Consider the following 57671-nt stretch of genomic DNA (forward strand, 5'->3'; position numbering starts at 1 on the left):
CCTTTTCATGGTTTGATAATGATAGAAGGCTTTGCAGGAATTATCAACTCTTACATGAATCCTCCGAAAATATGACCAAATTATCTGCTATAAAATTATTAATCAATAAAATTTAAACAGGATCTTATAAACTTGAGTTCTCGATATAAAATATCATCCCTAAATACTATTTTTCCAAAATTAAAAAGCATCCAATATTCTCCTTCTTTAGAATGACTTTTAATTTTTTTTAAAACCATTTAATTCTCTTTTTAACAACAATAACCGTAATTTACATAAAAGTTTTATAAGAAGTACATTAGTCTTCCCAAATGATGCTCAAAGCCTTTCCTTTGTAGGGAATACAGTGCTCATAAAACCGTCTATTGACATCCTCTTTTTTTACATAGCAAAACCAATCCATAGCCCAAACTTGCATTCAACAGTAAAATATTCACTCTTATGAAGATCATCAGAATAGACAATAAAAGCATCAACCACCTCTCGCTATCTGCATTAGTTTGTGTAATACATTTATTTTATTCTAAATTCACGATTATCCTTCTACTTTTAAGTCGTCATACCTATGTCTACAGATTTATACCTACCATTATTTCTATAAACAATATGGAATGCAAGATGCCAACTTAGTATTTGCAAAGTAAATCATCCTCATTATAGATTTTAGCAAATGGCGTATATGTTGTAGATTTGTGAAAACAAACCTATAAAAACTATGTCAAAAGCAATCTCTCAAGTGCCTTTTGCACAAAATGAACCGATAAAAACTTACGCTCCAGGTTCTGAAGAAGTAACCAAGCTCATCAATACTTATAAAAAAATGTATGCTGAGAAATTGGAAATTCCCATGATTATTGGAGGGAAAAATATCACAACAGGGGAAAAGATCAACATATATCCTCCCCACGATCACCAACACCAGGTAGGCTACTATCACAAAGGGGGGATAAAACATGTGGACGATGCAATCCATACGGCCTTACATGCTAAAAAACAATGGAATGAACTGGGATGGGAACACCGCGCTGCTATTTTCTTAAAAGCCGCAGATCTTATTGCGGGTCCTTACCGAGACAGAATCAATGCTGCTACCATGATTGCTCAGTCGAAGAATGTGCATCAAGCAGAAATTGATTCTGCCTGTGAGTTAATTGACTTTTTACGTTTCAACGTGGAGTTTATGTCGGAACTTTATGCAGAGCAACCTGTTTCTGATGCAGGTATATGGAATAGATCGGAGTACCGAGCTTTAGAAGGTTTCTGTTTTGCAGTAACCCCTTTTAACTTTACAGCAATATCGGCTAATTTACCCGCTTGTATGGCTATGATGGGCAATGTAGTCGTCTGGAAACCTTCTGATAAACAGATTTATTCTGCCCATGTGATTATGGAAGTATTTAAAGAAGCCGGACTTCCGGATGGTGTCATCAACATGATTTTTACCGATGGTCAAGAAACTGCAGAAAGAGTATTGTCACACCCTGATTTTGCAGGATTACATTTTACAGGTTCTACAAATGTATTCCAAGGAATGTGGAAGATGATCGGAGATAATATCCATCGCTACAAATCTTATCCAAGAATCGTAGGAGAAACCGGAGGAAAAGACTTTGTTATCGCCCATCCTTCTGCAGATATCCAGGCTTTGGCCACAGCCTTGGTACGCGGTGCCTATGAATATCAGGGACAAAAATGCTCCGCAGCATCCAGGGCTTATATTCCAAAATCTATCTGGTACGCTGTAAAAGAAGATATGGAAAAACAAATGAAGAGTATTAAGATAGGCTCCCCTGAAGATCCAGCCCACTTTATAAATGCCGTGATCGATAAAAACGCATTTGAAAAATGTAAAACCTATATTGATAGGGCTCAAAAAGCAGAAGATGCAAAAGTGATTATCGGCGGACAATACGACGATCGAAAAGGTTACTTTGTACACCCCACTGTTATTGAAACCACCAATCCTCACTATGAAAGTCTTGAACAGGAAATATTTGGCCCGATTCTAAGTGTTTATGTGTATGAAGATGACCAATGGGAAGAGACGCTACAATTAGTCGACAATACCTCCCCTTACTCACTCACGGGCTCCATATTCTCTCAAGATCGTTATGCGATTAATGAAGCGTATAAAGCCTTAGAAAATGCCGCCGGCAACTTCTATATCAACGACAAACCTACGGGCGCTGTAGTGGGACAACAACCCTTTGGAGGCGGTAGAGCTTCGGGTACAAACGATAAAGCGGGCTCTAAGATGAACTTGCTCCGCTGGATATCGGCAAGGAGTATTAAAGAAACTTTTGTCCCAGCCAAAGATTATAAATATCCCTATTTAGGATTGTAACATACAGCCCCGGAATCCGGGGCTTTTTTCCCTCCCTATGTAGCTAATCAATGTGATACATGGACACCGTAAGTATTTTTCATCTCTGCCATCACAAAAGTACTATGGGTACTTCCTATACTGGGCAAAGAGCCCAATCGATTAAAGACAAAATCCTGATAATGCTTCATGTCTCGGGCATAAACCTTAAGCAGAAAATCGTAATCGCCAGAGACATTATAGCACTCTACTACTTCATCAATACTAAGGATATCTTCCACAAATTTATGACCTATATTACGATCGTGTTGCTTTAGCCGCACATTGCAGAAGACAATAAAGCCTTGATTGAGCTTCTCTGCATCCAATAAGGCGATATACTTTTTTATATATCCTTCTTTTTCCAGACGCTTAATCCTTTCAAATACAGGGGATGGCGATAAATTCACCTGGGCTGCCAGCTCTTTTATGGTGAGTTTAGAATTGTTATGAAGTATTTTAAGCAACAGCATATCTGTTTCATCCAGTGGTAACATAGAATAATTTTTGGTTAAAGATACAATATTAAAAAAACAACAGAATAATATTCTGAAATATACTATTATATATTTTTTTATACTGAATTAACAAGGTATTAGTGGTGAAATAAATGGTCTAAAGTAATTTTGTAGGAATAAAAACAGTCTACATGAGATAGCCCATCCACAACAAATAAAGAAGCTCTCTTTAGGGAGCCATCAAAAAGGCAATGTTTCAACTGTTTTTATACATCTTATTGATGTATAAAACAAAAATCTAGAAAATAATTTTTATGCATAAAAAATAAGACCTTAACGAAAACCTCTGTATAAAATAAATATAGAAGCAAGCAAGACTTGAAAAATAAAATATAGAATTACAACTAAAATATGATAATATGCAAACACACAATTTGGGCTATCCACGTATCGGAAAAAAACGAGAGTTAAAAAAAGCCTGCGAACAGTATTGGTCTGGTAAAATTATACAAGAAGAATTACTAAATGTGAGCCGGGAAATTATTAATGAAAATTTAAAGCTCCAGCAAGAGGCCGGTATCGAACTGATTCCGGTCAACGATTTTTCTTTTTACGATCACGTACTGGACATGGCGTTAACTTTAGGAGCCATACCTCCTCGCTATCACCAGGTGATACTCAACAAATCCAATAACGAACTGGATCTTTATTTCGCAATGGCAAGAGGATACCAAAAAGAGGGTCTGGATATTACGGCTATGGAAATGACCAAATGGTTTGACACCAATTACCATTATATTGTTCCTGAATTTTATAAAGATCAAAAATTCAAATTATTTTCTAACAAAATATTCAATGAATTCATCGGGGCAAAACAGATTGGTATATCTGCAAAACCCGTATTAATAGGCCCTATTTCCTTTTTATTATTAGGAAAAGAAAAAGAAGAGGGATTCAATAAACTCGACCTTATCGATGACCTACTACCGGTATATTTGGATATATTAAAAACCTTAGCTTCTCACGGCGCCGAATACATACAATTTGATGAGCCTTTTTTAGCTTTAGATCTATCCGATAAGGCTAAAGCGGCATACAGTAAAACTTATGCGCTTATTCGAAAGGAAATTCCGAAACTTAAAATTATTCTCACTACCTATTTTGAGGAAATAGGAGACAACCTTCCCCAAGCTTTATCCCTACCCGTAGATACACTCCATGTAGATCTAGTAAGAAAACCTGAGCAACTGGACCATATTCTGGAGAATATTCCCTCTAATCTTAAGCTCTCCTTAGGAGTAGTCGATGGTAGAAACATTTGGAAAAATGACTTAGAAGAAAGCCTGCACTTTATTCAAAAAGCAATAGAAAAAATAGGCACTGACCGCATTCTAATTGCACCTTCTTGTTCCTTACTTCACGTTCCTTATGATTTAGATTTAGAAACCAAAGAAGAAAGCTTACCTTCAGAGATTAAACAATGGCTGGCTTTTGCAAAACAGAAAATTAAGGAGGTAGCCCTGATAAAAGAACTGGCCTCGGAAAAGCCTTCTGCCTCATGCTTAGAGGATTTTGAAGCTAACAAACGAGCTATCGCAACAAAGAAAACCTCACCTTTAATCCACGATACCCAAGTTCAGCAGCAGATGAATAGTCTTACCCAAATCCCTGTATCTCGTAATGCTGCATTTGCTGAACGTAAAATACTACAACAAGAAATACTTAAATTACCTCTATTTCCTACCACCACTATAGGCTCCTTTCCGCAGACCAAAGAAATAAGAAACTGGAGAGCCCAGTTTAAAAAAGGATTGATCTCGCCTGAGCGCTATACCCAATTATTGAAAGAAGAAACCAAAAATACCATACAACGCCAGGAAGAAATAGGTATAGATGTATTGGTTCATGGGGAATTTGAACGAAATGATATGGTAGAATACTTTGGAGAACAGCTAAAGGGATTTGCTTTTACCGAGAACGGATGGGTACAAAGCTATGGCAGCCGCTGTGTAAAACCCCCCGTCATTTATGGGGACGTTTCACGTCCTAAGCCGCTTACTGTATTTTGGTCCCAGTATGCTCAATCCCTCACCTCTCGATGGGTAAAAGGAATGTTAACGGGACCCGTTACCATTTTACAATGGAGTTTTGTTAGAAACGACCAGGAACGAAAAGATACCGCCAATCAGATCGCTTTGGCGATACGTGAAGAAGTTTTGGATCTTGAAAAAGCAGGTATCAGAATTATTCAAATAGACGAGCCCGCCATTCGAGAAGGTCTTCCTTTAAGAAAAAAAGATGCTGCTAGCTACCTGGAATGGGCAGTATTGGCCTTCCGCATCGCTTCTTCTTCGGTAAGGAATGAAACTCAGATTCATACGCATATGTGCTATTCGGAATTTAACGATATTATTCATCATATTGCCGAAATGGATGCCGATGTCATTACCATAGAATGCTCTCGTTCTCAGATGGAATTATTGGATGCTTTTGCTGATTTCCATTATCCTAATGATATTGGCCCTGGTGTATACGATATCCATGCTCCGAGGATCCCTTCGAAAGAAGAAATGGTAAGACTTTTGGAGAAAGCTGCTCAGGTAATTCCTGCAAATCAGTTGTGGGTAAATCCGGACTGTGGTTTAAAAACCAGGGGATGGTCTGAAACCGAGCAAGCTTTAAACGCTATGGTAAGCGCTGCAAAAGAATTACAACAAAAAGAACTGGCTCAAAAATAATTTTTTAATGATCTAAAGTAGGAATATTGGCTGAGATTGTATTATGTTTGCTTAGATTAAAGATTAAAGATGAAGAAATCAATCCTTCCAATATTTCTATTTCTAGGAATATGGGCTTTTTCCCAAACGGGAATTCAGTTTGAAGAAAGCAACTTTGGGCAACTCCTAGAAAAAGCTAAAAACCAAAATAAACTCCTATTTTTAGATGCCTATGCTAGTTGGTGTGGGCCTTGCAAATTGATGGAAAAAAATATTTTTAGCCTTCCTGAGATAGGAGAATATTACAACCAGCATTTTGTAAATGCAAAAATAGATATGCAGAAAGGGGAAGGAATAGAAATTGCTAAAAAATATGGAGTAAAGGCTTTTCCCTCTTATTTATTTATCAATGGAGACGGAGAAGTCATACACCGTGTAGTCGGCTATACTGAGGCGGAAGAGTTTATACAAACCGCTAAAGATGCTGAAGATCCCAACTGCAATATTAAAGCACTAAAAGAGAAATTTGAAAAAGGAGAGACCAGCCCTCAGTTTCTAAAGAAACTGGCAATACACACCCTTTATCAGGATGCCAACTTTTCAGGGCAAGTGGTACAAAAATATTTTGAAACAAAGCCCAATACAGATTTTACCCAAGAAGATCTCCAGCTACTGCTAACGGGACTACTAACGAGTGAAAATCCCAAGTATAAAATTTTTAAATCGCAAAAAAAACATATTTTAAAATTCTTACCTCCTGCTCAATACGAAGTGCTAGACACCCAGATCAAAATGAATGATATTCTAAAAAAAACTTATAATAAAGAAACAAAAACCCTGGATACTAACTATTTTTTATCTGAAATCGAGAAAATACTAGGAAAGGAGCAAGCAGAAAAAGCCTTACAAAAGGTAAGACTTGATTATTCCTTAAAAAATGGAGATTATCCAACTTACGAAAAGTTAACTTTGGAGCAGTATAAAAATTTTTCACAAAAAAGTGCAAATGAACTCAACAACGTAGCTTGGAATTTTTTCAAAAAAATTGAGAATAAAAAATCTTTACAAACGGCTATATTATGGGCGCAAGAATCCGTCAAAAAAAATGAAACCTTTGCGAATACGGATACTTTAGCACAATTATATTATAAAATCGGCGATAAAAAAAATGCACAATTATGGGCACAAAAGTCAATTGATCTGGCTAAAAAAGCAGACCAGGACTACACGGAAACCCAAAAAATACTGAACGATGAAAAAAAATAAATTTTAATATTGTTAATTTCATAATAAAAATACGCCCTTCTCGTTTTTATATAAAAATATAAATTTTACCCCTTTCTTATCGAAAACTGAATTATGAAAAAAAAATTCTTGCTGTTTACCCTGATGGTAGGCTTAAACGTGATGTATGCTCAGGAATATAAAAAACAAATCAAAGGAAACTTACTCTTCTTCCCTGTCCACATATTTAATATAGGATATGAACAAGTTTTTAATAAACACTGGACTGGCCAAACTGATATTTTAATTTCTCCTTGGAAATCCTTCTACGGCAGGCATATGCTGATGTATATGGGGCATTTAGAAGCCCGTTACTACTTTAGACAGGCTCTGGAGAAATGGTATGTCGGCTCAAATATAGGCGTATCAATATACGATTTACAAAAAATGAGATATTGGAATTCCGATAAATACCAAGAAGGATTTGCTGTTATGCTGGGCTGCAGCATAGGCTACCAAATAAAACTTACTGAAAGATGGAATATCGATCTTTATGCTGGTGGTGGAAATGTCCAAAGCTTCTACCATGGGTGGTATAAAAACAAATACCCCAAACAGCGATATGACTCCGCACGTGCATGGAATAAAAGTGGAGAGTGGATGCCTTTCAGAGGAGGAGCCATGTTATCTTATAAATTTTAGAAATGCCATTGTTTAAAAATCCTAAATACTACATTCTGATCCTACTTACCTTTGTAGTCGTTTTTTTAATGGGCTATATAGGAAATGATGAACCTGATAAATTATCAAGAATTTTAATGAATGCGGTAGCTGGTGCTGTGGGCATGGCTGTAGGCTTGTTGATCTATAAAAAAAGGGAAAATGGCGATCCGGATGACCATTCCCCTCTGGATTGATCATTTTTATTAACATTCAATATAAAATCGTCTAACTTTCCTTCAATTAATGACATCATCACTCCAACTTGCATGTTTGGAGGGTGTCACACTATAACCTTTTTTTAAAATATAAACCCTGATAAATTGAGCTCCAAAAAACATGATCATGCACGAATAATTAATCCACATCATAATGAGCACCACGGTGCCCGCGGCACCAAAGGTAGAGGTGGGTTTAAACTTGTTAAAATAAATACTTAACAATATTTTTCCAAAAGTAAACAACACTGTAGTAAGAAATGCACCGTTGAATACAGGTTTCCACCCTATCTGTATATCGGGTAGCATCTTAAAAATAAGCGAAAATAAAATAAAAACCAATCCGAAACCAAAGATAAAATTGATTGCCTGTACCAAAATATAAGTCCCTAATCCAAAATACTGAGTAATCCAAGCATTGAGCAAACTAACCAGAGATGAGAGCAGCATGGTGATCATAAATAAAAAACCAATAATGAGAATCATCCCCAAGGAATTGATTCTGTCCAGTAAAAACTTAATAAAAGCCTTTTTAGGAGAAGCTTTCACTCTCCACAGGGCATTTAAAGAATGTTGTAATTGAAAAAATAAAGTAGTAGATCCAAAAATTAAAGAAGCTACCCCTACGATTTTCATAAAGATATTTTGTTTATCTATAGAAGCATTGGCAATTATATTTTCTATACTTTTAGCCGCCTCTACCCCCATCATATCACTTACCTGCAAGCTAAGTTCACCTCGTGTGGCTTCTTCTCCAAAAAAATAGCCCACAACCCAAATAATGATCACCAAAAATCCAGGAATTGAAAAAATGGCATAATAGGCCAAACTTGCCGAATCTTTTGACGCAGAAGATTTGTTCCATTCGACACCTGCTTGTTTTAAGGTTTCTATCAAAAATTTTATTTTCCTATACATTTTCTTTAAAATGGATAGCCTATGGCTATATTTAACACTAAATTATCTTTTCTCCAATTAACATTTCCCCAATGATTTTTATTCAAGGTCCATCTCTCTCCTCTTGGATAGTAAGGAACTCTTAAGGGCATTGCCAAATCCAATCTTAAGATTAAAATAGAAAAGTCCAAACGCAACCCCAGCCCAGCCCCTACCGCCATCTCACTTATAAAATCCTTTGAAAACTGCGCCCCCCTCCTTTGCACATCCTCATTGATCAGCCATATATTTCCGGCATCTACAAACGCAGCTAAATTTAAAAATTTATAAAGATTTCGTCGGTATTCTGCACTCCATTCCAATTTAATATCTCCAGACTGATCAAAAAAGAACCCCTGTTGCTCTACACGCGGATCATAGCTCCCGGGTCCTAAAGTCCTGGCTCGAAAAGCTCGGATACTATTAGTACCTCCCACAAAAAATTGCCTAGAAAAAGGAATATTTTCTGAATTACCATAAGGATAAGCTACTCCCACTATGATACGAGAAGCTAAAGAACTTTTCTGAGAAAATTTATGATAAAACCTAAAATCGTTTTCTATTTTAGCATATTGACTGAAGGGAATCCCGAAGATTTCTTGCTGATATCCTTTTTCTGCATGAGCACCTGTTAACAAGCCCACCAAATTCCCAGCCAAATCGACTGTTCCTTGGTAATACACTGTATTAGTGAGCGGAAACATCGTATTGGTATAGGTATACGTATAACTGGATCCAAAAATAAGTTGTTTTTCGACCACCCTTCTCAGATAAACATTTTTTTGAGCCAGCGAATCATATTTGTCCGTAATTTTATAAGGAGACACGAATGTTATGTTAACCAATTTTAAATCGTGCTCTTTTTTTATATTTTCTTTCCACACATAACCAAAAGACGTATTAAAATTATGAAGTGTATAGGAATCGGTACGGCTCTGAAACTCATAGCCAAGGTTAATATTGGTTCTGGGCATAAAGGCACTGGATGAGCGAATATGAAAAGGTGTGAGCATGCGTGGTATAGAGAGCTGAGTATTGATACCTGCACGGATAATATTATTGGCCGCTTTAGCTCCCCCCATTTGTACGTCGAAAGCACCATATAATGAGGTTTTAAATTGCTCAGCACCCCGCAAAAAGTTCCGGTGTATCCATTTTAGATTGAGTTCACTTCCTCCATAGTTTGCCGAATTGGTACGTCCTAATGCTTCCAAACTGAGCGATTGCAGCTCTCTAGGTGTCAATAAATAATAGGCATCAAATTTATGCCGGAGTGAATCGGAAAGCACAAATTCATTTTTTATAAACTTAAACATCCCTAAATTGATAAGGCGGTTTAATGTTAGATTATGATCTGCTCTGTTGTACAAATCTCCAGTTTTAAAATATAAAGTTCTGTCGAAAATCTTAGGCTTAAGCCTATGCTCAGGGTCAATGATATAAACATCACCCTGAGCATAAGCTTTTAAAGAATCCGGATTCATGGGAATTTGATATTTGCCTTTTTTTAATCCCTGAAGATTATAGTCGGGTAAAACAATAACTTTATCTATACTAAATTGCTTTGTGGCCAGCTCTGGAGTATTGTCTTTAAGCTTTACGTTGAGCGCAATACGATGGTCTTTAACCGAAGTACTATCCGCCTGAACGATTATATTATCGGAGTGAAAATAATAAAATCCCCTTTCATTCATAGCATCTCCTATACGTTCGCGTTCGGCTTTAACCATATCTAAATCAAAAGCTTGCCCTTCTTTAAGCAAGCTTTTATCAGCCAGTTTATGCATTTCCTGACCTATAGCCGTAGTATCATCCTGAAATTTAACCTGACTTATAAAATATCTCATCCCTGGCTTTACGTTATAAACGATTTGGGCTTTTTTTTCTTTGGTATGGATTTCATGTGTAAGTTTTGCATGAAAGTAGCCCTTATTTTCAGCCTGATTTTGCATGAGGGATTTATTAAAATTATAATCCACATCTCCCAACAATACGGGTTTTTCTCCTAGCTTATACTTCAACCAGTAACGAAAACCTTTCTCTTTTTTAGGCTCTTTTGTGCTATTATAAAAATATAATTTAGGGCGTAACCCCAATAAAGAAGTATTAGGTTTAGGGCTTAGCTTAGCTTGGAGTATCGACTGAAGTTCTTTTTTTTCTTTTTTAGAGGCTACATCGCTATCTATTTTAACACGAGCCCCAGTATAAAGCACCTCCCCCTCTTTTAAAAAGCGAGTATTACTACATGATAGCATCAAAAAAACTCCTAATAAAACAAATATATATTGAATATTTCTAGCAAAATTATTTGACATAATTAAATACTACTTATAGATTATTCTTATTTTACTTTTGCCTTTTATCTTTGGATTTTTGAAAGATTTCTTTAAACTCATCATAATCCAAAGTAATTACAAATCCTACTCCAGTTTCTATAATCTGTCCCTGAAGCGCCACCTGATACTCATTTTTACGATAAGCGCGTAAGGTATAGCGCCCATCTTTGGAAAGGCTGTAATCCACCGTGATATCTCCGGCAATATGGGTCATATTTTCATTCTTCCGAGCATTTCCCTCCAATCCGAAATTACTCCCTACAGAAACTTTCAACCGATCATTCAACAATTTTTTGTTAATATCTACATTTAAATCAGTTCTGGTATTTTTCTGCCCACTGGAATAATCTTCAGAGGATTCAAGATTGAAATTTAAATTTACACCTTTAATCAGATCAGCGGCAAAACTATTGAGCTGCTGCGAAAGAATTTTACTCACACTTTGTCTGGCCATTGTTCCGGCAGAAACACCAGCACTACTTTGAAAGGGTGTTTCCCCTATAAAACGATTGAGTAATAACAATGCAAAAACCTGTTTATTCATATCGGATGCATCATTCCGAAGCTGAGTAAGTTTGGTATTGATATCAGACATTACTTCTGAAGATACCTTATTATTATTTTTGTCTGTAGTGATATCAAAGGAAATCTCGGGTTTTAAAAGTTCTCCTTTCATTTTAAGTAACGTATTAAAGGGTATCTGCTGTTTATAAGTGTTGACCTGAGAAGCTGATTTTCCACTTAACTGTTGCTCTACAAGATCCAATGGTGAGGCTTCAGTTTTATAAATAGCCGTAATCGCCATGTTACCCATGGTAGGTTCACCTGTCCAGGTAATACGACTCCCTTTCTGAATAGCAAACTGGCGTTTCAACATACTTAGAGAGAGCTCATATGTTCCCTTATTTACCTCATAAACACCTACCAACGTTACCTTACCAGAAGGGGATATCCCACCTGTTAACTCCGCTTCGCCCTGAAGTTTTAGCAGATCTCCACTTCCCTTATCAATAAGGATGGACATGATGGCATCTTTATGAGTTTCGATATTAACATGCACATCCATACCTTTAACACGACCTTGCACCTGCAAAGAATCTTCCTTAACACTTTTATGGAGTTTCTCCTGCTCTGGGTCTACAAATTCTACAATTCCCTCTCTCTCCTGTAAGGAAGATGAGGATTGGGGTAAAACAAAAGTAAAATCAGTACTTTTAGCCACCGCTAACTTTCCGTCTACTACAGGCAAATCCAAATCCCCCCGAATGCGTAATTCGGCATCAATACCCAAAACACCATATATCATAGCGTCTTTGGATTTTTTGGAATTCACCACTTTAAAATCTTTTGCCTTTATATTGAGATTAAAAGCATAATCCCGATAGTCGGAAGTGAGTACTTCGCCTTTTAAAATAAGAGCGTTCCCCTCTTTATCATGAATTTTAAATTGGTCAAAGACTATTCCTCGTTTGGTAAAAATCACCTCATCATTAATATTTCTAAAATCGCTTCCAGTTTTTTCTATGGCTAAACCTGCTTGATTGAATTTTATTTTCCCTAAAATTACAGGCCTATCGGTGGTCCCCTCAATCTTAAGATCTCCAGATATACCACCTTCAGTGTGATGAATAGCCTTTCCAGAGAATGCTTCGAGACTCTTCATCTGTAATTTCTGAATCTCCATGTCCAAGTCAAAAATCCCCGATGAAATGTAATAGTTTCCGGACATTCTTACATTATTTTGGTTTCCGGAAAGCACTATATCAGGCGTTAAAACATTGGATGAAGCTTGGGCTACTTTCATATTTACGTTACCAATAGGATGTCCATATACGTCTAAATCTGTAATTCTAAGATTCGAAGTAAAGGATGGCTTACGGGTTAAGTTCCTCAGCTCTATTACACCATTGATGGAGCCTTTAGCTAGCAGGGAATCCTTTCTGAAAATTTCGGTAAAGGTTTGTATTTTAAAATCTTTTAGTGACATATTTAATGAGTGATCAGCTGCACTTTTATCGGAAGAGAGCAGAAGTTCGCTCCCCGCGTGGGATAATTTAAAGTTACTTGCTAAAATTGCCTTACGACTAATTTCAATTTTATTATGGGGGGTTACCATCCAATTCTTATAATCCAATTTCAGCCCATCAGGATCTACTGAAATACTGGTTACATCCCCTAGGGATGTAATACTTCCAGCTAGTAAATACTGAACCCTATCTTGTTCATCCTGGGTAGTAATATGATAATGAATGATATTATGACCGATATCCCCCGTAAGCTTCACCTTGCGCAAAGCTATGCCAGAGCTTTCTAGAGATGCCAAATCGAGCTGATATTGCAATACACGATTGGGATTGGTAATATTGAGGCTTACACTCTCTATAGTATGCTCACCATACACCAGCCTGGGCACATGAGCTTTAACTTCGATTTGCTGCAGATCTGCACTATAGCTACCATTCAACATTATAGTTTCAAAATGCTTTAAATCGGGTACAAATTTCCTAATCAGCTCATCGTCTTTAATTTGGGCCGTAAACCTAAAATGTTGTCCGGATTCTATTGTGGATACTTTATGAAGAGGTTTTTGAATCTGATAATAATGATTTATCGTTTGCTGTAGCGACTCAAGGATCTGAGTCATCTTATATTGCCCCTCCACCTCAGCGTCCAATATCTGGGAGCGAAGCTTAAGCTGATTATAATTAGAAGTAGAAGTCGCCTCTAAATTAAACCTGTCTATAGACACCTCCCCTCTCCTATCTGCAAGGGAAAAATGCTGAAGCCCCAAATATCCGTTGAGATGCTTAGGATTTAAATTACTAAATGAAGCGTCTATATTTCCCTTAATAGACATAGGAGTTTCATAAAATCCCAGTTTATGCAAATCCAATTTGGCTATGCTCCCTCCAAGTTTTATAGTAGGGTTCTTTTCGTTATAGGTACCCGAAGCCGTTAATTGGAAGTGGGCATTGGGATCTTTTGATTGTAAAACTGTATGGTAATGGGATTTATTAAGCTCTCCTTTTATATTCATGCCCTTGTAGACATAGCCTTTATAAGTAACCGCGCTCATATTACCTTTTACCTCTGCTCTGGCTCTTTTAACATCAAACCCCTCTCCTATTATTGAGATGTCCCCATTAATCGTTCCGACCTCTTTATTGTTAATTATTTTCCCCACTTGTAGATGATCTAAATTAGTCTGGATATGGTAGACTTCATGATTCTTGCGGTGCATATCGATTTGTGCTGTAATATTAGCTTTCCCTAATGTGGAAACCAGCCTGAAATGCGTGTTTAATCTTTTGGTGTTTCCCTGGGCATGACCTTTCAAATTAAAATGCGAAGGCAATGAAATACCTGAAGGTAGGGTTTTAGGAGGCACTAACTTAAGGAGCGTATTCGCTGAGCCAGCAATTTCACCCATATTCAAATCGTAATATAGCTGCTGGGGATTCATTATATTTTTAATCCTGCCCGAAGCTAAAATTTTTAGTTGATCTAAGCCTGAAAGTTTTAAATTCCGAATCACTAAATCGTTAACATGGCCCTTAACCATCGCATTAACATTTAATATCGCCTTGGGATATTGATTAAATGGAGGTTTATTTCTTAAAGTAGGCACCAAATTTAAGAGATCTGCAAATCCAATTTTAGTATGCTGAAAATTAGCTGAAAGATTTATACCTCCCGGATTGGCACTCAACTGCTCAATAGAATTATAGGATATGGCCATTTCATTTTGCAATACTGTTTGAGGGGTTTGTAAATATAAGTTTCTTAAATGGGCTTCCTTGCTCCCATATGCGAAATCGGTTTTTAATTTCTGTATATTAAGGCCACGCTTTTCTTTAATTTCTGCCGATTTTATACAACCTGATATCTCTTGATTTTCTAGTGCGAAATCCTGTAAATCTATATTTAATTTAGAAAAATTGAGATGATTAAAATCCATTCCCTCACGGGCAAAAGGCGCTCCCATATTATGGTAAGCGAGTTTTACATCCTCAAGTACAAATTTTCCTAACAACAATCCCAGAGCTTTTGGCTGTTCAAAAGATTTTGTACTTGTCTTTTGGTTTTTAGGGGCAGCAGCAGGTATGGTCAGGCTCAGTCCCATATCAGCACCCGACAAAAAGACTCTATCTATATCATAAAGGTTCTGCTGCAAGTCGATTTTATTGACTTTGGTATGTAATTCCTTCAATATAATTCTGGCAGCTGTATTGGTATGGTTATCCTTATAATCAATATCAAAATGCGTAAGATTAAGTGTATTAATACCGAGGTTTAAAGGATGTTTTTCGTTAAGAGAATCAACTTTAGGAGCTACTTTTCGCACAATATCTTCTACCACCTCTCGTTTGACTCTGAGCTTTAATCCATCGAGGTTAATATCGTGAACGGCGTAAGTATTTTTATCTAAATCAAAAGTCTTTACCTCGGTATCAAAAGAGTTGAAATACACTTTAAGATTATTGCCCGCTTGTTGATCGTTAAAAGTAAGCGCTATATCTTTTAGTTTTATTTTGTTTAGAGAGATGGAAAAGTTTGGAGCAGATTTTTCTTCTTTTTTGTCTTCTGTAGCAAAAGCTTGAATGATATAATCAAAATTAAATTTCCCATCCGCTTTTTTAAGTACATTAGCCTGCACCGATTCTAGCTCTAACTTATGAACAATAGCTTTAGAATGTATAAGTGCCCACATGTCTAGCCCCACTTCCAATTTTCCTACCGACAAAAGCCTAGCTCCTGTTCTATCTTGCATATCAAGATTTTCCACGATCAAACTATTGGGAAAGCCTACATATACCCTCTGGAGGCTCACTTTTGTTTTTATTTTTTTTTCAAGATAGACAATGGCTTTATCCTTAATAAAATTCTGAACAAGAGGGAGTCTTAAAATAAATATAAGTAAACACAACCCTATCCCTATAGTGATTAAGGTAATGATAATGAGCCTTAAGAATTTTATATTTTTTATTTGAAACTTCAACTCTTCCTAGTTTACTCACAAATATAGGGAAGATATGGAAAGAAAGGCTATTCTTTCTACCTTCCTTTATACGTCTGGTTCATAAATGACGCAATTATGAATATTTTATATTGTATAACAGACATTTATTCAATATAAAATACTGTTTTACACATAAGAAAGGCTGTCTCAAAAATATAGAGAACAGCCTTTCCTCATGTATAACCTTTATTTTTTTAGCTCTTTTTAAAGAATAAAGCCCTAGCATACTCATAGTTCATTCGAGCAATATTAAGAACGGATACTCCCTGCGGACATTCCACTTGGCAAGCTTCGGTATTGGAACAATGACCGAAGTTTTCCCTATCCATTTGTTGTACCATGTGAAGAACCCTTTCTTTTCTCTCTTCTTTACCTTGGGGAAGTAAGGCCATATGCGAAATTTTTGCAGCAGTAAAGAGCGCTGCGCTTCCATTTTTGCAAGTGGCCACACAAGCTCCACAACCTATACACGAAGCCGCGTCAAATGCTTCCTCGGCCTGATTATGGGTTATGGGAAGGGACCTGGCATCGGGAGCCTGACCTGTATTAATGGATATAAAACCTCCCGAAGCGATCACTCTATCTAAAGCTGTACGATCTACTTTTAAGTCTTTCTTTATAGGAAAAGCCTCCGCGCGATAAGGCTCTATCGTCAGGGTATCACCGTCTGTAAATGATCTTAAATGCAACTGACAAGTGGTCGTGTTTTTTAAAGGACCATGGGCTATTCCATTAATCATCATCCCACATTGCCCACAAATTCCCTCTCTACAATCGTGATCAAATTCTACCGGCTCTTTTCCTTCTAAAATGAGTTTTTCATTTAAGATATCGAGCATTTCCAGAAACGACATATCGGGATTAAGTTGATCAAGGGTATAATCTTGTAACTTCCCAGAGGAAGAGCTGTCTTTCTGTCTCCAGATTTTAAGATATAATTGCATAGCGTTTATAAGATTAAGATTATTTGTAACTCCTTAAAATAGGCTGTATTTCTTCAAAGTTTAAGGTTTCTTTTATAAACTCCGGAACTTGGTTTTCGCCTGTCCATTTCCAAACAGATATAAACTGAAAATCAGCATCATTTCGCATAGCTTCACCCTCTGGAGTCTGGTATTCCTCTCGAAAATGAGCGCCACAAGATTCCCGACGCGTCAGAGCGTCGTAACACATTAGAGTTCCTATTTCAAAATAATCGGCAAGCCTGCCTGCTTTTTCTAACTCCGCATTCATTTGTTCTCCGGTTCCAGGAATCCTTACATTTTTATAAAACGAGGCCTTCAGTTTGCTGATTTCTCCAATTGCATATTTCAATCCGCTTTCATTTCTGGCCAACCCACAGTAGTCGTACAATAACTTTCCTAAAGTTTTATGGTAATAATCCACCGTCTTATGTCCTTTTATATCTAAAAGTCTTTGTATTTGAGCCTTCACTGCTGCCTCCGCCTTTTCAAAAGCTAAATGCTGGACTGATATTTTTCCGGTGTGTATTTCTTCAGAAAGATAATTGGCCAGGGTATATGGCGCTATAAAATATCCGTCCACGGAGGCTTGAAGTAACGAATTAGCACCCAATCTATTAGCACCATGGTCTGCAAAATTAGCTTCTCCCAAAGCAAAGAGCCCCTTAAGCGTAGTCATCAACTCATAGTCAACCCACAAGCCACCCATAGAAAAATGGGCAGAAGGCGAAATCATCATCGGTTCCTTATAAGCATTATATCCCGTTATTTTAAGATACATGTCGAATAAGTTACCGTATTTTTCTTTTATTTTCTGCTGCCCCTGTTCCCCTATAGCTTTAGAAAAATCAAGATATACTGCATTTTTCAATGGACCTATACCAAATCCCGCATCAATTCTTTCCTTTGCAGCTCTAGACGATATATCCCTGGGCGCTAAATTTCCAAATGCAGGATATTTGCGCTCCAAATAGTAATCTCTTTCTTCTTCTGGTATATCGTTGGGCTTACGTATATCGCCTTTTTTCAGGGGAACCCATATACGCCCATCATTCCTTAGCGATTCCGACATAAGCGTGAGTTTCGACTGATAATCACCAGACTGCGGTAAAGAGGTCGGATGAATTTGAATCCAGCTGGGAGAGGCCATCATAGCACCTTTTTTATGAGCCCTCCAGATAGCCGATCCATTACAGCCCATTGCCAATGTAGAGAGGTAATAAATCTTCCCATAACCTCCGGTAGCCAACACCACTGCATGAGCGGCATGACGTTCAATAGCTCCGGTATCCAAATTACGAACGATAATCCCTCGCGCTTTCCCCTCTATTACTACCAGATCTAGCATTTCGTGTCGCGAAAACAGACTTACAGTCTTCTTACCTACCTGGCGCATTAAAGCCTGGTAAGCTCCTAGTAATAATTGCTGTCCTGTTTGTCCTCGGGAATAAAAAGTCCTGCTTACCTGCACACCACCAAAGGAACGATTGTCCAAGTATCCCCCATATTCACGGCCAAAAGGCACCCCTTGAGCCACCGCCTGATCTATGAGACTAAGAGAACATTCTGCCAATCGGTATACATTGGCTTCCCTCGCTCTAAAATCACCCCCTTTCAGTGTATCTACAAACATACGATAGACACTGTCTCCATCATTTTTATAATTTTTAGCTGCATTTACACCTCCTTGTGCTGCTACAGAGTGGGCACGGCGAGGGCTATCCTGAAAACAAAATGCTTTTACATTGTAGCCCATTTCTCCCAGAGAAGCCGCTATTGAGCTCCCTGCTAAACCTGTACCCACTACAATAACATCTAATTTCTTTCTATTGGCAGGATTTACCAATTTGGCCGTTTTTTTATAGTTATTCCATTTTTCTTGTAAGGGGCCTTCTGGAATTTTAGAATTTAAAATCATTCCTTTTTAATTAAGCTTGTAAAATAAGTATATAGGCATTAAAGCAAAGCCAGAACTGATGATGATGGAGTAAGAAATCCCGGCTACTTTAAACCATTTTACATATTTAGGATGAAACAACCCCAATGTTCTTACGGCACTATGTACACCATGAATAAGATGGTAACATAAGATCACCATAGAGAATACATAGATCACTACATACCACCACTCTTTAAAAACGGTAACCACTAATAGATAAAGATCTTTATTTCCGGATTTATCCAAGGGAAGGCTACCGAACTTATACACATACCAGAAATTCTGGAAATGTATCACTAAAAATATTAGAATAAATGCTCCCAATGCTCCCATATTTCGGGAATACCATTTACTTGATCTATCTCTTCCATCTGTCTGGTATTTTCCTCCGGCTTTTCTATTTTTAAGTGTAATTACCAAACCATCTATCGCATGTAAAAGAATACTGATGTACAACACCAATGAAACCATTTTTATTACAATATTTCCAGACAAAAAATGCGAGTAAGCATTAAACTGTAAATGTCCCTGCTCCTGAGGAAGGAATAGTTGTAGATTTCCCAGGAAATGAATGAGTAGAAAAAAACTTAGAAAGAGCCCTGTAAGGCACATCAGAATTTTTCTTGAAAGCGTTGTTAACATGATTATATATTGATTAATAATATCCCAATATTTTCATCCATACTACCCCTATTACCATATAGATAAAGAGTAAAACTATCCCAATCTGAAAACCGCGAACCCACCAAGATTTAAGGTCCACATAACCACTGCCGAAATATACAGGTGCGGGACCATGTCCATAATGGGTAAGTACTCCATAAATAGAACCTATAAAACCGAGCATCATTGCCAACAACATAGGCGGTATTCCCAGAGAAAGCCCTACTCCCAGTAAAGCAGCATACATCGCAGCAACATGTGCCGTAGCGCTCGCAAAGATGTAGTGGCTAAAGAAATACACCAAGATTATAACAGGAAATGCCAACTGCCAGCTTAATCCTCCTATATTAGCTTTGATCAGATCACTAAACCATCCGATAAACCCTAATTCATTAAGCGAGCCTGCCATCATCACCAATACAGCAAACCAAATAACAGTGTCCCAGGCTCCTTTCTCAGACTTTACATCTTCCCAGGTGAGTACAGAAGTCAATAAAAGTAAGGTTAAACCTATAAAAGCCGTAGTAGTAGCATCTATAGAAAGTACGCCCCCAAAGATCCATAACACCAACAAAATAAAGAAAGCCAATAGCATCATCCATTCATGGCGGGATATTGCGCCCATTTCCTTCAATTTCTGAGCTGCCATTTTTGGAGCATCACTTGTTTTTTTAAGCTCAGGTGGATAGAGTTTATATAAAACAAAAGGTACCGCTAGAAAAGCCACTAATCCGGGTACAAATCCGGCTACTGCCCACGACATCCATGTAATATTAATCCCCATATCCGCAGCAAACTTCTGACACATAGGATTACTGGCTGTACCTGTTAAAAACATTGACGAAGCAATAAGGTTCATGTAGTAACTATTAAGTGTAAGATAAGATGCTAATTTTCTATGCGTTTCGGGCTTTTCCGGAACGGATCCAAAACTAATGGCCATAGATTTCATAATCGGATAGATAATTCCACCCCCTCTAGCCGTATTACTAGGGATAGCAGGAGCCAAGCAAATATCTGCTAATCCCAAACCATAAGCCAATCCCAACGAACTCTTCCCAAAAACCTTTATAAATAGAAAGGCAATCCGATTACCGAGTCCCGTTTTGATAAAGCCTCGGGCAATAAAAAAAGAAATTCCAATAAGCCAAATTACCTTATCTCCAAAGCCACTTAACGATTTTGTAATTGATTTACTCACATCTCCGGGTGCCAAAACTTGCGTAGCCGCTGTAAAACCTATCGCCATCATACACATTGTACCCATAGGGGCAGCTTTTAATATTATCCCTAAGATCGTAGCCGCGAAAATAGCAAACAAATGCCAAGCTTCGGCCGCTACCCCTTGTGGTGCTGGAATAAACCAAATGACCAAGGCTACTGTAAAGGTGATGAAGACGCTTCGAATATTAATCTCTTTCATTATTTTTTTTATATTTATTACTGATTTAAATTATACGCTTCTATTAAAATAAATTAGAAACTGCTCTGTACTTGTACAATAAACAAATTATTATTATACTGAGTGGTATTCTCTAATTGTTTCTTATAGCGATCCAGTTGCATTCCGAACTGAATTCTACCCCCATAATTTTTTAAAAACTCCAACCCAAACATAGGCGTTATGGTATATCGAGGATTCGAGTTTAGTCGAAAATTGGTATCCAAATACTCGTAACGACATGAAAGCTCTAATGCACTTAAATTATGATAATGGATATTATATCGGAGGTGGGGTAAAAAATAAATTCCGCGTATCAAATAATCATCGAGATTATTTGTTCTTAATGACTCTGCTAAAGAGTAGTATAATACATGATTGGTCGCCTGCTTGGCTTCTAATTGCATATCTACACTCCAGCGTGGATTTAATTGGACTTCTCCACTAATATCAGCACCTAACGCGTATATTTTTCTACTGAAAACCTCCCCGACACCGGCATTTAATCCTAAATTCAGATGATATTTGGGGGCGAGCCCCAATAATAAGCGGGTAGAATAATGTTTCCCACTCTCGTTATCACTCAACTGGTTTTTTCCATTTCCATTGACGAGAGAAACCGCATATTGAAAAGGCAGTTTTCCAAGCTGAAGTTTTCCACCTACCGAAGCGCCTATTTGAAAACTGGTCCACCCCAATTTACCAAATTCGGTATACTGATTAGACCAATCCAAAGATTTAATCACATCAACGGGATAGGTTTCCTCTATACCAAACCACGGACGAAACTGCCCTACTGTAACCGCTATTTTCGGATTAAACGTATACTTAAGAAATGCGTTTTCCAATACTTTCCCTTTAGGATCATTTTTAAAATCCGCAAAGTTAGCTAAGGCTACCACTTCGGTCCGTTTGCTAATTTGTGTTCTCATTTGCACCCGCATATACTTAATCATAAAATTATTGCTTGCGCCAGTATGATCACTATGGTGCATACCATTTACATCCACATCCTGACGGGTCTGCACCATATAGCGGGCTTGAAAAAGTCCTTTAATTTGAAATTGAGGATATTTCACCTCTTCCCTTTTCGAATGTACTATAGACAGAGAGTCTTTTGCTGGAATAACAATAGAATCCGTAGAATGTCCCTGGACAAAACCTCCTCCACATAGTAAGGAAATGAAAATCATCTTTCGATATCTTTCTTTTACCATATTATCCTTTTTAATATTACTTGAAAAAATAGTTTATTAATCTCATTGTATAATTTTCTTATTTGCTATCCGCTTTTGGCTTAATACATTAATAAATATTAATTTTTAAACTTATTTACAACACTTTAAAAAAAGAAACACTGTATAAAATTTTTATACAATTTACTGAAAATATAACGGTTAATCTATCCATATATCTTCTAAATTATAAGAAAAAGGTATAAATATTAGCCCCTTACCCAAATCCTTAAATAATACTTTACCATTATATATAAACTTTATTTAAAGTATATTTCCTACATGAATTAAAACTTGCAAAATAACTACTTATTATTTATATTCTACTATACTCACCCCTTTATGTGGCTTTTTTATTCTATTTATACGTAAATTAGTATCCCATAACTCAAAACACAAATAGATTATGAAATCAAATGTATTAAGCGCTTTACTTTTGGGAGGTATAGCTTTTTTGGCTTTGCATTCCTGTAGAGAAAGCAATATAACGTCAAACACGACATCCTCGCCATCAGCACAACAAACTGCAGGACCAGCCAATACTTTATCTTATGTACCCCTCGCTGGAAATTCATTTATAACCCGAAGAAACTCCAGTTCTAATGCATTCATCACCGATACCCAATTAGAAAACTGGAGCAGCACCGGCACCGTGATTAGTACTTATTTCAGGGTAAGCAATTCTGGCAGTTTAAACATAGGTTTACGTGCCGCCGTACCCAATGGGAGTAGTGTGATAAAAGTAAGTGTGGGAAATGTCTCACAAAGCATCCGATTATCGGGTTCTAATTATAAAAATTATACAGTAAAAAGCTTTAATATTTCCTCACCGGGATATGTACAAGTCGATCTGCAAGGACTCTCCAAAACAGATCGCTTTTTTGCGAATGTATCCGATATTAGCTTTAGCGGCACAGCAGCTACGGGAAAGAATATTTTCAGCGATACTGCATCTTATTACTATTGGTCGCGCCGCGGACCTTCCTGTCACTTATACTATACTATACCAACAAATGATAATATTAGCTACTATTATAATGAAGTGAAAGTACCTATAGGTCAAGATAATATAGGCTCTTACTTTATGGTTAATGGTTTTGGTGAAGGTTATTTTGGCATGCAGGTGAATTCTGCTAGTGAGAGAAAAATTATATTCTCTGTATGGAGTCCTTTTTCTACCAACGATCCAAAAAAAATACCGCCAGGTCAACAAATAAAACTCAATAGAGCGGGAAGCAATGTTGTAACAGGAGTATTTGGTAATGAAGGAGCAGGGGGTCAAAGCTATTATCCCTATAACTGGATCGCCGGAGAGACTTACAAATTTTTACTCAAAGGAGAACCCGAAGGAAACGGAAACACGAACTACACAGCTTGGTTTCTTCCTCCTAACACTCCACAATGGAAGCTCATCGCTAGTTGGAAAAGGCCAAAAACCAATACCTATTTGACAAGATTTCATAGTTTTCTGGAAAATTTTAACGCCGAAAATGGCTACTTAGGAAGAAAAGTAGAGTATAAAAACCAATGGGTGAGAACCACTTCGGGGCAATGGATCCCTATTGCATCTGCCTATTTCACGGTTGACAACACTTATAATGATCAACAGCGAATCGATGCTATTGGAGGTATAACGGGCAACAGCTTTTTCTTGCAAAACGGTGGATTCTTTAATACGATTGTACCCCCGAACACAAGTTTTTCAATAGTACCCCCTAGCAAAGCCCCCAATATTAATCTTTCAACTTTGCCTTAATAAAAATTGAATCAGATTTATAAGCTTGTCTACGATTGTAATGAATCGCAGGCATTTTTATTTCTCAGATAAAAATAAACCCCATCTCTATTTAATTTTTTATTAAAAATATTTTTACCCCAAATAGCAGCGACTTAGTATATGTGGATTTATGGTTAATTAAATATATTGAAATACCCAATTTCTAATCTCATGATATACTTCTTCTTTAATCGATTCGTTTAATATTTCATGTCGCATCCCTGAATACAACTTCATCTGAACATCTTGAAAACCTTCTTGCTTTAGATCGGATAAGCTTTCCCTAATACCACTTCCAAAATGCCCAATAGGGTCCTGCTCTCCACTCACAAAAAAAAGAGAAAAAGCTTTAGGAATCTTTTGAGCCCAATCGATTTTGGTAGCCCTAATATGTAAAGCAATTAAAGTATAAAAAGCATTATGCGTAAAATCTATTCCACATAAACGGTCTTGTAGGAAAGCCTGCCGATTGGAACGGTCAACACTTAGCCAATTCGTTCCTCGTTCATTAGGCTCATGTTTAAAATACTTATTATTTTGCCAACTAAAAAATTTATTTATGCAGCGACTACGATACCTCGGCAGTATTCTGTTTAAAAGCGAAAATAAAAACAGGCCTACTTTTGCCCCCTTAACCCTTCTACCCGTTCCGACCATAATTCCTCCTTTAAATCGGTGAGAGGCCTGCTGCAAAAGGCAACGCATGATAAAAGACCCCATGGAATGCCCTAAGACGAAATGGGGAACATTGGGATATAGCCGCTCCAATTCTCCGCCCATCGCTTCTGCATCATCAATAAGCTTCTGCTCAGCTTTTGTTTTTTTAAAGAAACCCAAATCGCTCTGTTTTTTTGCCGTCCTGCCATGTCCTCTATGATCATAGGTAATTACCGCCAATCCCTCATCTACCATATACTTTGCGAATTCCGTATACCGACCACTGTGCTCCTGCATGCCATGCAAGATAAGAAGTGTTGCCACCACCTCACTATGCTGGGGCGTAAATAAGGTATAAAAAAGTCCGATATTGTTCTCTGCATCAATCGCATTCTCTGGAAAGTATTTTGAAATTTGCATTGATATTTTAAGCTTATATTATTAAATAATAACCTTATTTTTTCTGTTGCTTATGTAAAACAAACAATTTACAAAGCTAATACAAAACAGAATATAAAATAATTCAACGATTTGGGCCTTATTTTATGAGCGAATGTAATATTTTTGTTAAAGGCATAGAGCTGTTATATAAAACTCTTTTAGTGACAAAGTTTTCAGCTATACCAAAACACCTGCTTGTAAGCTATTTTATGTCGACGGTTATAAAAATATAAATTATAAAAAAAGACCTTCCACCGGAAGATCTTGTATGAGGTAGATTAAATAATCAGATCAACATTATACTTTCATGATCTCCGCTTCTTTTATCTTAAATTGCTCGTCTGACTTTTTAATATAAAGATCCGTCAGCTCTTGTATTTGTGCTTCTGTACTTTTGATAATATCTTCGGATACAGATTCTAACCGCTTCAATTCCTTATTACCGTCCTGGCGAGCATTGCGAACCGTAACTTTGGTAGCCTCCGTTTCTACTTTCGCTTGTTTTACCAATTCTCTTCTTCGTTCCTCGGTTAAAGGAGGTACATTCAGAATAATCATCTCTCCATTATTTGAAGGCGCAAAACCTAAATTAGAAACAATAATACCCTTTTCTATGGCATTAATAGCCGTTTTATCCCAAGGTTGGATGGCAATGGTCATCGCATCTGGAATGGAAACATTGGCTACTTGGTTAATCGGAGTAGGGACCCCATAATACTCTACCATAACATCCTGAACCATCGTTGTAGAAGCTCTGCCCGCTCTAATTTTCTGAAAGGCATACTCCAAATGCTTTATTGCAGCATCCATTTCCTGCTTTACAGATGCTAGGATGAGTTCTAATTCTTCCATTGTATATTTATCAATTTATGTTAATTATTTTTTACTTATACTATTTTTTAATTAACTAAGGTTCCCACATTTTCTCCCTGTATGAGGCGGATAAGATTCCCTTCCTTATTCATATCAAACACTATAATGGGTAATTTATTTTCGTGACTTAAGGTAAAAGCTGTCATATCCATCACTTTTAAGTTTTTAGCAAATACTTCTTCAAAACTTAAATTCTCAAATTTTACAGCATTTTCATTTTTCTCCGGATCCTTATCGTAGATACCATCCACGCGGGTTCCTTTAAGAATAACATCTGCATTGATTTCAATAGCGCGTAAAGTGGCAGCCGTATCTGTAGTGAAATAGGGATTGCCAGTACCGGCACCAAAAATAACCACCCTTCCTTTCTCCAAATGCCGTACCGCTCTTCTCTTAATAAAAGGCTCTGCTACTTTATCCATTTCAATAGCCGACTGGAGGCGTGTTTTAATATCAAGATCTTCTAATGCTCCTTGTAAAGCCATTCCATTAATTACGGTTGCCAGCATACCCATATAATCGCCTTGCACTCTATCCATACCAGCAGCCGCGCCCGATACTCCCCTAAAAATGTTTCCTCCTCCTATTACAACTGCTACTTCACATCCTAATTCTACTACTTTTTTAATTTCTATCGCATAATCATGAAGTCTTTGGCTATCAATGCCATACTCTTGATTTCCCATAAGAGCTTCGCCACTTAACTTTAGGAGGATTCGTTTATATTTCATCTTTTTTTTTTCGGAAACAAATTTAAGCAAATATCATGAAATGTAATAACCAAAATAATTTATTTGACAAAGCTCAAAATAAATTATTTTTGCATAAAATAATAAAGCATCGAAGACCGCTGTTCATTTCAATCTCAAAGTCTATTCATGAAGAAGAAACCTTTAATCGCGATAGATGGCTTCTCCTCTACTGGAAAGAGTTCAATTTCCAAAATCATCGCACAAAAACTGGGTGTTATCCATATGGATACGGGTGCCCTTTACCGGGGGATTACAGTATACGCTCTCCAACATTTCTTGGAGGGCAACACCATCAATATTCCTCAATTAATACATCATCTGTCGGATATAAAATTAGAGTTCAAATCAATTAAGGGTCATCTTAGCCTTTTTTTAAATGATACCAATATCGACCCTGAAATAAGAGCTCCAAAAGTAGCAGAATATGTGAGTGAGGTAGCCAAGCAACCTGAAATAAGAAATTTTTTACTCTGTATTCAGAGACAAATAGCAAAAAATGGGGGAATTGTAATGGATGGGAGAGATATTGGAACTGTGGTTTTACCGCAGGCTGATTACAAATTTTTTCTTACGGCCAGTCCCCAAGAGCGCGCATTGAGAAGATATAAAGAACTAAAAGAAAACGGAATAGAAGCCGATTTAGAAGAGGTAAAGCGAAATCTACTCATGCGGGACAAAATAGATAGCGAACGCCCTATATCTCCACTTAAGCAGGCTCCAGATGCTATTCTGATTGATAACACCCACCTGGATAAAAAACAAACCATCGCGCTCATATTGTCCTATCTCAAATAATTTTCTTAACTTTATACAACGATATTACCTTATCACTGTATATTCTGATTTAATAAATATTTAATGTAAAACTATTATTTTTGGTATATTAATTGTTATAAACATTTATATGTATTATTTAAATTATACAGCAAAATATTAATTCTAAAAAAAAATAAAATGGCAAAAGGAAAGAATAACGCAGGAATATTGGCTGGCCTATTAGCAGGTGCAGCCGCTGGAGTAATTGTGGGAATGCTCTATGCTCCAGAGGAAGGAAAAGCTACGCGCAAAAAATTAAAAGCTAAAGCGAACGATCTTAAAGATCTGGCTAAAGAAAAATGTGGTGATGTGAGCGAAAGAGTAAAAGACCAATACAGTGTCTTCGCTTCCCAAGCAAAAGATACCTACGGTAAAGTGTCTGATAGCGTGAAGGAGGGCTTTGACAAATATAAGGACCAGGCTGCAGAGAAGGCAAAAAAAGTAGTAAAGGATATTGAATCTGAACTCGACAGCCTTAAATAGCTCAAAATATATAAGGGGACCAAAGCGTGCCCCTTTTTTTTATTATCCTCGACATAAAAACAAAACCTATGTTTAGCATTATTTCGGACTATCTAAAGAAAAAGATGGATCTCTTTAAATTAGAAGTGGTTGAAAAAACACTTACTTCAGCAGGAGCCATTACTTTTTCTATCCTTCTACTGGCGATGCTCACCTTTTTTATAGGTTTGCTGAGTGTGGGCATATCCTTATGGCTCGGAGATATCCTGCAAAATATTTCTTATGGATTCCTAAGTGTATCTGGGTTCTATTTATTCATAATTATCCTAATGATAATTTTCAAAAAAAAATTAAAAAAAGAGTTTACCAATCTTATTCTAAAATATTTTAACAATTAAAAATGGGCACACGATACAATAGTCTTGCAGAATTGATAAAGAAAAAAGATATAGTAAAAGAAGAAGTCAAAGACATGGAAAAAATATTGCGCTTTGAAAACATCAAAAAATCATTAAGCGTATTGACAAATGGCGCCACGGATCAATTTATAAAAGAGAAGTCTCCTCTATACCATTCAGAAGAAAATAAGGATCGAACAGGAAGGCTGCTCAACAAAAAAAACGCAAACAATTCAGCGATAGAAAACGCATTACATTTTAGTTCTTTAGCCTTTGTATTGAATTTAGCAAAAAAAAATCTTAATCATAGTAATTGGAAAAAAAAGGTTTTAGGAATTCTCATCGTGTATGGGGCTCCCATTTTGCTAAGGAAAGTTTCCTCTATGATAGAGGAATGGCAAGAAAAAGAGAAGCAAAAAAACAACCTATAAAAAAGGCTAGTTTTCTCTTGATGCAAAAATTTGCCCCAATATTATACCCGTAGCCATCGCAACATTCAAACTTTCAGTATTTTTTTGGTGGCCAAAACGTGGAATACTAATCTTTCTATAGGCAAAAGTTTCTGTCAAAGGGCGAATTCCATTTCCTTCATTTCCTAAAACTAAATTAAAAACGGATGGAAAATCAGTACTAAAAAGGTTATCCCCATCCATATCGGTCATATAATTGGGGATATCCTTATCGCTCAAAAATTTTGAGAGATCTGTATAGACAATCTTAACTCTGGAAAAAGATCCCATAGACGCTTGGATGACTTTGGGATTGTAAAAATCTACCGTATCCTGGCTACAGACGATTTCTTCTATTCCAAACCAATCAGCCAGTCGAATAATCGTCCCCATATTCCCAGGATCCTGAATACCATCCAATACCAGTCTTATTTTAGGCTTTGAATCTAAAGACTGAGAAAGCGGCACACAAACAGCTACTGAATCTTTAGGGTGTTGGAGGAAACTTATTTTTTTTAATTCTACTTCGGTAACAGCATGTATTTCAATATCATAAACATTAAACTCCTCAGGATTAAGGGAATAAATCGCTTGTATCTTAAAGGCCGATTGGATTAACTCTCTAATAATTTTATTACCTTCAACTAAAAACAAATTGTATTTTTGTCTGAATTTCTTTTTATCTAAAGATTGTAAAGTTTTAATGGTATGATGGGTAAGCATTCTTCAAAATATGTTCAAAAATATTATTTATTTTCGGCAACTGCAATTGTATTTTTATTACTGTACGCATGTTCGACTAGAAAAGTTCCCGAAGGCTCCTATTTACTTACAGCTAATAAGTTCAAATACAAGGATAACAAATTATTTCAAGATAAAGTTCCCGATTTTGTGCATCAGAAGCCCAATAAAAAAACTTTATTTCTGGCACCTATAGGTTTGTGGATTTATAATATGGCAAATCCTAAAATGGATACTATACTCAATGAGTATATGACTTACCCTAGCCATATGAGAACCCAAAAACTTCGCGACTCTCTTTCATTAAAATATAACCAGTCAGACCTGGTGGGCAAAAACATGTTTTGGAACAGGGTTTTTCATAATCTCGGCCAAGCACCGGTAATAATCAATCAAGATGCAACTGAAAAAAGCGCGGAAAGAATTCGAAAATTTTTTGTATACAAAGGCTATTGGGACACCCGTGTATGGGGTAAAAACCAGTTAAATACTAAAAGAAAAAAAGCCACTGCCCTGTATAAAATAGAACATAAACAACCTACACTTATTAAAGATTACTATTATAATATCCCCGAAAAGCCGATTCGGGAGCTTTATGAAAAAAGTTTTGATAAAAGCTTTATTAAAACTGGAAAAATCTTAGATCAGGAAGAATTAGAAAAAGAAGTCTCGCGTATTACTGAAATTATGAGAAGCGAGGGTTACTATAACTTCAACAATAGTAATGAAGAGCTCTTCTTCACCGCAGATACTTTAAAAAGCAGAAAAGAGGTCCCTCTTACCCTGGAATTTAAACGGGATAGTATGAAACCTCCCTACGTGGTCAATAAATTATCTGCCGTTAAAGTGTATATTTCGGATACTCCACTCAATCTCGACAGTATAAAATCTGAGGAGTATGAAAGGCTGAGAAATATTAACTTTTACAATCCAGAAAAAAAATATAATAACAAAGCGCTATGGAACGCTGTTCTTTTAAAGGAAGGTGAACAATATAATCAGCGAGAAATAGAACTTACCAAGCGGAATCTGGCTGGAATGAATAATTTTAATATAAATGATTTTAGAATTAAACAGGAACAAGATAGCCTTCTCACTACCCAAATTTCTCTTATACCTCTTCCTAAATACGACTTCAAAATAGCCACTGATATCCATTATTCACAGATTCTCAACTTAGGCTTTTCACCCAGTGTAGAACTTACTTCGCGTAATATATTCGGAAGCGCTGAAAACCTTAGCACCAGCTTTTCTGGGGTTATGGGTACCACCTATAACGCTAAAAAACCCAATAGCTATTTTAATGCCTATGAACTATCCGCTCAGGTAGCTTTGAATATCCCTCGCCTCTTAATTCCTGTAAAATATTATAAAATACCCAAAAAATATACCCCTACCACATCCATTCTGTTGGGAACATCTATTCAGAATAATATTGGATTGGGCAGAATTAGCTTTAATACAGGACTTAATTATAATGCTATTATCAATGATATTATCACACATCGTTTAACCTTGTTTAATACCCAACTTAACTTCACCCGAAATAAGGGTGAATATTATACCCTATTTCCGAAAGATGACGAATATAGAAACTCTATATTTAATGCCTATTTTGCTCAAAACTGGGGAATACGCGATCAATTTTATGCTGGAGAACTTAGTGAAGATGATGTAAGTAGAATGATTATAAGAGATAGCGACTTTCAAAATTCCATTTCAGCACAAGAAAATCCTATTTTCAATAATTTTCAACAATCCTTATTGAACAAAGAACGACAAACTCAGGATGTTCTGATCAGTTCTATTATCTACAATTTCACCTATAATGAAATAGGAAATAAGGCCTATAGCAACCCCTCGTATTTTAATTTAAAGTTTGAGACAGCAGGTAATTTTCTAAGCCTTGTAGATAAAAAATTTAAAAGTTTTATCTCTGGAATTGCAGGTGAAAGAACTGAAAAAGGATTTTTAGATGTTCCCTATTCGCAATTTATAAAATTTGACGTGGATATGCGTAAATATTTTATATTCCCCCATAACCGGACTTCATTGATATTTCGTCAATTCATAGGAGTGGGAATTCCTTATGGGAACTCTCATGTGATGCCTTATATGAGATCCTATTTCAATGGAGGATCCAATGACATTCGTGCCTGGTTAGCTTTTGGAGGATTGGGACCGGCTGATATCCTCGTCGATAAAAATGTGCGTTCTTATATGCTAGATAATGTTAAGATAACCTCTAATATCGAATACCGCTTCCCTCTATCCAAAATGATAGAAGGCGCTCTTTTCACTGATGCAGGAAATATTTGGAGCCTCAAAAATACCGGAATTGGCGATGAATTTAAATTTGATAAATTCTATAAACAATTAGGAATAGGCTCAGGATTCGGATTTCGGTTCAATATCGCCTACGTTACTTTAAGGCTTGATTTGGCTTATAAAATATACGATCCCAACCGACCTGAAGGTGAAAGATGGAACTTTAATAGGATAAAACCTCTACAGCCTACCTTTAACTTCGCATTTGGTTATCCCTTTTAATAAAAAAAGGTCAGTTTATGCTGACCTTTTTTAAACGATCTCAGAAGTAAGCCCTCTGGATATTAATTTTTTATGCATGGGTTTTAACAAATCCATACTCCCTGTTTTTACAGTACATTTCCCCTTATAGTGAACCAATAAAGTACACTGCTCGGCTTGCTCCAGGGTATGCTTACAGATTTCAATCAAACATTCGATTACAAAATCGAAGGTATTGAAATTATCGTTGTAAAGAACTAATTTGTATACGTCATCTAGCTGATCCATCACTTCTACGTCCTCTTCATACTCTCGTTTTGGATCGTCGTAACTCAGCGAATCAAACTTCTCCCATTTCATCTTTTAAACCTTCTTCGATTACATATTGTTGAAATACCATCTCTACCAATTCTACACCACGATTCTGCATTTTCAGAATCTTAAAGTGATATGCGTTTAGATCAAACTCCTGATTCTCTTCTGGTATATCGCTCAACTCGTGCAGAATAAAACCTGCTAATGTATTATATTGTTCAGGATTTTCGGGCAAACCGACAGGAAGATACTCATTAATCTCTTCTAAAGGCTGGGAAGCCTGAATCCAATAAATATTTTCACCTACTTTTTCTACTACTTTTTCCTCTTCATCTTCTTCATCCTGGATCTCTCCTACCAGTTCTTCTAGTATATCTTCTAAAGAGATAATTCCCTCGGTACCTCCAAACTCATCGATAACAATAGCCAAATGCTGTTTTTTCGCTTGAAAAATCTTTAAAAGATCGGATATTTTCTTGCTTCCCACTACAAACATAGGTTCATGTAAAAGGGTCTGAATATCAAAATCCTCCCATTGATCAAAATTTTTAATATATTCCCGAATAAATTCTTTGGTATAAAAAATACCGATAATATTATCGATGGATTCGTTATAAACAGGAATTCTGGAATAGCCGCTATCCAACATTTTTTCTACAATTTTCTTCTTATCTTCCGCGATATTAATAGAAAAAATATTCTGCCGAGGGACCATAATCTGTTTGGCACTATGATCTGTAAAATCAAAAGCGTTTTTAATGATTTCGTAATTTTCTTCCTCGATCTCTCCACTATCTGCACTTTGTTTGACTAAAAGTTGTAACTCTTCGGTAGAGTGAATTTCGTTCTCAGTGGCTGGATGAATCTTAATGAGTCTTAAAAAAGCATTGGAAAAAGAATTCATCAACCATATAAAAGGTTTAAATACATTGTAGAACAAAATCATGGGATAAGCGACAAAGAAAGTGGTCGATTCGGATTTGCGTATGGCTATAGATTTAGGAACCAGCTCTCCAAAGACGATATGCATCATGGTAATAATGAGAAAACTCGATACCACAGAAATGGTGGTAATAGAGGAATCTGGGATCTCAATACCTAAACGGTAGAATAAATCCTGAAATACATGATGTAGTGCACTTTCCCCTACCCATCCTAAAGCCAAACTGGCGAGGGTTATCCCTAACTGTGTCGCGGATAGATAGGCATCCATATGCTTAATAATAGACTCTGCTTTCTTAGCCAATATATTGCCTTCTGCAGCTTTTATTTGGATTTGTGAATATCTTACTTTAACGATTGAAAATTCTGCGGCTACAAAGAAGCCATTTAGTAATACTAGAAAAAGGGCAATTAGAAGTTTGACAAAACTATCGGGGTCCATTTAATTATGTTAATAATATAATCTCTTGCAAAGATATACTTTTTTTTAATATAGACTTTGAATTTGTCGACTCCTTGACTTATTTTCCTCTATCCATCATCATTTTATTGCTTTAGACTTTATCTCGCCTAAACAATAGGGAGTATTATTCTTGTATCAGGTCTGTAAAATAAAAGAAGCATTTACCCTTGTGGGTAAATGCTTCTTTTATCTTTTGAACTTTATGTCTAACTATTTTTTAAAGCTTCGGCTCCAGATACAATTTCCAATATCTCATTGGTTATAGCCGCCTGCCGCGCTTTATTATAGAAGATGACCAAATCACTCTTCAAGGCCTGAGCATTATCGGTAGCTTTATGCATGGCGGTCATTCTTGCTCCATGTTCAGAAGCGATAGAGTCCAATATTGCTTTGTATACCTGAGTTTTAATAGATTTCGGAATAAGGGTATCCAATATTTCTTTACGATTAGGCTCAAAGATATAATCGGTTTCAATTCTATTGCTATTCTTTTTTTTCGGCATTGCAATAGGAAGAAGTTTTTCGGTTTGCACCTCTTGTGTAGCTGCATTAATAAACTTATTGTATACCAGATACACTTCATCAAAAAAACCCTGGCGGAAATCTCGCATCACATTTTCTACCACATGTGCAACGCTTTCAAATGTCAAAGAATCGTAGATATCACTATGATTATCATAAATTTTCTTAGTTGACTTAAATGCATCAAATGCTTTTTTACCTATGGTTAAGACTTCAATATCTAAACCCACATGCTGCTGGTACTGTGCACTGATTTCTTTAATAACAGAAGAATTGAATGCTCCCGCTAAACCTCTGTTAGAAGTAATCGCCAGAAACAAAACTCTTTTAACTTCTCTTCGCTGAGCATACATCGATAATTTCTCCTTATCAAACGTACTACTTACATTTTCTATTATTTCCTGAAGTTTTTCGGAGTAAGGGCGAAGCATCACAACCGCATCCTGTGCCTTTTTTAGTTTCGCAGCCGAAACCATTTTCATTGCACTGGTAATTTGCATGGTAGATGAAATGGATGAAATCCTTCCTCGTATTTCTTTTAAGTTTGCCATTCTTCGAGTTCAAAGTTTAAAGTTCAGGGTTGCTTTTTTAACCCCGAACATTGCATATTTTAGTTGTATTTCGCCACAATATCTTCAGCCACCTGCTTCAATATAGAAGTGAGGTTATCATCATATTTTCCGGCCTTTAATGCCGCCAACGTATCGGCATGTTTTGCTTTTAGAAAATCTACATAATCTCTCAAAAAGCTTTTCACCTTGGTAATAGGGACTTTTCTCATTAGATTCTCCGTACCGGCATAAATCATGGCGATTTGCTCCTCTACAGGCAGTGGAGAGTTAACACCTTGTTTTAATACCTCTACATTTCTTTCTCCCTTGGAGATGACCGCTAAAGTGGCAGCATCTAAATCGGAACCGAATTTGGCAAAAGCCTCTAATTCTTTATACTGAGCCTGATCCAGTTTTAGGGTTCCTGAAACCTTCTTCATAGATTTTATCTGTGCATTCCCACCTACACGAGATACAGAAATCCCCACGTTAATGGCCGGACGTACACCAGAGTTAAATAAGTCGGACTCCAAGAAAATCTGCCCGTCGGTAATAGAAATTACATTGGTAGGAATATACGCCGAAACGTCTCCTGCTTGCGTTTCAATAATAGGAAGGGCTGTTAAAGATCCTCCTCCTTTTACCAAAGGCTTCAGGCTCTCTGGTAAATCGTTCATTTGTCCAGCTACTTCATCATCACCAATGATTTTTGCAGCTCTTTCGAGTAATCTGGAGTGAAGATAGAAAACATCCCCTGGATAAGCTTCACGTCCCGGAGGTCTTCTTAAAAGAAGAGAAAGCTCACGATAAGCTACAGCTTGTTTAGAAAGGTCATCGTAAATAATCAATGCTGGACGTCCAGTATCTCTAAAGTACTCTCCAATTGCAGCCCCCGCTAATGGCGCATATACCTGCATTGGAGAAGGATCCGATGCATTTGCAGTCACCACCACAGTATAAGCCATAGCTCCCTTATTTTCTAAGGTTTTTACAATTTGTGCTACTGTAGATCCTTTTTGGCCTACTGCCACATATATACAAAATACAGGCTGACCTGCATCATAAAATTCTTTTTGATTGAGGATCGTATCAATGGCTACCGTAGTTTTACCTGTTTGGCGGTCACCGATAATAAGCTCTCTCTGACCTCTTCCAATAGGAATCATGGAGTCTATTGCCACAATACCCGTCTGTAGAGGTTCTGTTACCGGCTGACGGAAAATAACACCCGGAGCTTTTCTCTCCAAAGGCATTTCATATAAATCACCTGATATGGCACCTTTACCATCTATAGGATTACCTAGAGTATCCACTACACGACCTAATAAACCTTCTCCAACTTTAATAGAAGCAATGGTGTTGGTCCTCTTAACGGTATCTCCTTCTTTTACAGCTTTAGATTGCCCCAAAAGCGCTACACCCACATTATCTTCTTCCAAGTTAAGCACCATTCCCTCAACCCCACTTTCAAATCGAACAAGTTCACCATATTGTACGTTTTCCAAACCGTAAACACGCGCAATACCGTCACCGATTTGAAGTACGGTTCCTACTTCCTGAACATCGCTTTGAGTATCAAAGTTTGCCAATTGTTGTTTTAAAATTGCAGATACTTCTGCCGGATTTATTTCTGCCATTTTGGTCTGATTATCTTAGTTAAGTTCAATTTTTTTTCTAATGTTAGACAACTTCGTTCTTACGGAATCATCTACCTGCAAATCCCCCACTCTTAGGATATATCCTCCCAAGATATCAGGTTTAACACTGATTTGCATATCAATGGTCTTATCATGATTAACCAATGAAGAGTTTTTTAATATCCGATCAATATTTTTTGGCGAGAGCTGTATAGCCGTAGTCAAAGAAATCCTTTGTATACCATTCAGGTCCTCCACGCTATTAATATATTCTTGTGCAATAGCTTTAAGCTGATCTTCTCTACCACTTCTAATCGCTAAAGCTATAATATTGCGACTGGTTGGAGAGAATGTTGAAAAAATATTCTCTGTAACGCTTATTTTCTTTTTTGCTTCTATAAAAGGGCTATTAAAAAACGCATTGAGCTCTTTTGAAGCCTCCAGAATTTTAACAAGATCTTTCATTTCACCGAAAACAGAAGCTGTATTCTGAACTTCCTGCGTAAATACCAACAAACCTTTTGCGTATCTCTTCGCTACTTTAGATGTTCTCCGCATCTGACTTAGTTTAAGTTAGATTGATTAAGAATATTTTCTACCAGCTGATTTTGAGCATCATGTCCCTCCAATTTTTGTCGAAGTATAGACTCCGCAATAGTGAGGGAAAGTTCTCCCACCTGAGTTTTAATAGCCGACATAGCTGCATTTTTCTCTGAGAGAATAGTTTGTCTCGCTTGTTCAATTATTTTATCACTTTCAGCTTTTGCTACATCTTTAGCTTCGCCTACAATTCTGTCTTTAATTTGTCGGGCTTCCTTAAGGATCGCTTCTCTTTCTAGTTTAGCCTCACGTATAATTCTCTCATTATCCGCCTTTAAATGCTGCATTTCAGCCTTTGCTAACTTCACCTGATTAAGGGCATCTATAATATTGGTCTCTCTAGTATTAACGGCTGAAAGAATAGGCTTCCAAGCAAACTTACCTAAAAGAATCACTAAAATTAAAAAAACAAGAGTGGTCCAAAATATGTTACCAATTGAAGGAGTTAATAAATCCATTTATAATATTTTTATATTATTCAGTTTAAGATTTTAAATAAGATTAATAGAAATTCTGTAAACCAAACGTTTACAGAATTTCTAATTTTGACTATTGGTTTCCAAGCATTGCTACTACGATACCAAATAGACCAGCACCCTCAATAAGAGCTGCTGCGATAATCATTGCAGTCTGGATTTTTCCTGATTGCTCTGGCTGTCTTGCAATAGCGTCCATTGCATGACCTCCAATTTTACCAATACCTAATCCAACGCCAAGAACTGCTAAACCAGCTCCAATTGCTGCGATACTACCTGTCATAATTTTATATTTAAAATGGTTGTTTTTTTTTATAATTTATATCTCAATTAATGTGCATGATGGGGTTCCTCCACTGCCATACCAATAAACAGGGCAGTTAATAGGGTAAATATATACGCCTGCAAAGCCGCTACTAAAACCTCCAAAACATTAATAAATAGGGTCAAGGCTACAGACACAGGTGCCACTGCATAAGATTGCATAATAAAGATCAATGAAACCAAACTCAGAATGACAATATGCCCCGCCGTCATGTTCGCAAAAAGACGAATCATCAATGCTATAGGTTTGGTAAACATTCCTAAAATCTCCACAGGCACCAAGATAATATATACCAAAATCTTACCTACCCATGGCATATTATTACCCAGAGGATCTAAGATATGCGACCAGTACGTCTTTCTACCATTAATATTAACAATTAAAAAGGTCAATACAGCCAATACCATGGTGAAAGCAATATTACCCGTAACATTTGCAGAACCCGGAAGCAATCCCAGAATATTCATTAACCATAAAAACAGAAAAAGCGTCACCAAGTAAGGCACAAATCTTTTGTATTTTACAGAACCTATATTTTGTAAAGCAATATCATCTCTAACAAAAACAATCAAAGGCTCTATAAACTTAGCCACTCCGGAAGGGATTTCAGATTTCTTATAGCTAGCTTTAGTAGCAAAAGCCAATAAAATCATAATAAGGGCTGCTAATAACATCTGAGCAACCACCTTTGTGATAGAGAAATCCAAAGGCATTTTATGCCCTAACTCTCCATCCTGCACATCCAAGGTACCGGCCTGATCCGTTTTGTAGATTTTATTATGGTGAATTTTATAATAATTCTCCCCAATTTTAGCCACCTGATCTTCATGTGCACCAAACTTTGCAGAAGAAAATATATGAAGTCCATTATCCCACAATATCACCGGAAGAGAAATACTTACAGCGTTTTCTCCTTCTCCCCAAAAATGCCAGGAATGCGAATCCGATATATGATGCATGATATCAGGAACAGGGTTATACTTATCAGACTTTGGCTGCTCCTCTACAGAAGAAGCAAATACAAACCCTGCGACTAAAAACGTAATCAAATAAAGGATTTTCTTTACATTCATACCGGAACTCTAATTTTTTTGCAAAAATAAGGATTTTAATGAGATTTCAAAGCTTCTTGAGTTTATTTCTTTACATGACTTTTATCCTGTATTTTAATCAAAGCCACAACCATAGCTGTTTCTAAAAGTAAGTAATACCAATAAAAGCCAAAGTATAATACAAGATGTTGCTTTATAACAGGAAAGTGATAAACCAGAAAAACCACTGCCCCCATTTTTACTAAAAGGAAGCTAAGATATATAGAAGCGATCAGATCTTGTTTAAAACAACTAATCCCTATTATACTGGACAGGCTTATAAAATGGAGGAAAAAAAACAAAAAATGCAACCTATAAGAGACGCCCACTCCCCTTGTCTCTAATACAAAATGAACCCCAAAAGCTAAAACACTAAAAATCAAAAATAAAACCAATAGCAACCATGGTGATAAAATCTTATATTTCATAAGCGCAAAGATGCTATTTTATTCTTTAATTTCCTATAAAACAAAGGGGGTGAAAGATCAATTTCACCCCATAGATAGATATAATAATTTAGTTTTAGTGTTTATCAATCTCTCTTATCTCCATACAACATGGAGGCAAAATATACAAGTTGGGCTAGAGATCCTAAAGCAGCTACCACATAAGTTCTAGCCGCCCATTTTAAAGAATCTTGCGCCGCTGCCTTTTCTTCTACACTTACCGTACCACTTTTCTCAAGCCATTGCAATGCCCTATTACTCGCGTCATATTCCACCGGTAAAGTCACAAAAGCAAAAACAGTGGTAACGGCAAACAGCATTACGCCTACCGCCAATAAGGTCTTACTACCGCTTAGCGCCATCAACATAATTCCGGCAAACAAAACAAACTGAAGCAATTTGGAACTAAAATTAACAACAGGCACCAATTTAGATCTGAGTCTCAACATAGAATACCCCACTGCATGTTGAATAGCATGCCCGCATTCATGAGCTGCTACCGCTGCCGCAGCCGCATTTCTTTGCATATACACCGCTTCAGAAAGATTCACCGTTTTACTTACGGGGTCGTAGTGATCGGTTAATTGCCCCGGAACGGATATTACCTCTACATCTTTAATATTATTATCCATAAGCATTTTTTCAGCGATCTCTTTGCCCGACATGCTATTTCGCAACCTAAGCCCAGCATAATAATCAAACTTAGATTTCAACTTATTTTGCACGATTACACTAATCAAAAATATGAGCAACAATAACAAATAATAATAATTCACCATCTCAGTACATTTCTGTATAAAAATTACTTTATATATGCAGGAAAAACCATGCCAAAAATTACAAAAAAATTACAATTGTTTATATTTGCAAAAAAAATAAATAACATGTCGGAAATTACCCTCAAAAAAGTGACTAATAATAAAATGCTTATAGATTTTATTAATTTTCCGATGAGTCTCTATAAAGACAATCCCTATTATGTACCTTCTTTCATTCAGGATGAAAAACAAATATGGAATCCTAAGGAGAATCCTGCACTAGAATACAGCGAAGCAGAGCTATACATGGCTTATCAAAATAACCGCATCGTGGGGAGAATCGCCCTTATGATTAACCATAAAGAAGCCCAAGAACTAAACATTCATAAAGTACGCTTCGGATGGTTGGATTTCATTAATGATATTAGGGTCTCTCAAGCTCTGATCAATAAAGCTATAGAATACGCACAACTAAAGGGAATTCATAAGATAGAAGGACCTATGGGCCTAACCAATTTAGATAAAGCCGGCATGCTAACTATGGGGTTTGACAAACTGGCCACTATGATAGGGATTTACAATTTTGAATACTACCCTCAACACCTTGAGCAACTTGGCCTTATTAAAGAAAAAGAATGGATAGAATTTGAAATTACCTTCCCCGATACCTTAAGCGACAAGGTATTAAAATTCAATGATTTAATTAAACAGAAATACAAACTTAAGGTAGTGGATTTTAAAAATAAAAAAGATATACTACCTCTAGTAGAACCCATGTTTAAGCTTCTGGATGAAACTTATAAGAACCTCTCCACTTACACTCCTATTACAAACCAACAGATCCAGATGTATAAGAAAAAATATTTTGGATTGATTAATAAAGATTTCATCATCTGTATTACAGACTCCCAACAAAAGCTCATCGCTTTCGCCATCACCATGCCTTCTTATTCAGAGGCTTTACAGAAATCTAAAGGCAAGCTATTTCCATTCGGATGGTGGCATTTGCTACAAGCCGGAAAAAAAACGGATAGAGCTAATTTCTACCTCATCGGCATCCACCCCGATTACCAACGCAGAGGCGTTACTGCTATTATTTTCAAAGAGATCTACAACACCTTCAAAAAAAGAGGCATTAAATTCCTAGAAACCAATCCAGAACTTGAAGAAAACACCCAGATCCAACTTTTATGGCAAGATTACAATCCCGTAAACCATAAACGAAGAAGAACCTACTCAAAAGAACTCTAATCGTCAACGCCTAACTTATGAAAAAACAGCTTATTATATACGCTTTTCTTATTGCCGTCTTCTTCATTTACAATCAATTTTTCAGGATTCAGAACGAGCAAACCAATGATTTAATCAATCTTATTTTTTCCAGTTTTCTGTTCTTATATATCGCTTACATTGCTTTTATAATTTTAAAGAAAATAAGAGGTAAAAAATAGTTTATTTTTAACCATTCTAAATTATCTTTCTAACTCATAATCAACATGAAACAATGTCTTTGTAATTTCTATTTTAGGCATATTTTTAGTATTATTGCATGTTAGTAATATGATATATAATGAGTGTGCCAGAAAATTATATCCCTATACTAATTCAAGCGGCAGTATCCATTGGTTTTGTGATAGTTACAATCATATCTTCCAGCTTGTTGGGGCCTAAAGTAAAAGGAAAAGTAAAAGAAGAAGTTTTTGAAAGTGGTTATAAGTCTGTAGGAGATGCAAGAACGCCTTTCTCTGTAAAATATTTTCTCACTGCTATTCTTTTTGTTCTATTTGATATAGAAATTGTTTTCTTTTATCCTTATGCTGTTAACTTCAAACATTTTGGGGTAGAGGGCTTTATGGCGATTGTAACGTTTGTAGCGATCTTTTTCATTGCATTTTTTTATGTTCTGAAAAGGGGCGCATTGGATTGGGATAAATAACAAATCTTTAACCTAAAGATTAAAAAAAACAAAAAAGAGATGTCAAAAGAAGTTAAAATGTTAGACACTCCACCTCCCGGTCATGCCGGAGAGGGTTTTTTCGCAACAAAATTAGAAAACCTGATCGGTATGGCTAGGGCCAATTCTCTATGGCCTCTTCCTTTTGCTACTTCATGTTGTGGAATTGAGTTTATGGCGATGATGAGCCCTACCTATGACCTGGCCCGCTTTGGGGCAGAGCGCATGGTCTTTTCACCCCGCCAAGCAGATGTATTATTAGTATGCGGAACTATTGCTAAAAAGCTAGCGCCTATTTTAAAAACCGTATATAGTCAAATGGCGGAACCCCGTTGGGTAATCGCTGTAGGAGCATGTGCTTCCAGTGGAGGAATATTCGATACTTATTCGGTTTTGCAAGGAATTGACAAAGTGATTCCTGTAGATGTATACGTACCGGGATGTCCCCCTCGACCTGAACAAATTTTGGAAGGGTTTATGCAAGTACAGGAAATCGCCAAAACTGAAAATCTTAGAAGACGGGAATCACCCGAGTATAGCGAATTATTAGAATCTTATAATATTAAATAGTCCTATGGAGCTGACCAATGAATTAGTACTCGAAGCCATTTCAAGAGAGTTTCCGGAAGCTGTAGTAGATTCGTCCACCCCTCACGGATTATTGACGATTGAATTAAAAAAAGAGGAAATAAAAAAAGTAATTCACTATTTGAAGGAGTCTTCTTATGAGTTCATTTTTCTAACAGACATTTGTGGTATTCATTACCCTGATGACAAGGAAAAGGAATTCGGGGTAATTTACCACTTACACAGTTTAATCAATAATTTCAGGCTAAGATTAAAAGCCTTTATTCCTAAAAAAAATGCTGAACTAGAAAGCATTACAAACCTTTACTCCGGAGCTAATTGGATGGAAAGAGAGACTTTTGATTTTTATGGAATCAAGTTTAAAGGCCATCCGGATATGCGCCCAATTCTCAATATGGAAGATTTAGGCTATCACCCCATGCTTAAAGAATATCGTTTGGAGGACGGTAGCCGTACCGATAAAAACGATGCAATGTTCGGGAGATAAAATTTGAAATTAGATATTTGATATTTGATGTTTAAAAAAATCTCAAATATCAAATCTCAAACAGGACCTCTAATTATGAAAGATAACAACTTATCAAATATACTTGGTCAATACGAGGAAAAAGAGCAAATCGATCAACAGCTCTATACCCTAAATCTGGGCCCCACTCACCCAGCAACACACGGTATTTTTCAGAACGTACTGACCATGGACGGAGAAAGAATTCTCCATTCAGAACAAACAGTGGGCTACATACACAGAGCTTTTGAAAAAATTGCGGAAAGAAGGCCCTACGCACAAATCACCACCTTAACCGACAGATTAAACTACTGCTCGGCACCTATCAATAATTTTGGATGGCACATGACAGTTGAAAAATTAATCGGCTGTGAAGTCCCTAAGCGCGTAGATTATATGCGGATCATTATGATGGAACTTGCCAGAATTGCGGACCACCTGGTATGTAATTCTGTTATCGGTGTAGATACCGGCGCTTTAACAGGCTTCACTTATGTATTCCAGATCAGAGAACAGATATACGATATTTACGAGCAAATTTGTGGCGCCAGAATGACCACTAACATGGGAAGAATAGGAGGATTTGAAAGAGACCTAAGTCCTAAGTTCCATGAATTACTTAAAGATTTTATTAAAACGTTCCCGCAGAAATTTGGTGAATTCCAAAGGTTGATGGAAAGAAATAGAATTTTTATGGATCGTACCATTGGTACAGGCCCCATCAGTGCAGAAAGAGCGCTAAATTATAGTTTTACAGGACCTAACTTACGAGCAGCAGGGGTAGATTACGACGTTCGAGTGGCACAGCCTTACTCTTCTTATAGCGATTTCGACTTCATCGTACCCGTAGGAACTGCAGGGGACACTTATGATAGATTTATGGTGCGTCAGGTGGAAATTATGGAAAGCTATAAATTGATTACAAATGCTTATAAAAACCTTCCAGAAGGATCTTATCATGCAGATGTACCAGATTTTTATCTCCCTGAAAAAGCCGACGTTTATACCAAGATGGAAGCCTTGATTTATCACTTTAAAATCGTAATGGGAGAACAAGACATTCCTTCTGGCGAAGTTTACCATGCAGTAGAAGGCGGCAATGGAGAGCTTGGTTTCTATTTGATGAGCGACGGAGGCAGAACCCCTTATAGGCTCCACTTCAGAAGGCCTTGCTTCATTTATTATCAAGCTTACCCTGAGATGATTCGAGGTTCCTTAATTTCGGACGCCGTTGTTACCCTAAGCAGCCTTAATGTGATCGCAGGAGAATTAGATGCATAAGATAAATCATTCTAGGAGATGTGATGGCAACTCTTAGGATTTAGACAATAAATAAAATCATTAGTAAGTTGTACTTTGTACAATAATACCACGTATTATGAGCGAAACAATTGCTTTTAAACCTGAGACTATAGAACAGGTTAACAAAATTATCGCCAGGTATCCTGAGGACAGACGTAAATCAGCTCTTATTCCCGTATTGCACATGGCTCAAAAGGAATTTAACGGCTGGCTGGATGTTCCTGTAATGGATTATGTTGCGGAACTACTAAATATAAAACCTATAGAAGTATATGAAGTGGCTACATTCTACACCATGTTCAATATGAAACCAGTAGGCAAATACGTATTGGAAGTATGCAGAACGGGACCTTGTATGCTGAAAGGAAGCGATGATATCCTGGATCATCTCCGAAAGACATTGAATATAAAAGATGGAGAAACGAGCTCAGATGGTCTGTTTACTTTAAAACCTGCAGAGTGTCTGGGGGCCTGTGGTTATGCGCCCATGATGCAGTTAGGAAAATTTTATCACGAAAATTTAACAAAAGAAAAGGTAGATGAAATTCTTGAACTTTGCCGTCAGGGAGCCATTGCCTTAGATTAAACACAATAAAATGAGTAAAAAACTTTTACTGAAGAACGCTCATATCGAAGGGATTCGCTACTTCGAAACCTACCGAAAACACGGAGGTTACGAAGCCGTAGAAAAGGCCTTAAAAATGACGCCTGATGAGATTCTGGAAGAAATAAAAACCTCTGGACTTAGAGGCCGTGGTGGTGCTGGTTTTCCTACGGGACTGAAGTGGAGTTTCTTAGCCAAACCAGAAGGTATTCCCAGACATTTAGTCGTAAACGCTGATGAATCGGAACCGGGGACTTTTAAAGACCGTTACTTAATGGAATTCATTCCTCACCTTTTAATAGAAGGGATGATCATTTCTTCTTTCTGTTTAGGCTCTAACACCTCCTATATTTATATCCGGGGAGAATATTCCTGGATTCCTGATATATTAGAACAAGCGATTGAAGAAGCAAAACAAGCGGGATTCTTAGGCAAAAATATTTTAGGAACAGGCTTTGATCTGGAAATCTATGTACATAGAGGAGCCGGCGCCTATATATGCGGAGAAGAAACTGCCCTATTAGAATCTTTGGAAGGTAAGCGCGGAAATCCTCGATTAAAACCACCATTCCCTGCTGTAAAAGGACTTTGGGAAAGACCGACCGTAGTTAACAATGTAGAATCTATTGCTGCTGTGGTTCCCATTATAAATATAACAGGTGCAGAATATGCCAAAATAGGTGTAGGACGCTCTACAGGAACAAAACTAATTTCCGCCTGTGGTAATATCAATAAGCCGGGGGTTTATGAAATTGATATGACCATTAGTGTCGAAGAATTTATATACTCCGATGAATATTGTGGGGGTATTGCCAATGGCAAAAAACTTAAAGCTTGTATTCCGGGGGGATCTTCGGTGCCTATTGTGCCTGCAAATCTTTTATTAAAAACCGTCAATGGGGAAACCCGTTATATGAACTACGAAAGTTTAGCCGATGGAGGATTTGCCACAGGGACTATGATGGGATCTGGAGGATTTATCGTCCTGGATGAAGACCAGTGTGTGGTAAAACACACCCTTACCTTGGCCAGATTTTACAACCATGAGAGCTGTGGTCAGTGTACGCCTTGCCGAGAAGGTACTGGCTGGATGTACCGCATCCTACAGAAAATTGAAAATGGACAGGGTAGCTTTGAAGATATTGACTTACTTTGGGATATTCAACGTAAAATTGAAGGAAACACTATTTGCCCACTCGGCGATGCTGCTGCATGGCCTGTCGCTGCAGCCATCAGGCATTTTAGGGATGAATTTGAATGGCATGTGAAAAATCCCGAACTTTGCTTAACACAAAACTACGGTCTGGCCCATTATGCCACACCCTTAACAGCGGTAGCTGAAATAGACTAACTAAAATGCTGAATTTACCATGAAGAAATTAATATTACTTTCCCTTTTCTCTACCCTGAGCAATTGGAGCTACAGCCAAACGCTATATCCTCTAGAAGCAAAAACTTCTATTGAAAATAAAAACCTCACCCGAAAGGGAGCGATATTTGCGTATTGGGGCTGGAACAGGGCTGCCTATAGCAATTCGGATATTCGCTTTAAAGGCGCTGATTACAACTTTATGTTGAAAAATGTAGTGGCTCACGATAGACAATCGGATATCTCATTTCATAATTATCTGGATCCAAGCCGTTTAACCATACCTCAAACCAATGCAAGAATTGCCTATTTTGTTAAAGATCATGTCGCTTTAGTTTTGGGATTGGATCACCTAAAATATGTCATGGATCAGGACCAAAAAGTGGGCTTTTCAGGTCATATTTCAGATCCTAAATATGCGAATATGGTGAAAAATGGACAGGTTGATCTGACAGATGAACAGTTCCTAAGCTTTGAGCATACCGATGGGCTCAACTATATCAATTTGGGACTGGAAGAGTATAAAACCCTGCTCCAATACAAAAAAATAGATCTGCTCTGGTCCTATGGTGCAGGTGCGGGCGTGCTGTTACCCAAGAGTAATGTGAAACTTTTTGGAAATGCAAGAAGCGATAGATTTCACTTAGCCGGCTTTGGACTGGATGCTAGAACCAGTATCAATATGATCTTCTGGAATCATTTAATGGCTAGATTAGAAGCCAAGTTCGGTTATATCAATATGCCGGATATCAAAACAACATTGAATAATAAACCCGACAAAGCTTTTCAAGATTTTGTTTTTGGACAAGTCAACTTTGGAATTGGGTATATTTTTCAGACAAAAAAATCAAAATAAAAACGCTTACAGCTTAAAGCGAAGAAATATGAGCGAAGAAATTAAAAAATTTAAAATCACCATCGACGGTCAGTCCGCCGAAGTTGCTCCGGGCACTACTATTTTAGAAGCAGCCAGAAAAATCGGTGGAAAATCTGTTCCACCCGCTATGTGCTATCACAGCAAACTGGAAAAAAGCGGTGGCCGTTGTAGGACTTGTCTTGTAGAAGTCTCCAAAGGATCCGAAGCAGACCCTCGCCCTATGCCAAAATTAGTAGCCAGCTGCCGTACAACGGTAATGGATGGCATGGAGGTTAAAAATTTAACTTCTCCAAAAACCCAAGAAGCAAGACATGCTGTAACAGAATTTTTATTAATTAATCATCCGTTGGACTGTCCAGTCTGCGATCAAGCCGGCGAATGCCACCTTCAGGATTTAAGCTACGAAAACGGACTTCAACAAACCCGTACAGAATTCGAAAGAAGAACTTTCGATGCGGATGATATAGGTCCTTATATTAAGTTGAATATGAACCGGTGTATCTTATGTGCACGTTGTGTTCTATTAGCCGATCAGTTAACCCCCGAGAGGGAACATGGCATTCTCTTCAGAGGCGATCATGCGGAGATATCCACCTATCTGAATAAAGCCTTGAATAACGATTTCATCGGAAATGTTATCGACGTATGCCCTGTAGGCGCCCTTACCGATAGAACTTTTCGCTTTGCAAGCCGTGTATGGTATACCAAGCCGATCAATGCGACTTGTAAATGTGAAAAATGTAATGGAAAAGCTGTACTGTGGATGAAGGGAGACGAAATTCTGCGGATTACGGCACGAAAAGATATCTATGGAGAAGTGGAGGATTTCATTTGTAACGATTGCCGTTTTGAAAGAAAAGAGCTTAAGTATTGGAATATTGAAGGACCAAGACATATCGACCGTCATTCCGTAATCTCCACCAATAAATACGGAAGTTTACAAAATTCGTATAAGCGCATAGAGACAGAAAGTGTAACAGAAATCGATAGCAACCACGAAAAACAATCATGACAAATATTCTTTTTACCACTATACTTATCCTTGTTCTATTTGTTTTATACATTGCCGTTGCCGCCTATTCTACGTGGGCAGAGCGCAAAGTAGCTGCAATTATGCAGGATAGGATAGGTCCCAACCGAGCAGGACCTTTTGGAATCTTCCAACCCTTAGCCGATGGAGGGAAACTTTTCTTTAAAGAGGAGTTTATGCCTAAGAACGCTGAAAAATTTCTATTTATACTGGCACCTGGTATCCTAATGTTCATATCCTTAGTCACAGGAGCAGTTATACCCTGGGGAAAATCTTTGAACATCGCAGGAGAATCTCTACCCGTACAAGTAGCTTCCATTGATGTGGGGGTACTTTTTCTTATCGGAATGGCGTCTACAAGTGTATATTCTATTATGATTGGAGGTTGGGCTTCTAATAATAAATTTTCACTTATTTCTGCTATACGGGCTTCCTCTCAGATGATTTCTTATGAATTGGGGATGGGGCTGGCCCTTTTATCCATTATTTTAATGAACGGCTCTCTGGATCTTCGTGTAATTACGGAAAATCAATCGGGATGGGGCGGAATGCAATGGAATATACTTTTTCAACCCGTCGCTTTTCTTATTTTCTTCGTATGTTCTTTGGCAGAGTGCAACCGCGCGCCTTTTGATTTAGCGGAATGTGAGTCTGAACTCATCAACGGGTTCCACACCGAGTACTCCTCTATGAAATTCGGACTTTTTTTATTCGCAGAATATGTTAATATGTTTATTTCCTCTGCTCTAATCGCTACTTTATTCTTTGGAGGATACAATTACCCCGGTATTCAATGGGTAGGCGAAAACTGGGGAGAAAACATCGCTGGAGTGCTCAGCATTATCGCCTTCTTGTTAAAAGCCTTCATCTTCGTCTTCATCTTTATGTGGATAAGATGGACCTTACCAAGATTCCGTTACGATCAATTAATGCACCTAGGCTGGAAATCATTTATCCCGATTGCCTTAATTAATTTATTGATAACCGGTGCCATTTTGCTTTTTGTAAACTAATTAAACATCTGCCAAAAAAAAATCGGATGAAACTAACGAATAGATCAAAAGTAGTCTCCAAAAAAGAGATGACTTTAGCCGAAAAAATTTATATCCCCGCCATAGTCAAGGGCATGGGGATTACACTAAAGCATGCCTTTCAAAAAAACAAGACCATCAGTTATCCTGAAGAGAAAAGGGTTTTTGCAAAAGTATGGCGTGGCCAGCATGTGCTCAAAAGAGATGATGAAGGAAGAGAAAGGTGTACGGCCTGCGGACTTTGTGCCGTAGCCTGCCCTGCTGAAGCCATCACCATGACCGCCGCAGAGAGGACTAAGGAAGAAAAACACCTATACCGCGAAGAGAAATATGCTTCCAAATACGAAATCGATATGCTCAGATGCATTTTTTGTGGTCTTTGTGAAGAAGCCTGCCCTAAATCGGCTATATACCTAACAGACAGACTTGTAAATACAGAAACCAACCGCGGTTCCTTTGTCTATGGAAAAGACAAATTAGTGGAAGATATGGATCAGCGTATCGATATTTCCGATCGTCAAAAAAAATCTTATAAACAACCAGAATAATGGAACAGTATATTTTTTATTTTGTAGCACTGTTAGCTTTAGTCAGCGCCATTTACATGGTTTTTGCCAAAAATCCGCTCTATAGCATTCTATCCCTGATTATCACATTTTTTTCTATTGCGGGAATGTATATCCTGCTCAACGCACAGTTTTTAGGTATTGTTCAAATCATTGTATATGCCGGGGCGATCATGGTTCTCTTCTTATATATTCTGATGATGCTGAACCTTAAATCAAAAGACGAATCTTATAAAAAAGGCTATATGAAGTTCATAGGAATTCTTTCGGCAGGACTTCTACTAACTGGATTATTAGGAGCCTACAGAGGCGTACAGGGCAGTGCACTGCTCCCCACTTCTGATCAGGGAGTAGGACTTACCCAAAACCTAGGAAAACTATTATTTAAAGAATATGTACTTCCTTTTGAATTAGCCAGTGTACTTATTCTGGCCTCTATCATCAGTGCAGTATTAATTGGTAAAAAAGATATATAAAATGGAAGAAGTAACGAATTCAATGTTACAGGCTGTCCCGATAGAACACTACATTATCTTGTGTAGTATATTATTCAGTCTCGGCGTTTTAGGCGTATTAATACGCAAAAATGCCATCATCATTCTTGGCTGTGTAGAGCTTATGCTAAACTCTGTAAATTTACTTTTGGCAGCTTTTTCAGCCTATAAAGGAGACGGACATGCTCAAGTACTGGTATTTTTTATTATGGTGGTTGCCGCTGCGGAAGTCGCTGTAGGCTTGGCCATATTAACCATGATGTATAGAAATACCCGCTCCGTAGATGTCAGCATGTTTAATAAATTAAAAGGATAAAAATGCAGATTGATAATTTGATTATAGCTCTACTTATTTTACCATTAATAGGATTTTTAATTAATGGCTTATTCGGAAAGCATTTACCTAAAGTATTAGTAGGTGGATTAGCAACCTTAATGGTGTTGGCCTCTTTTATCTTAGCTCTTTACATTTTTTCCGATTATACGGCACAAACTCCCATCAGAATAATCTCCCTTTATAAGTGGTTTGAGATTCATGGAGTGGCAGTTAACTTTTCATTACAAATAGACCAGCTCTCCTTGATGATGATTTTAATTATCACGGGAATTGGCTCATTAATACACCTGTATTCGATTGGGTATATGTGGCAAGATACAGGTTTTTACAAATTTTTTACTTATCTCAACTTATTTGTATTCTCCATGCTTTTATTGGTCATGGGAAGCAATTATTTAATCCTCTTCATAGGCTGGGAAGGTGTAGGTGTATGTTCTTACTTATTAATAGGCTTCTGGTATAGCAATGTCGAATATGGAAAAGCGGCACGCAAAGCTTTCATTATGAACCGTATCGGAGACCTTGCTCTACTCATAGGTATTTTTGCCATCGCATATGAAGTACATGCTGTCGACTACTTGAGTATTGCTCAGCACGCGCCTAAGTTTGAATATAACGGTATAGCCATTATTTTTATCACCACTTCCTTATTTATAGGAGCGATGGGAAAATCGGCACAAATTCCCTTGTTTACCTGGCTGCCGGATGCCATGGCGGGCCCTACCCCTGTGTCTGCTTTAATCCATGCTGCCACAATGGTTACAGCTGGTATTTACTTGGTGGTGCGCTCTAATTTTTTGTTTACCCTAGCCCCCAATACGATGGAATTCATTATGTATGTGGGTCTGCTCACCGCTTTGGTTGCCTCTTTTATCGCTTTAAGACAAAACGATATTAAAAAGGTATTGGCTTATTCTACAGTATCTCAATTAGGTTTTATGTTTATCGCCTTAGGTGCTGGTGCTTATACCACAGCAATGTTTCACCTGATGACACATGCTTTTTTTAAAGCCTTATTGTTCTTAGGTTCGGGTTCGGTGATTCACGCTATGGGAGGAGAGCAGGATATGCGACATATGGGAGGATTAAGAAAAAAAATCCCTCTCACTTACTGGACTTTTTTAATCGGCACGCTTGCCATTACAGGTTTCCCTTTTCTCTCGGGCATGATCTCCAAAGATGAGATTTTAACCGCCGCTTTTATTAAAAGCCCAGCTGTATGGTTTTTCACTTTTGTGAGCGCCACGATGACCGCTTGCTATATGTTTCGCCTGCTATACCTAACATTCTTTGGTGAATTTAGAGGTAGCAAAGAACAAGAACATCATCTCCATGAAAGCCCGCTGAGTATGACTTTACCCTTGGTTATCCTTGCTATTCTTTCCGTAATTGGCGGTTGTATTAACCTTCCGCATTTTATTGCGCATGAACATGCTCAACAATTGGCCCATTGGCTTCATGCCGTCATTATTTCGCCTGTTGAACGGCCAGAAATTAGTATGACCACAGAAATGATTTTACTCTCCTTAACGCTACTGATGTTCCTGATTGTCTGGATTATGCTAAGGCGCTTGTACGTCAATAAAAAGAAAATGGCATTACCGGAAAAAAAATATACCGGTTGGGAAAGGCTTTCTGCTCAAAAGTTAAAAATTGATGAAATCTACAATGCTATGATTATAAAACCTGTTGAAGGAATGGGAAAAGCAGCATCTATGTTTGATAAATCAGTCCTCGATCGTATCGTTGATTTTATTGCCTCGTGGGCAGAAGGTTCCGGAAAATCTTTTAAACGCCTTCAAAACGGAAATGTAGAAACTTATATGCTCATGATGTCATTGGCTGTGGGAATCATATTAATTATTAACTTTTTATTGAATTCATAAGATGTTATTAGCATTATTACTAATACCAGTGATCGGAGCTGCTCTGGTTTTCGCATGGAAAAGCCCCATGGCTAAATATTTAGCCCTTATTATCGCCTTACTCGAGATGGCTTTATCTTTTTTTATCCTCTCTGGGCTCGATTTTATACCTACGGTTAACGATCCACAATTACAATATCAGATCATTACTCCAGAATCTTCTTTCCTGAAAACTTCTCTACACTTGGGAATTGATGGTTTATCCATGTTATTTATTCTTTTAACCACTATCCTAACGGCTATCATTACCCTGTCATCCTTTAGCCAGTCCGTTCGTTATAAAAATACATTCTACGGACTTGTTCTATTGATGCAGTTTGGCTTAATAGGGGTTTTTACTTCCCTGGATGGATTATTGTTTTACGCTTTTTGGGAAATCACACTAATCCCCATCTGGTTTATATGTGGAATATGGGGTCAAGAAGATCAGAAAATTCGCTTTACCACTAAGTTTTTTGTCTATACTTTCGTAGGTTCACTCCTGATGCTCGGGGGTTTAATCTATGCCTATACACACGCGGCATCCTTTGCTCTTCTTGACCTGTACCATGCTGATTTGAATACCCCTCAACAAATTTTAGTGTTTTGGCTTATTTTTGCAGCCTTTGCGGTAAAATTACCCCTATTCCCTTTTCATACTTGGCAACCGGATACTTATACCTATGCCCCTACCGAAGGAAGCATGCTTCTCTCTGGTATTATGTTAAAAATGGCGGTATTTGGATTGGTAAGATATCTCCTCCCGATTACTCCTGCAGCTATTATAGGACTTTCGGGAAAAATCGTGCTGACCTTTGCGCTGATCGGGGTGGTATATGGCGCCTTAATCTCCATTGTTAAAAACGATATCAAAAGAATTATCACCTATTCTTCCCTCTCTCACGTGGGGCTTATCGTAGCCGGAATTTTCGCATCGACTCTCCTAACCCTCAATAAAGAATTCTCTACCGAGGGTGCAGAAGGGGCCATGGTACAATGCTTCGCACACGGAATTAATGTCGTAGGTTTATTCTATTGTGCCGATATTTTATATAGGAGATTCAAAACAAGAGATATTAGACAAATGGGTGGACTGGCTAAAGTAGCCCCTACATTTGCCATACTATTTTTGATTATTGTATTCGGAGCCATGGCTGTTCCTTTAACCAATGGATTTATCGGTGAATTTATCCTATTAAAATCGATTTTCGACTATAATACCACCGCGGTTGTTATCGCTGGTCTTACCATTATACTCTGTGCCGTATATATGCTCAGGATGTATGGAAAGGCTATGTTTGGAGAAGGAGATAAGATGGTCATGGCTAATAGTAAGGATCTGAACGGGGTAGAATTCTCGGTATTAGCCTCCCTGGGAGTATTTGTTATACTTCTGGGTCTATTCCCCAACAGTATCTTCGAGATGGTGCGTAGTTCTTTGGAGTTTATCTTCATATCGATGAATAGAATAAATTAATTGAAAGGAAAATGACAGTATTTATTATAATTTTCATAACAGCAGTTTGTGCACTTTTTGCGGGTGTTTTTAACCAAAGCAAGTTCTCTAGGTACATTGGGATTTTAGGTCTTTTAGTCGCTTTGTCGGTAAGCTATATGCCTGATGGTAATTTTTTCCTAAAATATAGCAATATGTATCGGTATGATGATACAGCTATATTGCTCAGTCAGATAGCCATTCTTATTACCTTATTCATCTTTTTCTTAGGGGGATTTGCGCTCAACAATCACAGGAGCCACCAATCCGAATTGTATGCATTAATGCTTTTATCCCTATGTGGGGGGATTATCTTATTCGGCTTTAGAAATCTGGTTACTTTATTTTTAGGTATTGAACTTCTATCCATTCCTTTATATGTTATGGCCGGTACCAGTAAAACAGATCTGCGTTCCATTGAGGCTTCTATGAAGTATTTTTTAACCGGCGCTTTTGCTACGGGTTTCCTGCTCTTCGGGATCGCGATGATCTTTGGAAGTACGGGGAGTTTTGATATTCAGGAAATTCTGCAATACAGTTTAATGTTTTCGAACAATCCCATGTTCATCCTCGGATTTATTCTGATGCTCTGTGCCATGGCTTTTAAAGCTTCTTTAGCCCCCTTCCATATGTGGAGTCCGGATGTCTACCAAGGGGCACCAACATTGATTACCCTCTTTATGGCAACGGTTGTTAAGATCGCTGCTTTTGGGGCATTGTTCAACTTAATGGTCATCACCTTTATGGGCGGCTACAGCAATTGGATAAATATTTTGGGTAGCTTTAGCATCATCACACTATTATTAGCCAATTGTATGGGTTTGGTGCAAACCAATATGAAACGTATGCTGGCTTATTCAAGTGTTTCACATGCAGGATACATCTCCCTTATCTTTTTTGGCATCAATGAATATTCTGTAGAAAAAATGGCTTTCTACCTCCTCTCCTACTCCATAGCCACCGTAGGTGTATTTCTAAGCCTACTATGGGTAGAAAAAGTAAAAAGAGATTTATCCTACAACGCTTTTAAAGGATTGGCTAAAGCAGAGCCTCTGTTAGCCATCGTTGCCAGTGTCTCCTTATTATCTATGGCAGGTATTCCTCTTACTGCAGGTTTTATGGGAAAATTCAGCTTATTTAGCCAAGCGATGAATAACGCGGCATTACTGGTATTTATTGCCATTCTGGGTTCTGCCTTAAGTATAGTTTACTACTTAAGACCTATTATCGCTATGTTTTTCTTTAATGAATGTACTTTTAAAACCAGTGAGAAAGTTAGCCTCACCTATAGTATTTTAGCTGTTGTCATCATTTTGTTCATCATTGCTTTAGGGGTCTATCCGGATTTTTTTAGTGCCCAGTTCAGAACTGTATAAAAACAAATTTTAGTATAAAAAGCCCCCAAAATTTGGGGGCTTTTGTATTTTAGAATATCCAAGCATCCCTTTATGTCATAGGCTATACTTTATTTAGTTTAGCCACGACAGTCTTAGCGTTAAATTCTTTATTATTGATTAAATTTGTACGAAATGTTCCAGACCAGAAAATCACCTTTTATACTCCGCATTGCATTTCATAAGTATTTTGAAGTGCTTGAGAATATTCGGGATCACCATCCGGAACCTTATCGCCGTGACTATGTAAGGGTTCTTCTGGAGAAAGCAGATAGAATTCCAGAACTGAGAACCGGATTTGAAGATCCGGAGATCATCTCTAAACATGAAGAACTCCTCCACTCCATCCTCAGCGATTTATTTCCAGAAGCCTTAACCTATTCCGAAATAAAAGCCGTTAGTATACCCTTTTTCAACATCACTTTTAATTATACTGAACGTTTTAAAAAATTACTCAAGGAAGCTGGTAAGAGTTTTGAAATTAAAATCCGGAATATCGACGATGATTATTTCTATATACTCAACTGTGTCGTTATTATCCATTCTTATTTTAAACGCGAAATTAAAGTCTCATCCCCTCTGTATTTTGATATTCCCGATAAAAGAGGTTTCATCCGGCATTATCGACTTTCCATTAATGCCGATTTTACCGAAACCATCCCTACAGACAAAGCCTATCTATTGAACGAACAGGAAATAGATTTACTCTTGGACAACTATGATAATATCGATTTATGGCGAGAAAAATTTCCATCCGATAGCTGGATTCTCAAAGGTTTTTTTGTGGTGAGCTTAACCGACGTGACCTCAGATTTTTCTCTTTCCGAACTGAAATCGAATCTTCTAAGCATAGATCCTGAAACCGGAACCTTAGATACAAGCCTTGAGCCTATCTTCAGTTCTTACTTCGAAATTCCAGATCTGAAAACAGGTTTTATGTTTTTTAATCAGGAACAACATAGGCTTGAAAAACTGGAGAATAACCGCGCTTTTTTCTCTAGCTCCGTTTTGGAATACCTCTATGAAAAAATGGATGCTAATACCATAGGTAAAGAAGCATACGAGGCCTTAGCCCATAGCAACAAACCTATTGTCATCTCCGATGTACATCAATATATCCGCCATATGGGCTACACCCACCTCACGGAATATTTTCTGAATAACCATGTGAAGAGCTTCGTGCTGATTCCCGTAGTAAAAGAGAAGAAGCTATTGGCCATTCTAGAGATGTCTTCTGGTATCAAAGGAGCTTTTAACAGTCTTAAAGTAAAGAAATTAGATTTTATCATCCCCTTTCTTCTCTTTACCATCAGCCGCTTTCACTATGAATGGCAAAATAAATTAGATGCTATTATTCAGCGGGAATACACGGCCCTGCACCCTAGTGTAGCATGGAAATTTAGAGAAGAAGCACAAAAAGCTTTTTTTAGTAGTTTTCGCCATGAAGAATACAGCCCTAAAGAAGTAGCCTTCAAACAGGTCTATCCTCTGTTTGGGCAAAGCGATATTAAAGACTCTTCCTATATAAGGAATAAAGCCCAACAAGAAGATCTCCTGGAACAACTGCATAGGCTTCTCTCTATTGCTGAAAATATAAAAGAAAATAAAAACGAAGGAAAAAAAATAATATTTGCCCTCAGAATTCTTATCGAAGAAGTGGAAGCTGGCTTAAAAACAGATACCGAACAGCGGGTACTACATTTTATTTCCAATGAAGCCCACCCCCATATAGAGCAGAACAGGCATCCCGAAATCAAAAATTATTTCCGTCTACTCGATCCTAACGGGCGGGGGATCTATAAGCGGAGGAAAGACTTTGATGAGACGGTAAGCGCCATTAACCAAAATTTTGCCAATATTTTAGAAAAAAGAGAAGCTGAGGCCCAACGTATCTTTCCTCATTATTTTGAACTTTTAAAAACAGATGGAGTAGAACACAACATCTACATTGGCCAGTCTATTTGCCCTA

At 37.4% G+C, this 57671-nt stretch carries 50 protein-coding genes (1 of these 50 running past the window's edge); 28 read left to right on the forward strand and 22 right to left on the reverse strand.

The features are described 5' to 3' along the window. Nucleotides 1-715 precede the first annotated feature (715 nt). A complete protein-coding gene (gene pruA / locus GNY06_RS06975; RefSeq protein ID WP_166519399.1) occupies nt 716-2344 on the forward strand; it encodes an L-glutamate gamma-semialdehyde dehydrogenase in 1629 nt (542 codons plus the stop codon). Nucleotides 2345-2391: 47 nt separating this feature from the next. Here the strand turns inward: pruA and GNY06_RS06980 are convergent, their stop codons facing one another. After that, nucleotides 2392-2859 (reverse strand): Lrp/AsnC family transcriptional regulator, encoded by a 468-nt coding sequence (locus GNY06_RS06980; RefSeq protein ID WP_166519400.1) that lies wholly within the window; start codon nt 2857-2859, stop codon nt 2392-2394. Between the two features lie 380 nt (nt 2860-3239). Between GNY06_RS06980 and metE the strand changes: the two genes are divergently transcribed. The 4 genes from metE (at nt 3240) to GNY06_RS07000 (ending at nt 7678) form a co-directional block, all read left to right on the forward strand. Beyond that, nucleotides 3240-5558, forward strand: coding sequence for a 5-methyltetrahydropteroyltriglutamate--homocysteine S-methyltransferase (gene metE, locus GNY06_RS06985; protein ID WP_166519401.1), 2319 nt, complete (start codon nt 3240-3242; stop codon nt 5556-5558). A gap of 69 nt (nt 5559-5627) precedes the next feature. Further along, the gene (locus tag GNY06_RS06990) at nt 5628-6803 is read left to right on the forward strand and encodes a thioredoxin family protein (RefSeq protein ID WP_166519402.1); all 1176 of its coding nucleotides are present in this window, start codon (nt 5628-5630) and stop codon (nt 6801-6803) included. Nucleotides 6804-6896: 93 nt separating this feature from the next. Next, the gene (locus GNY06_RS06995) at nt 6897-7463 is read left to right on the forward strand and encodes a DUF3575 domain-containing protein (RefSeq protein WP_166519403.1); all 567 of its coding nucleotides are present in this window, start codon (nt 6897-6899) and stop codon (nt 7461-7463) included. 2 nt (nt 7464-7465) lie between these two features. Further along, nucleotides 7466-7678 carry a hypothetical protein gene (locus GNY06_RS07000; RefSeq protein ID WP_166519404.1) on the forward strand — a complete coding sequence of 71 codons (213 nt, stop codon included), beginning with the start codon at nt 7466-7468 and terminating at the stop codon, nt 7676-7678. A 42-nt stretch (nt 7679-7720) separates the two neighbouring features. Here the strand turns inward: GNY06_RS07000 and GNY06_RS07005 are convergent, their stop codons facing one another. The 8 genes from GNY06_RS07005 to GNY06_RS07040 all read right to left on the reverse strand — a co-directional run bounded on the left by GNY06_RS07005 (nt 7721) and on the right by GNY06_RS07040 (nt 22213). Beyond that, complete coding sequence (locus GNY06_RS07005; RefSeq protein WP_166519405.1) at nt 7721-8617, reverse strand: YihY/virulence factor BrkB family protein; 897 nt, start codon at nt 8615-8617, stop codon at nt 7721-7723. Between the two features lie 5 nt (nt 8618-8622). Beyond that, nucleotides 8623-10950 carry a translocation and assembly module lipoprotein TamL gene (gene tamL / locus GNY06_RS07010; RefSeq protein WP_166519406.1) on the reverse strand — a complete coding sequence of 776 codons (2328 nt, stop codon included), beginning with the start codon at nt 10948-10950 and terminating at the stop codon, nt 8623-8625. 31 nt (nt 10951-10981) lie between these two features. Next, nucleotides 10982-15970 (reverse strand): translocation/assembly module TamB domain-containing protein, encoded by a 4989-nt coding sequence (locus GNY06_RS07015; RefSeq protein ID WP_166519407.1) that lies wholly within the window; start codon nt 15968-15970, stop codon nt 10982-10984. A gap of 215 nt (nt 15971-16185) precedes the next feature. After that, nucleotides 16186-16935: a succinate dehydrogenase/fumarate reductase iron-sulfur subunit gene (locus tag GNY06_RS07020; RefSeq protein WP_166519408.1), complete on the reverse strand. Its 750-nt coding sequence runs from the start codon at nt 16933-16935 to the stop codon at nt 16186-16188. 19 nt (nt 16936-16954) lie between these two features. Then, nucleotides 16955-18871 (reverse strand): fumarate reductase/succinate dehydrogenase flavoprotein subunit, encoded by a 1917-nt coding sequence (locus tag GNY06_RS07025; protein ID WP_166519409.1) that lies wholly within the window; start codon nt 18869-18871, stop codon nt 16955-16957. Nucleotides 18872-18877: 6 nt separating this feature from the next. After that, nucleotides 18878-19534: a succinate dehydrogenase cytochrome b subunit gene (locus GNY06_RS07030; protein ID WP_166519410.1), complete on the reverse strand. Its 657-nt coding sequence runs from the start codon at nt 19532-19534 to the stop codon at nt 18878-18880. Between the two features lie 13 nt (nt 19535-19547). Then, a complete protein-coding gene (locus tag GNY06_RS07035) occupies nt 19548-20978 on the reverse strand; it encodes an anion permease (RefSeq protein ID WP_166519411.1) in 1431 nt (476 codons plus the stop codon). Between the two features lie 53 nt (nt 20979-21031). Continuing rightward, on the reverse strand, nt 21032-22213 hold the full coding sequence (locus GNY06_RS07040; protein WP_166519412.1) for a porin: 1182 nt from the start codon (nt 22211-22213) through the stop codon (nt 21032-21034). 424 nt (nt 22214-22637) lie between these two features. Here GNY06_RS07040 and GNY06_RS07045 point away from each other — a divergent pair, with 424 nt between their 5' ends. Beyond that, a complete protein-coding gene (locus GNY06_RS07045) occupies nt 22638-23987 on the forward strand; it encodes a DUF3472 domain-containing protein (protein WP_166519413.1) in 1350 nt (449 codons plus the stop codon). A 159-nt stretch (nt 23988-24146) separates the two neighbouring features. Here the strand turns inward: GNY06_RS07045 and GNY06_RS07050 are convergent, their stop codons facing one another. The 3 genes from GNY06_RS07050 to pyrH form a co-directional block, all read right to left on the reverse strand. Next, on the reverse strand, nt 24147-25085 hold the full coding sequence (locus tag GNY06_RS07050; RefSeq protein WP_166519414.1) for an alpha/beta fold hydrolase: 939 nt from the start codon (nt 25083-25085) through the stop codon (nt 24147-24149). A 318-nt stretch (nt 25086-25403) separates the two neighbouring features. Then, nucleotides 25404-25958, reverse strand: a complete 555-nt coding sequence (frr, locus tag GNY06_RS07055) for a ribosome recycling factor (protein ID WP_166519415.1) — start codon at nt 25956-25958, stop codon at nt 25404-25406. A 47-nt stretch (nt 25959-26005) separates the two neighbouring features. Beyond that, complete coding sequence (gene pyrH / locus GNY06_RS07060; RefSeq protein ID WP_166519416.1) at nt 26006-26710, reverse strand: UMP kinase; 705 nt, start codon at nt 26708-26710, stop codon at nt 26006-26008. Between the two features lie 147 nt (nt 26711-26857). Here pyrH and cmk point away from each other — a divergent pair, with 147 nt between their 5' ends. From cmk to GNY06_RS07080, 4 genes are all read left to right on the forward strand, one after another. Continuing rightward, complete coding sequence (cmk, locus tag GNY06_RS07065) at nt 26858-27526, forward strand: (d)CMP kinase (RefSeq protein WP_166519417.1); 669 nt, start codon at nt 26858-26860, stop codon at nt 27524-27526. Nucleotides 27527-27685: 159 nt separating this feature from the next. After that, nucleotides 27686-28030, forward strand: a complete 345-nt coding sequence (locus GNY06_RS07070) for a YtxH domain-containing protein (RefSeq protein ID WP_166519418.1) — start codon at nt 27686-27688, stop codon at nt 28028-28030. Nucleotides 28031-28098: 68 nt separating this feature from the next. Beyond that, nucleotides 28099-28407: a phage holin family protein gene (locus GNY06_RS07075; protein ID WP_166519419.1), complete on the forward strand. Its 309-nt coding sequence runs from the start codon at nt 28099-28101 to the stop codon at nt 28405-28407. 2 nt (nt 28408-28409) lie between these two features. Beyond that, the gene (locus GNY06_RS07080) at nt 28410-28838 is read left to right on the forward strand and encodes a hypothetical protein (protein WP_166519420.1); all 429 of its coding nucleotides are present in this window, start codon (nt 28410-28412) and stop codon (nt 28836-28838) included. 6 nt (nt 28839-28844) lie between these two features. Here the strand turns inward: GNY06_RS07080 and GNY06_RS07085 are convergent, their stop codons facing one another. Further along, entirely contained in the window at nt 28845-29579 is a 735-nt protein-coding gene (locus GNY06_RS07085; RefSeq protein WP_166519421.1) for a TrmH family RNA methyltransferase, read from the reverse strand. Here GNY06_RS07085 and tamL (GNY06_RS07090) point away from each other — a divergent pair. Continuing rightward, nucleotides 29568-32147 (forward strand): translocation and assembly module lipoprotein TamL, encoded by a 2580-nt coding sequence (gene tamL / locus GNY06_RS07090; RefSeq protein WP_166519483.1) that lies wholly within the window; start codon nt 29568-29570, stop codon nt 32145-32147. The two genes, GNY06_RS07085 and tamL (GNY06_RS07090), sit on opposite strands and share 12 nt — an antisense overlap. A gap of 30 nt (nt 32148-32177) precedes the next feature. Here the strand turns inward: tamL (GNY06_RS07090) and GNY06_RS07095 are convergent, their stop codons facing one another. The 9 genes from GNY06_RS07095 to GNY06_RS07135 form a co-directional block, all read right to left on the reverse strand. After that, nucleotides 32178-32486, reverse strand: coding sequence for an ATP-dependent Clp protease adaptor ClpS (locus GNY06_RS07095; protein ID WP_166519422.1), 309 nt, complete (start codon nt 32484-32486; stop codon nt 32178-32180). Next, nucleotides 32467-33825, reverse strand: a complete 1359-nt coding sequence (locus tag GNY06_RS07100) for a hemolysin family protein (RefSeq protein WP_166519423.1) — start codon at nt 33823-33825, stop codon at nt 32467-32469. Before GNY06_RS07100 ends, GNY06_RS07095 begins: the two co-directional genes overlap by 20 nt. Nucleotides 33826-34052: 227 nt before the next feature. Beyond that, nucleotides 34053-34919, reverse strand: coding sequence for an ATP synthase F1 subunit gamma (atpG, locus tag GNY06_RS07105; protein WP_166519424.1), 867 nt, complete (start codon nt 34917-34919; stop codon nt 34053-34055). 59 nt (nt 34920-34978) lie between these two features. Next, a complete protein-coding gene (gene atpA, locus GNY06_RS07110) occupies nt 34979-36556 on the reverse strand; it encodes a F0F1 ATP synthase subunit alpha (RefSeq protein ID WP_166519425.1) in 1578 nt (525 codons plus the stop codon). Nucleotides 36557-36571: 15 nt separating this feature from the next. Beyond that, nucleotides 36572-37114 (reverse strand): ATP synthase F1 subunit delta, encoded by a 543-nt coding sequence (atpH, locus tag GNY06_RS07115; RefSeq protein ID WP_166519426.1) that lies wholly within the window; start codon nt 37112-37114, stop codon nt 36572-36574. A 5-nt stretch (nt 37115-37119) separates the two neighbouring features. Beyond that, nucleotides 37120-37614, reverse strand: coding sequence for a F0F1 ATP synthase subunit B (gene atpF / locus GNY06_RS07120; protein ID WP_166519427.1), 495 nt, complete (start codon nt 37612-37614; stop codon nt 37120-37122). A 91-nt stretch (nt 37615-37705) separates the two neighbouring features. Further along, on the reverse strand, nt 37706-37915 hold the full coding sequence (gene atpE, locus GNY06_RS07125; protein WP_166519428.1) for an ATP synthase F0 subunit C: 210 nt from the start codon (nt 37913-37915) through the stop codon (nt 37706-37708). Between the two features lie 47 nt (nt 37916-37962). Further along, nucleotides 37963-39030 carry a F0F1 ATP synthase subunit A gene (gene atpB / locus GNY06_RS07130; RefSeq protein ID WP_166519429.1) on the reverse strand — a complete coding sequence of 356 codons (1068 nt, stop codon included), beginning with the start codon at nt 39028-39030 and terminating at the stop codon, nt 37963-37965. A gap of 550 nt (nt 39031-39580) precedes the next feature. Then, on the reverse strand, nt 39581-40273 hold the full coding sequence (locus GNY06_RS07135; RefSeq protein ID WP_166519430.1) for a zinc metallopeptidase: 693 nt from the start codon (nt 40271-40273) through the stop codon (nt 39581-39583). 105 nt (nt 40274-40378) lie between these two features. Between GNY06_RS07135 and GNY06_RS07140 the strand changes: the two genes are divergently transcribed. From GNY06_RS07140 to GNY06_RS07225, 17 genes are all read left to right on the forward strand, one after another. After that, a complete protein-coding gene (locus GNY06_RS07140; RefSeq protein ID WP_166519431.1) occupies nt 40379-41503 on the forward strand; it encodes a GNAT family N-acetyltransferase in 1125 nt (374 codons plus the stop codon). 319 nt (nt 41504-41822) lie between these two features. After that, entirely contained in the window at nt 41823-42188 is a 366-nt protein-coding gene (locus GNY06_RS07150) for an NADH-quinone oxidoreductase subunit A (protein ID WP_166519433.1), read from the forward strand. 39 nt (nt 42189-42227) lie between these two features. Continuing rightward, on the forward strand, nt 42228-42776 hold the full coding sequence (locus tag GNY06_RS07155; RefSeq protein WP_166519434.1) for an NADH-quinone oxidoreductase subunit B: 549 nt from the start codon (nt 42228-42230) through the stop codon (nt 42774-42776). A 4-nt stretch (nt 42777-42780) separates the two neighbouring features. Continuing rightward, nucleotides 42781-43281, forward strand: coding sequence for an NADH-quinone oxidoreductase subunit C (locus GNY06_RS07160; protein WP_176589993.1), 501 nt, complete (start codon nt 42781-42783; stop codon nt 43279-43281). Nucleotides 43282-43356: 75 nt separating this feature from the next. Then, entirely contained in the window at nt 43357-44580 is a 1224-nt protein-coding gene (locus GNY06_RS07165; RefSeq protein ID WP_166519435.1) for an NADH-quinone oxidoreductase subunit D, read from the forward strand. Between the two features lie 97 nt (nt 44581-44677). After that, complete coding sequence (locus GNY06_RS07170) at nt 44678-45187, forward strand: NADH-quinone oxidoreductase subunit NuoE family protein (protein WP_166519436.1); 510 nt, start codon at nt 44678-44680, stop codon at nt 45185-45187. A 10-nt stretch (nt 45188-45197) separates the two neighbouring features. Next, nucleotides 45198-46556 carry an NADH-quinone oxidoreductase subunit NuoF gene (gene nuoF, locus GNY06_RS07175; protein ID WP_166519437.1) on the forward strand — a complete coding sequence of 453 codons (1359 nt, stop codon included), beginning with the start codon at nt 45198-45200 and terminating at the stop codon, nt 46554-46556. Between the two features lie 19 nt (nt 46557-46575). After that, nucleotides 46576-47430, forward strand: a complete 855-nt coding sequence (locus tag GNY06_RS07180; protein WP_166519438.1) for a hypothetical protein — start codon at nt 46576-46578, stop codon at nt 47428-47430. A 28-nt stretch (nt 47431-47458) separates the two neighbouring features. After that, nucleotides 47459-48463, forward strand: coding sequence for a 2Fe-2S iron-sulfur cluster-binding protein (locus GNY06_RS07185; RefSeq protein WP_166519439.1), 1005 nt, complete (start codon nt 47459-47461; stop codon nt 48461-48463). Then, nucleotides 48460-49494: an NADH-quinone oxidoreductase subunit NuoH gene (gene nuoH, locus GNY06_RS07190; RefSeq protein ID WP_166519440.1), complete on the forward strand. Its 1035-nt coding sequence runs from the start codon at nt 48460-48462 to the stop codon at nt 49492-49494. The genes GNY06_RS07185 and nuoH overlap by 4 nt, the downstream gene beginning before the upstream one ends. Before the next feature lie 26 nt (nt 49495-49520). Continuing rightward, on the forward strand, nt 49521-50060 hold the full coding sequence (locus GNY06_RS07195) for a NuoI/complex I 23 kDa subunit family protein (RefSeq protein ID WP_166519441.1): 540 nt from the start codon (nt 49521-49523) through the stop codon (nt 50058-50060). Next, the gene (locus GNY06_RS07200; protein ID WP_166519442.1) at nt 50060-50554 is read left to right on the forward strand and encodes an NADH-quinone oxidoreductase subunit J family protein; all 495 of its coding nucleotides are present in this window, start codon (nt 50060-50062) and stop codon (nt 50552-50554) included. The genes GNY06_RS07195 and GNY06_RS07200 overlap by 1 nt, the downstream gene beginning before the upstream one ends. 1 nt (nt 50555) lies before the next feature. Further along, complete coding sequence (gene nuoK, locus GNY06_RS07205) at nt 50556-50888, forward strand: NADH-quinone oxidoreductase subunit NuoK (protein WP_166519443.1); 333 nt, start codon at nt 50556-50558, stop codon at nt 50886-50888. A gap of 8 nt (nt 50889-50896) precedes the next feature. Next, nucleotides 50897-52795 (forward strand): NADH-quinone oxidoreductase subunit L, encoded by a 1899-nt coding sequence (gene nuoL / locus GNY06_RS07210; RefSeq protein WP_166519485.1) that lies wholly within the window; start codon nt 50897-50899, stop codon nt 52793-52795. Nucleotide 52796: 1 nt separating this feature from the next. After that, on the forward strand, nt 52797-54290 hold the full coding sequence (locus tag GNY06_RS07215; protein ID WP_166519444.1) for a complex I subunit 4 family protein: 1494 nt from the start codon (nt 52797-52799) through the stop codon (nt 54288-54290). Nucleotides 54291-54301: 11 nt separating this feature from the next. After that, entirely contained in the window at nt 54302-55684 is a 1383-nt protein-coding gene (locus GNY06_RS07220; protein ID WP_166519445.1) for an NADH-quinone oxidoreductase subunit N, read from the forward strand. 153 nt (nt 55685-55837) lie between these two features. After that, nucleotides 55838-57671, forward strand: partial view of a GAF domain-containing protein gene (locus GNY06_RS07225; protein ID WP_166519446.1) — the 5' portion only. The gene runs 452 nt beyond the window's last position; the window shows 1834 of its 2286 coding nt (coding positions 1-1834); it begins with the start codon at nt 55838-55840; its stop codon lies off the right edge, out of view.

The sequence above is a fragment of the Elizabethkingia argenteiflava genome, from assembly GCF_009904105.1.
Taxonomy (GTDB): Bacteria; Bacteroidota; Bacteroidia; order Flavobacteriales; family Weeksellaceae; genus Elizabethkingia; species Elizabethkingia argenteiflava.

Bases quoted from the DNA above. Each gene is read 5' to 3' on its own strand.
- pruA (WP_166519399.1), top strand. From the start codon at position 716: ATGTCAAAAGCAATCTCTCAAGTGCCTTTTGCACAAAATGAACCGATA.
- GNY06_RS06980 (WP_166519400.1), bottom strand. From the start codon at position 2,859: ATGTTACCACTGGATGAAACAGATATGCTGTTGCTTAAAATACTTCAT.
- metE (WP_166519401.1), top strand. From the start codon at position 3,240: ATGCAAACACACAATTTGGGCTATCCACGTATCGGAAAAAAACGAGAG.
- GNY06_RS06990 (WP_166519402.1), top strand. From the start codon at position 5,628: ATGAAGAAATCAATCCTTCCAATATTTCTATTTCTAGGAATATGGGCT.
- GNY06_RS06995 (WP_166519403.1), top strand. From the start codon at position 6,897: ATGAAAAAAAAATTCTTGCTGTTTACCCTGATGGTAGGCTTAAACGTG.
- GNY06_RS07000 (WP_166519404.1), top strand. From the start codon at position 7,466: ATGCCATTGTTTAAAAATCCTAAATACTACATTCTGATCCTACTTACC.
- GNY06_RS07005 (WP_166519405.1), bottom strand. From the start codon at position 8,617: ATGTATAGGAAAATAAAATTTTTGATAGAAACCTTAAAACAAGCAGGT.
- tamL (WP_166519406.1), bottom strand. From the start codon at position 10,950: ATGTCAAATAATTTTGCTAGAAATATTCAATATATATTTGTTTTATTA.
- GNY06_RS07020 (WP_166519408.1), bottom strand. From the start codon at position 16,935: ATGCAATTATATCTTAAAATCTGGAGACAGAAAGACAGCTCTTCCTCT.
- GNY06_RS07025 (WP_166519409.1), bottom strand. From the start codon at position 18,871: ATGATTTTAAATTCTAAAATTCCAGAAGGCCCCTTACAAGAAAAATGG.
- GNY06_RS07030 (WP_166519410.1), bottom strand. From the start codon at position 19,534: ATGTTAACAACGCTTTCAAGAAAAATTCTGATGTGCCTTACAGGGCTC.
- GNY06_RS07035 (WP_166519411.1), bottom strand. From the start codon at position 20,978: ATGAAAGAGATTAATATTCGAAGCGTCTTCATCACCTTTACAGTAGCC.
- GNY06_RS07040 (WP_166519412.1), bottom strand. From the start codon at position 22,213: ATGGTAAAAGAAAGATATCGAAAGATGATTTTCATTTCCTTACTATGT.
- GNY06_RS07045 (WP_166519413.1), top strand. From the start codon at position 22,638: ATGAAATCAAATGTATTAAGCGCTTTACTTTTGGGAGGTATAGCTTTT.
- GNY06_RS07050 (WP_166519414.1), bottom strand. From the start codon at position 25,085: ATGCAAATTTCAAAATACTTTCCAGAGAATGCGATTGATGCAGAGAAC.
- frr (WP_166519415.1), bottom strand. From the start codon at position 25,958: ATGGAAGAATTAGAACTCATCCTAGCATCTGTAAAGCAGGAAATGGAT.
- pyrH (WP_166519416.1), bottom strand. From the start codon at position 26,710: ATGAAATATAAACGAATCCTCCTAAAGTTAAGTGGCGAAGCTCTTATG.
- cmk (WP_166519417.1), top strand. From the start codon at position 26,858: ATGAAGAAGAAACCTTTAATCGCGATAGATGGCTTCTCCTCTACTGGA.
- GNY06_RS07070 (WP_166519418.1), top strand. From the start codon at position 27,686: ATGGCAAAAGGAAAGAATAACGCAGGAATATTGGCTGGCCTATTAGCA.
- GNY06_RS07075 (WP_166519419.1), top strand. From the start codon at position 28,099: ATGTTTAGCATTATTTCGGACTATCTAAAGAAAAAGATGGATCTCTTT.
- GNY06_RS07080 (WP_166519420.1), top strand. From the start codon at position 28,410: ATGGGCACACGATACAATAGTCTTGCAGAATTGATAAAGAAAAAAGAT.
- tamL (WP_166519483.1), top strand. From the start codon at position 29,568: ATGGGTAAGCATTCTTCAAAATATGTTCAAAAATATTATTTATTTTCG.
- GNY06_RS07085 (WP_166519421.1), bottom strand. From the start codon at position 29,579: ATGCTTACCCATCATACCATTAAAACTTTACAATCTTTAGATAAAAAG.
- GNY06_RS07095 (WP_166519422.1), bottom strand. From the start codon at position 32,486: ATGAAATGGGAGAAGTTTGATTCGCTGAGTTACGACGATCCAAAACGA.
- GNY06_RS07100 (WP_166519423.1), bottom strand. From the start codon at position 33,825: ATGGACCCCGATAGTTTTGTCAAACTTCTAATTGCCCTTTTTCTAGTA.
- atpG (WP_166519424.1), bottom strand. From the start codon at position 34,919: ATGGCAAACTTAAAAGAAATACGAGGAAGGATTTCATCCATTTCATCT.
- atpA (WP_166519425.1), bottom strand. From the start codon at position 36,556: ATGGCAGAAATAAATCCGGCAGAAGTATCTGCAATTTTAAAACAACAA.
- atpH (WP_166519426.1), bottom strand. From the start codon at position 37,114: ATGCGGAGAACATCTAAAGTAGCGAAGAGATACGCAAAAGGTTTGTTG.
- atpF (WP_166519427.1), bottom strand. From the start codon at position 37,614: ATGGATTTATTAACTCCTTCAATTGGTAACATATTTTGGACCACTCTT.
- atpE (WP_166519428.1), bottom strand. From the start codon at position 37,915: ATGACAGGTAGTATCGCAGCAATTGGAGCTGGTTTAGCAGTTCTTGGC.
- atpB (WP_166519429.1), bottom strand. From the start codon at position 39,030: ATGAATGTAAAGAAAATCCTTTATTTGATTACGTTTTTAGTCGCAGGG.
- GNY06_RS07135 (WP_166519430.1), bottom strand. From the start codon at position 40,273: ATGGTGAATTATTATTATTTGTTATTGTTGCTCATATTTTTGATTAGT.
- GNY06_RS07140 (WP_166519431.1), top strand. From the start codon at position 40,379: ATGTCGGAAATTACCCTCAAAAAAGTGACTAATAATAAAATGCTTATA.
- GNY06_RS07150 (WP_166519433.1), top strand. From the start codon at position 41,823: ATGAGTGTGCCAGAAAATTATATCCCTATACTAATTCAAGCGGCAGTA.
- GNY06_RS07155 (WP_166519434.1), top strand. From the start codon at position 42,228: ATGTCAAAAGAAGTTAAAATGTTAGACACTCCACCTCCCGGTCATGCC.
- GNY06_RS07160 (WP_176589993.1), top strand. From the start codon at position 42,781: ATGGAGCTGACCAATGAATTAGTACTCGAAGCCATTTCAAGAGAGTTT.
- GNY06_RS07165 (WP_166519435.1), top strand. From the start codon at position 43,357: ATGAAAGATAACAACTTATCAAATATACTTGGTCAATACGAGGAAAAA.
- GNY06_RS07170 (WP_166519436.1), top strand. From the start codon at position 44,678: ATGAGCGAAACAATTGCTTTTAAACCTGAGACTATAGAACAGGTTAAC.
- nuoF (WP_166519437.1), top strand. From the start codon at position 45,198: ATGAGTAAAAAACTTTTACTGAAGAACGCTCATATCGAAGGGATTCGC.
- GNY06_RS07180 (WP_166519438.1), top strand. From the start codon at position 46,576: ATGAAGAAATTAATATTACTTTCCCTTTTCTCTACCCTGAGCAATTGG.
- GNY06_RS07185 (WP_166519439.1), top strand. From the start codon at position 47,459: ATGAGCGAAGAAATTAAAAAATTTAAAATCACCATCGACGGTCAGTCC.
- nuoH (WP_166519440.1), top strand. From the start codon at position 48,460: ATGACAAATATTCTTTTTACCACTATACTTATCCTTGTTCTATTTGTT.
- GNY06_RS07195 (WP_166519441.1), top strand. From the start codon at position 49,521: ATGAAACTAACGAATAGATCAAAAGTAGTCTCCAAAAAAGAGATGACT.
- GNY06_RS07200 (WP_166519442.1), top strand. From the start codon at position 50,060: ATGGAACAGTATATTTTTTATTTTGTAGCACTGTTAGCTTTAGTCAGC.
- nuoK (WP_166519443.1), top strand. From the start codon at position 50,556: ATGGAAGAAGTAACGAATTCAATGTTACAGGCTGTCCCGATAGAACAC.
- GNY06_RS07215 (WP_166519444.1), top strand. From the start codon at position 52,797: ATGTTATTAGCATTATTACTAATACCAGTGATCGGAGCTGCTCTGGTT.
- GNY06_RS07220 (WP_166519445.1), top strand. From the start codon at position 54,302: ATGACAGTATTTATTATAATTTTCATAACAGCAGTTTGTGCACTTTTT.